51 protein-coding genes (1 of these 51 cut by a window edge) are annotated in these 56,968 nt (G+C 73.3%); 20 read left to right on the top strand and 31 right to left on the bottom strand.

What is annotated here, in order from left to right:
- From AB0I91_RS35275 to AB0I91_RS35205, 15 genes are all read right to left on the bottom strand, one after another.
- On the bottom strand, window positions 1–194 hold the 5' portion of the coding sequence (locus AB0I91_RS35275; RefSeq protein WP_499640809.1) for a putative baseplate assembly protein. It extends 1,741 nt beyond the left edge of the window; the window shows 194 of its 1,935 coding nt (coding positions 1–194); its start codon is at window positions 192–194; its stop codon lies off the left edge, out of view.
- Window positions 194–601 carry a GPW/gp25 family protein gene (locus tag AB0I91_RS35270; RefSeq protein ID WP_498779637.1) on the bottom strand — a complete coding sequence of 136 codons (408 nt, stop codon included), beginning with the start codon at window positions 599–601 and terminating at the stop codon, window positions 194–196. Before AB0I91_RS35270 ends, AB0I91_RS35275 begins: the two co-directional genes overlap by 1 nt.
- Window positions 601–906, bottom strand: coding sequence for a PAAR domain-containing protein (locus tag AB0I91_RS35265; RefSeq protein WP_498779636.1), 306 nt, complete (start codon window positions 904–906; stop codon window positions 601–603). The genes AB0I91_RS35270 and AB0I91_RS35265 overlap by 1 nt, the downstream gene beginning before the upstream one ends.
- A gap of 16 nt (window positions 907–922) precedes the next feature.
- The gene (locus AB0I91_RS35260) at window positions 923–2,695 is read right to left on the bottom strand and encodes a VgrG-related protein (protein ID WP_499640807.1); all 1,773 of its coding nucleotides are present in this window, start codon (window positions 2,693–2,695) and stop codon (window positions 923–925) included.
- The gene (locus AB0I91_RS35255; RefSeq protein ID WP_498779633.1) at window positions 2,692–3,399 is read right to left on the bottom strand and encodes a CIS tube protein; all 708 of its coding nucleotides are present in this window, start codon (window positions 3,397–3,399) and stop codon (window positions 2,692–2,694) included. The genes AB0I91_RS35260 and AB0I91_RS35255 overlap by 4 nt, the downstream gene beginning before the upstream one ends.
- Window positions 3,400–3,411: 12 nt before the next feature.
- Complete coding sequence (locus tag AB0I91_RS35250) at window positions 3,412–3,837, bottom strand: phage tail protein (protein WP_498779631.1); 426 nt, start codon at window positions 3,835–3,837, stop codon at window positions 3,412–3,414.
- A 33-nt stretch (window positions 3,838–3,870) separates the two neighbouring features.
- Window positions 3,871–4,506 (bottom strand): hypothetical protein, encoded by a 636-nt coding sequence (locus tag AB0I91_RS35245; RefSeq protein ID WP_499640805.1) that lies wholly within the window; start codon window positions 4,504–4,506, stop codon window positions 3,871–3,873.
- A gap of 1,960 nt (window positions 4,507–6,466) precedes the next feature.
- Complete coding sequence (locus AB0I91_RS35240; RefSeq protein ID WP_230568861.1) at window positions 6,467–6,625, bottom strand: DUF6760 family protein; 159 nt, start codon at window positions 6,623–6,625, stop codon at window positions 6,467–6,469.
- Complete coding sequence (locus AB0I91_RS35235) at window positions 6,622–7,080, bottom strand: hypothetical protein (RefSeq protein ID WP_498779628.1); 459 nt, start codon at window positions 7,078–7,080, stop codon at window positions 6,622–6,624. Before AB0I91_RS35235 ends, AB0I91_RS35240 begins: the two co-directional genes overlap by 4 nt.
- Complete coding sequence (locus tag AB0I91_RS35230) at window positions 7,080–7,523, bottom strand: phage tail protein (protein ID WP_053717825.1); 444 nt, start codon at window positions 7,521–7,523, stop codon at window positions 7,080–7,082. The genes AB0I91_RS35235 and AB0I91_RS35230 overlap by 1 nt, the downstream gene beginning before the upstream one ends.
- A gap of 30 nt (window positions 7,524–7,553) precedes the next feature.
- Window positions 7,554–9,071, bottom strand: a complete 1,518-nt coding sequence (locus AB0I91_RS35225; RefSeq protein ID WP_498779626.1) for a phage tail sheath family protein — start codon at window positions 9,069–9,071, stop codon at window positions 7,554–7,556.
- Window positions 9,072–9,330: 259 nt separating this feature from the next.
- On the bottom strand, window positions 9,331–11,406 hold the full coding sequence (locus AB0I91_RS35220; RefSeq protein ID WP_499640803.1) for an AAA family ATPase: 2,076 nt from the start codon (window positions 11,404–11,406) through the stop codon (window positions 9,331–9,333).
- Between the two features lie 70 nt (window positions 11,407–11,476).
- Entirely contained in the window at window positions 11,477–12,148 is a 672-nt protein-coding gene (locus tag AB0I91_RS35215) for a Pvc16 family protein (RefSeq protein WP_498779622.1), read from the bottom strand.
- 16 nt (window positions 12,149–12,164) lie between these two features.
- Window positions 12,165–15,212: a hypothetical protein gene (locus tag AB0I91_RS35210; protein ID WP_499640801.1), complete on the bottom strand. Its 3,048-nt coding sequence runs from the start codon at window positions 15,210–15,212 to the stop codon at window positions 12,165–12,167.
- 109 nt (window positions 15,213–15,321) lie between these two features.
- Entirely contained in the window at window positions 15,322–15,945 is a 624-nt protein-coding gene (locus tag AB0I91_RS35205) for a helix-turn-helix transcriptional regulator (protein WP_499640799.1), read from the bottom strand.
- A 174-nt stretch (window positions 15,946–16,119) separates the two neighbouring features.
- Between AB0I91_RS35205 and AB0I91_RS35200 the strand changes: the two genes are divergently transcribed.
- Window positions 16,120–17,388, top strand: coding sequence for a COG1470 family protein (locus AB0I91_RS35200; RefSeq protein ID WP_498779618.1), 1,269 nt, complete (start codon window positions 16,120–16,122; stop codon window positions 17,386–17,388).
- 184 nt (window positions 17,389–17,572) lie between these two features.
- Here AB0I91_RS35200 and AB0I91_RS35195 read toward each other — a convergent pair whose 3' ends face one another.
- The 3 genes from AB0I91_RS35195 to AB0I91_RS35185 form a co-directional block, all read right to left on the bottom strand.
- Entirely contained in the window at window positions 17,573–17,740 is a 168-nt protein-coding gene (locus AB0I91_RS35195) for a hypothetical protein (RefSeq protein WP_498779616.1), read from the bottom strand.
- Window positions 17,737–18,081, bottom strand: a complete 345-nt coding sequence (locus AB0I91_RS35190; RefSeq protein ID WP_498779614.1) for a hypothetical protein — start codon at window positions 18,079–18,081, stop codon at window positions 17,737–17,739. The genes AB0I91_RS35195 and AB0I91_RS35190 overlap by 4 nt, the downstream gene beginning before the upstream one ends.
- A 306-nt stretch (window positions 18,082–18,387) precedes the next feature.
- Window positions 18,388–19,941, bottom strand: coding sequence for an extracellular solute-binding protein (locus AB0I91_RS35185; RefSeq protein WP_499640797.1), 1,554 nt, complete (start codon window positions 19,939–19,941; stop codon window positions 18,388–18,390).
- Window positions 19,942–20,435: 494 nt separating this feature from the next.
- Between AB0I91_RS35185 and AB0I91_RS35180 the strand changes: the two genes are divergently transcribed.
- From AB0I91_RS35180 to AB0I91_RS35165, 4 genes are read left to right on the top strand one after another with little or no spacing between them, the layout of a single operon-like run.
- Window positions 20,436–21,086 carry an ABC transporter permease gene (locus AB0I91_RS35180; protein ID WP_499612366.1) on the top strand — a complete coding sequence of 217 codons (651 nt, stop codon included), beginning with the start codon at window positions 20,436–20,438 and terminating at the stop codon, window positions 21,084–21,086.
- Window positions 21,076–22,182, top strand: coding sequence for an ABC transporter ATP-binding protein (locus tag AB0I91_RS35175; RefSeq protein ID WP_498779609.1), 1,107 nt, complete (start codon window positions 21,076–21,078; stop codon window positions 22,180–22,182). The genes AB0I91_RS35180 and AB0I91_RS35175 overlap by 11 nt, the downstream gene beginning before the upstream one ends.
- Window positions 22,179–22,961 (top strand): ABC transporter permease, encoded by a 783-nt coding sequence (locus tag AB0I91_RS35170; protein WP_499640795.1) that lies wholly within the window; start codon window positions 22,179–22,181, stop codon window positions 22,959–22,961. The genes AB0I91_RS35175 and AB0I91_RS35170 overlap by 4 nt, the downstream gene beginning before the upstream one ends.
- Window positions 22,958–23,932: a glycine betaine ABC transporter substrate-binding protein gene (locus AB0I91_RS35165; protein WP_498779606.1), complete on the top strand. Its 975-nt coding sequence runs from the start codon at window positions 22,958–22,960 to the stop codon at window positions 23,930–23,932. The genes AB0I91_RS35170 and AB0I91_RS35165 overlap by 4 nt, the downstream gene beginning before the upstream one ends.
- A gap of 7 nt (window positions 23,933–23,939) precedes the next feature.
- Here AB0I91_RS35165 and AB0I91_RS35160 read toward each other — a convergent pair whose 3' ends face one another.
- On the bottom strand, window positions 23,940–24,539 hold the full coding sequence (locus AB0I91_RS35160) for a cysteine hydrolase family protein (protein WP_499612371.1): 600 nt from the start codon (window positions 24,537–24,539) through the stop codon (window positions 23,940–23,942).
- Window positions 24,540–24,621: 82 nt separating this feature from the next.
- The gene (locus tag AB0I91_RS35155; RefSeq protein WP_499640793.1) at window positions 24,622–25,452 is read right to left on the bottom strand and encodes an NAD(P)-dependent oxidoreductase; all 831 of its coding nucleotides are present in this window, start codon (window positions 25,450–25,452) and stop codon (window positions 24,622–24,624) included.
- Window positions 25,453–25,504: 52 nt separating this feature from the next.
- Between AB0I91_RS35155 and AB0I91_RS35150 the strand changes: the two genes are divergently transcribed.
- Entirely contained in the window at window positions 25,505–25,864 is a 360-nt protein-coding gene (locus AB0I91_RS35150) for a MerR family transcriptional regulator (RefSeq protein ID WP_499612375.1), read from the top strand.
- A 67-nt stretch (window positions 25,865–25,931) separates the two neighbouring features.
- The gene (locus tag AB0I91_RS35145; RefSeq protein WP_499640791.1) at window positions 25,932–26,678 is read left to right on the top strand and encodes a dienelactone hydrolase family protein; all 747 of its coding nucleotides are present in this window, start codon (window positions 25,932–25,934) and stop codon (window positions 26,676–26,678) included.
- 134 nt (window positions 26,679–26,812) lie between these two features.
- On the opposite strand, the gene AB0I91_RS35140 is transcribed toward AB0I91_RS35145, so the two are convergent.
- The 4 genes from AB0I91_RS35140 to abc-f all read right to left on the bottom strand — a co-directional run bounded on the left by AB0I91_RS35140 (window position 26,813) and on the right by abc-f (window position 32,866).
- Window positions 26,813–28,048 carry an MFS transporter gene (locus AB0I91_RS35140; protein WP_499640789.1) on the bottom strand — a complete coding sequence of 412 codons (1,236 nt, stop codon included), beginning with the start codon at window positions 28,046–28,048 and terminating at the stop codon, window positions 26,813–26,815.
- A gap of 5 nt (window positions 28,049–28,053) precedes the next feature.
- A complete protein-coding gene (locus AB0I91_RS35135; protein ID WP_498779599.1) occupies window positions 28,054–29,277 on the bottom strand; it encodes a GGDEF domain-containing protein in 1,224 nt (407 codons plus the stop codon).
- A gap of 298 nt (window positions 29,278–29,575) precedes the next feature.
- Entirely contained in the window at window positions 29,576–31,237 is a 1,662-nt protein-coding gene (locus AB0I91_RS35130; RefSeq protein ID WP_498779597.1) for an ABC-F family ATP-binding cassette domain-containing protein, read from the bottom strand.
- Between the two features lie 3 nt (window positions 31,238–31,240).
- Window positions 31,241–32,866 carry a ribosomal protection-like ABC-F family protein gene (gene abc-f / locus AB0I91_RS35125; RefSeq protein WP_498779596.1) on the bottom strand — a complete coding sequence of 542 codons (1,626 nt, stop codon included), beginning with the start codon at window positions 32,864–32,866 and terminating at the stop codon, window positions 31,241–31,243.
- 287 nt (window positions 32,867–33,153) lie between these two features.
- Between abc-f and AB0I91_RS35120 the strand changes: the two genes are divergently transcribed.
- Complete coding sequence (locus AB0I91_RS35120; RefSeq protein WP_498779595.1) at window positions 33,154–34,185, top strand: DUF2330 domain-containing protein; 1,032 nt, start codon at window positions 33,154–33,156, stop codon at window positions 34,183–34,185.
- Window positions 34,186–34,250: 65 nt separating this feature from the next.
- On the opposite strand, the gene AB0I91_RS35115 is transcribed toward AB0I91_RS35120, so the two are convergent.
- On the bottom strand, window positions 34,251–34,673 hold the full coding sequence (locus AB0I91_RS35115) for a cupin domain-containing protein (protein WP_499612381.1): 423 nt from the start codon (window positions 34,671–34,673) through the stop codon (window positions 34,251–34,253).
- A gap of 448 nt (window positions 34,674–35,121) precedes the next feature.
- Between AB0I91_RS35115 and AB0I91_RS35110 the strand changes: the two genes are divergently transcribed.
- Window positions 35,122–36,054, top strand: a complete 933-nt coding sequence (locus AB0I91_RS35110) for a carbohydrate-binding protein (RefSeq protein WP_499640787.1) — start codon at window positions 35,122–35,124, stop codon at window positions 36,052–36,054.
- Between the two features lie 268 nt (window positions 36,055–36,322).
- Here AB0I91_RS35110 and AB0I91_RS35105 read toward each other — a convergent pair whose 3' ends face one another.
- The 3 genes from AB0I91_RS35105 to AB0I91_RS35095 all read right to left on the bottom strand — a co-directional run bounded on the left by AB0I91_RS35105 (window position 36,323) and on the right by AB0I91_RS35095 (window position 40,170).
- A complete protein-coding gene (locus tag AB0I91_RS35105) occupies window positions 36,323–37,402 on the bottom strand; it encodes a DUF4034 domain-containing protein (protein WP_499640786.1) in 1,080 nt (359 codons plus the stop codon).
- 317 nt (window positions 37,403–37,719) lie between these two features.
- Window positions 37,720–39,480: a hydroxysqualene dehydroxylase gene (locus tag AB0I91_RS35100; RefSeq protein ID WP_499640784.1), complete on the bottom strand. Its 1,761-nt coding sequence runs from the start codon at window positions 39,478–39,480 to the stop codon at window positions 37,720–37,722.
- A gap of 219 nt (window positions 39,481–39,699) precedes the next feature.
- Window positions 39,700–40,170, bottom strand: coding sequence for a hypothetical protein (locus tag AB0I91_RS35095; RefSeq protein ID WP_499640781.1), 471 nt, complete (start codon window positions 40,168–40,170; stop codon window positions 39,700–39,702).
- Between the two features lie 110 nt (window positions 40,171–40,280).
- Here AB0I91_RS35095 and AB0I91_RS35090 point away from each other — a divergent pair, with 110 nt between their 5' ends.
- The 4 genes from AB0I91_RS35090 (at window position 40,281) to AB0I91_RS35075 (ending at window position 45,712) form a co-directional block, all read left to right on the top strand.
- Window positions 40,281–40,952 (top strand): DNA alkylation repair protein, encoded by a 672-nt coding sequence (locus tag AB0I91_RS35090; RefSeq protein WP_499640779.1) that lies wholly within the window; start codon window positions 40,281–40,283, stop codon window positions 40,950–40,952.
- Window positions 40,953–41,147: 195 nt separating this feature from the next.
- A complete protein-coding gene (locus AB0I91_RS35085) occupies window positions 41,148–42,053 on the top strand; it encodes a glycosyltransferase (protein ID WP_498779586.1) in 906 nt (301 codons plus the stop codon).
- A gap of 9 nt (window positions 42,054–42,062) precedes the next feature.
- Complete coding sequence (locus AB0I91_RS35080) at window positions 42,063–43,928, top strand: ABC transporter ATP-binding protein (protein ID WP_499640777.1); 1,866 nt, start codon at window positions 42,063–42,065, stop codon at window positions 43,926–43,928.
- Window positions 43,925–45,712, top strand: a complete 1,788-nt coding sequence (locus AB0I91_RS35075; RefSeq protein ID WP_499612393.1) for an ATP-binding cassette domain-containing protein — start codon at window positions 43,925–43,927, stop codon at window positions 45,710–45,712. Before AB0I91_RS35080 ends, AB0I91_RS35075 begins: the two co-directional genes overlap by 4 nt.
- 9 nt (window positions 45,713–45,721) lie before the next feature.
- Here AB0I91_RS35075 and AB0I91_RS35070 read toward each other — a convergent pair whose 3' ends face one another.
- Window positions 45,722–46,021, bottom strand: coding sequence for an ArsR/SmtB family transcription factor (locus tag AB0I91_RS35070; RefSeq protein WP_499640776.1), 300 nt, complete (start codon window positions 46,019–46,021; stop codon window positions 45,722–45,724).
- A gap of 61 nt (window positions 46,022–46,082) precedes the next feature.
- On the opposite strand from AB0I91_RS35070, the gene AB0I91_RS35065 reads away from it, so the two are divergent.
- The 3 genes from AB0I91_RS35065 (at window position 46,083) to AB0I91_RS35055 (ending at window position 48,925) form a co-directional block, all read left to right on the top strand.
- Complete coding sequence (locus AB0I91_RS35065; protein ID WP_499640821.1) at window positions 46,083–47,135, top strand: flavin-containing monooxygenase; 1,053 nt, start codon at window positions 46,083–46,085, stop codon at window positions 47,133–47,135.
- A gap of 66 nt (window positions 47,136–47,201) precedes the next feature.
- Window positions 47,202–48,671, top strand: coding sequence for a condensation domain-containing protein (locus AB0I91_RS35060; RefSeq protein ID WP_499640774.1), 1,470 nt, complete (start codon window positions 47,202–47,204; stop codon window positions 48,669–48,671).
- Window positions 48,668–48,925 carry an acyl carrier protein gene (locus AB0I91_RS35055; protein ID WP_498779579.1) on the top strand — a complete coding sequence of 86 codons (258 nt, stop codon included), beginning with the start codon at window positions 48,668–48,670 and terminating at the stop codon, window positions 48,923–48,925. The genes AB0I91_RS35060 and AB0I91_RS35055 overlap by 4 nt, the downstream gene beginning before the upstream one ends.
- Window positions 48,926–49,081: 156 nt before the next feature.
- Here AB0I91_RS35055 and AB0I91_RS35050 read toward each other — a convergent pair whose 3' ends face one another.
- Complete coding sequence (locus AB0I91_RS35050; protein ID WP_498779578.1) at window positions 49,082–49,945, bottom strand: SDR family NAD(P)-dependent oxidoreductase; 864 nt, start codon at window positions 49,943–49,945, stop codon at window positions 49,082–49,084.
- A gap of 544 nt (window positions 49,946–50,489) precedes the next feature.
- On the opposite strand from AB0I91_RS35050, the gene AB0I91_RS35045 reads away from it, so the two are divergent.
- From AB0I91_RS35045 to AB0I91_RS35035, 3 genes are all read left to right on the top strand, one after another.
- Window positions 50,490–52,847 carry a SpoIIE family protein phosphatase gene (locus AB0I91_RS35045; protein ID WP_499612398.1) on the top strand — a complete coding sequence of 786 codons (2,358 nt, stop codon included), beginning with the start codon at window positions 50,490–50,492 and terminating at the stop codon, window positions 52,845–52,847.
- Window positions 52,848–52,929: 82 nt separating this feature from the next.
- Window positions 52,930–53,331 carry a four-helix bundle copper-binding protein gene (locus AB0I91_RS35040; protein ID WP_498779575.1) on the top strand — a complete coding sequence of 134 codons (402 nt, stop codon included), beginning with the start codon at window positions 52,930–52,932 and terminating at the stop codon, window positions 53,329–53,331.
- 99 nt (window positions 53,332–53,430) lie between these two features.
- The gene (locus AB0I91_RS35035) at window positions 53,431–53,670 is read left to right on the top strand and encodes a DUF2795 domain-containing protein (protein WP_498779574.1); all 240 of its coding nucleotides are present in this window, start codon (window positions 53,431–53,433) and stop codon (window positions 53,668–53,670) included.
- Window positions 53,671–53,904: 234 nt separating this feature from the next.
- Here AB0I91_RS35035 and AB0I91_RS35030 read toward each other — a convergent pair whose 3' ends face one another.
- The gene (locus tag AB0I91_RS35030; RefSeq protein ID WP_499640772.1) at window positions 53,905–54,546 is read right to left on the bottom strand and encodes a dienelactone hydrolase family protein; all 642 of its coding nucleotides are present in this window, start codon (window positions 54,544–54,546) and stop codon (window positions 53,905–53,907) included.
- Between the two features lie 353 nt (window positions 54,547–54,899).
- Between AB0I91_RS35030 and AB0I91_RS35025 the strand changes: the two genes are divergently transcribed.
- Window positions 54,900–56,864 carry an endo-1,4-beta-xylanase gene (locus tag AB0I91_RS35025; protein WP_499640770.1) on the top strand — a complete coding sequence of 655 codons (1,965 nt, stop codon included), beginning with the start codon at window positions 54,900–54,902 and terminating at the stop codon, window positions 56,862–56,864.
- Window positions 56,865–56,968 lie beyond the last annotated feature (104 nt).

Here is a 56,968-nt window from a genome sequence, read left to right as displayed (position 1 = left end):
TTGCGCTCGGGCACCCGGTTGAGCCGGTAGACGAGCTGGTCGACCATCTGCGCGAAGGTCTCGATGAGGGTGACGCCGGGGTCGGACACGTTGTGGTCCGTCCACTCCGGACAGCTCTGCTGGACGTACCGCTTGGCCTCGTCCACGAGCTGCTGGAAGCGCCGGTCGTCCAGGTTCGGTGCGGGCAGCGCCATCACTCCACGCCCCCCTCGGCCGGGATGGTGTAGAAGGGGAAGACCAGGTTGCGCCGGTCGTTGGTGGACCGGATGGTGTAGCGCACGTCGATGTAGAGCGTGCCGACCTCGACGGCGTCGAACGCGACCACCACGTCGTCGACCTCGATGCGCGGTTCCCAGCGGTCCAGCGCGGCGCGCACCTCGCGGGCGACGTGGCCCGCCGTGGCGCCGTCGGCCGAGGCGAACACGTGCTCGTGGATGCCGCAGCCGAACTCCGGGCGCATCGGCCGCTCGCCCGGCGCCGTGCCGAGCACGAGCCGGATGGCCTCGGTGATCTCCTGCTCGCGCTCGACCATCCCGATGCCGCCGGTCGGCCCGGTCCGCAGCGGGAAACCCCAGCCGCGCCCGATGAAGCTCTCGCTCATCACCTGCCCCCGATGAGCACGGTCGGCGCACCGGTGAGGACGTTCGCCTGGCAGGTGGTGCTGTCGCCGACCCGTGCGGCGACGACCCCGCCGATGAGCACCTGGCCGCCGACGCGGGGCTTGACGATGTTCGCGGGCCCCAGGACGGCGTCCTTGGGGATGACGCACACGTGCAGGCTGCCGCCCACGGCGGCGGGCTTGCCCTCGATCAGGACGGTGGCCACCTTGGCGGCCACCGCGGGCGGCGGGGTGCCGACGGCGCCGCCGTGCGACGTCTTGTCACCCAGTCGGGCGGCGGGGAACATGGTGATCTCCTTCGGGTCAGTTGATCCGGACGATCGCGCCCTTGAGCACGGCCTGGGCCCGGCCTTCGACGGAGGCGTCGGCGCCGCTGACGGACACCGAGGTGGTCGCCTCGACGGACACCGTCCTGCCCTTGAGCACCAGGTCGCCGAGCCCGGCGTCGACGGTGATCCCGCGCGCGTCCAGGCTGATCGAGCCGAGCACCCGGCGACCCCGCGGCGTGCTCACCCGGATGTCGATGCTCCCGGTCTTCTCGTCCAGCGTGATGTCCAGCCGCTTGTCACCGGTCTGGAGGCGGACGCCGGCGGCGGTGAGGCCGTCCAGCAGCTCCAGCCGGTTGCCCGTGCGGGACACCAGCGACCGCCGGTTCACCCGGCCGCTCGTGCGGTCCACCAGCGGCACGTCGTGCGGCGAGGGCTGGTCGACGCCGTTGTAGAGCCCGCCGAGCACGTACGGGCGGTCCAGGCTGCCCTGCTCGAAGCCGACCAGCACCTCGTCGTTGACCTCGGGGCTGAACACGCCGCCGCCGCGGACACCGCCCCACTGCACGGTGCGGACCCAGTCGGTGACGTAATTGTCGTCCAGCCAGGGGAACTTCAGCCGCACCCAGCCCCGCTGGTCGCGGCCGACCTCCTTGATGTCCGTGACGATCCCGGTGGCCAGGCCCGGCATCCGCGGCGAGCGGCCGGGCGCGTTGCCGCCCAGCGCCAACCCGGCCAGCGACCGGTCCGGCGAGCTGCTCACCGTGACGATGCTGCGGTAGCCGTGCTCGGGCTCCAGCACGTGCCGCACCGACGTCGCCGTGTAGTGCCCCCTGAACGCCGGCCCCACGTCGGCCAACGTGATCGGCACGCCCGCGCGCAGGTGCGGATGGCCCTTGGCGACCGCCTCGATCTCCGCGTACCCGGCGCTGATCGACTCGGCGAGCGACCGTGCCGCGGTGTCCGTCTCGGCCTGAGTGCTGTAGGGCGTGTCGGCCACGAGCGTGGTGGTCCTCTTGCCGGCCACGGACTCGCCGAAGCCGGGCAGGACGGTCTTGCTCCGGGTGGCCGGCTCGACCGCCACGAACGCCTTCTTCGTGGCCACGTCCCAGGAGCGCACCTCGACCCTCTCCACCTGGTCGGAGCCGGTCAGCGACGCGCGCAGGGCCAGCAGGTCGCCGTGCCGGAGCACCAACGGGCTGGTGGCGGTGGACGCGGGCGCGGTGGACGCGGGCTTGGGCTTGAGCAGCTCCAACGTGCCCTTGTCGTCCACCTGGACGGTCACGCCGTGCTCGCGGGCGAGCTGCTGGAGGAACTCCCAGTCCGACACGTTCGCCTGGCTGAGCTGCGTGTACCTGACGGGGGAGAGCTCGACGCGGCCGACGGTGAGCCCGGCGTTGCGGGCGACCTGGCGCACCACGGTGGCGGCCGGGACGTTGTGGAACGCCTCCACCCGACGGCCCCGGAACAGCCGGTGCGCCTTGCTCATGGCGCGGATGACGGTGAACGAGCCGGTCGAGTCGCCGTCCGTCTCCAGCCCGGTGACCTCGCCGCCGAACAGCTGCTCCCGGGCCTTGCTCTCGACCGCCACCACGGACACCGTCAACGGGGTGCCGATCTTGATCTTGCTGGCGGTCAGCAGCTCGTGGTTGCCGTCGCGGTAGGTCAGGACGGCGAGGTCGGGCAGGCCGACGTTCTCGTCGACCACGCAGCTGACCAGCCGCTTGTCCCACGTGCTCGACAGCGAGGCCGCCGTCACGATCGGGTCGGCGGCGAACGAGCGGAACGACTTGCCGGCGGGCGGTGTCATCGGGCCTCCTCCATCGCGGGCACCAGCAGTTCCGCGCCCGGCACGAGCAGCATCGGGTCGTCGATGTCGTTGGCCTCGGCGATGACCCGCCAGGCGGTGGCGTCGCCGTACTCGCGCCAGGCGAGCTGCGGCAGGCTGTCGCCGGCCACGACGCGGTGCGTGCGGCGGGCCTCGCGCGAGCCGGACGTCGGGTTCTGGCCCGGGGTGTCGCTGCCCGCCTCCTCGATCGACAGCGAGCACTTCGCGCGCAGCGGCCGGCCGTCGACGTCGAACAGCGAGTAGTCCACCGACAGGTTCGACAGCACGCCGTCGAACGACGTGGTCTTGGACGTGCCCCACTCGAAGCGGACCCACGGGCTCGCGGGCTTCTTCGTCGCCAGGCTCTTCTTGGTCGGCACGCAGGCGGTGAGCAGCTGCTCCACCCTGGTCTCCACGGAGTTGTCGTGCGTGGCGGTGGCGTCGAGGAGCACGTCGACCGACAGGTTGCGCGGTCCGCTGCCGACGAACTCCGGCATCGACGTCTCGTCCGCCAGGCGGGACGGGTTGCGGCGCCACTCGGTGTTCTTGCTCAGCGCCAACGTGTTCGGGTTGAACTGGAACTTCACCGTGGCCAGCTTGGCGCCCGGCTTCGCGCCGGCCTGCGCGGGCGGCTCCATGATCACGAGCTGGGCGCGGGTGAGGCTCGCTCCCGGTTTGCCTGCCATGTCAGCCTCGTCTCAGGACGCGTCGATGCCTTCGTGGGCGAACTCCAACGTCTCCACCGCGGCCTGGGAGCTCGACGGGTCGAACGACGGGCCCTGCCAGCGGACCGGGACGATGCCCTGCACCTGCCAGCCCGCGATCCGGCTGCCGTCCGGGGTGAGGGCGACGATCTCGCCGTCCTTGCGCTCGACCTTCTTGATGACCTCGTTGAGCCACTTGACGACCTTGGCGGTGTCCGCCGTGACCGGACGGGTCATGGTGATGTTGGACCACGTGATGCGGGTGGGCAGCTGCCAGGCGAAGCCGTTGTTGCCGCCCTCGGCGAACTGCTCCACCTCCATCTGCGCGCCCATGCCGTCGCAGGTGTGGAAGGCGCCGAGGTCGTTGCCCGCTATGGAGAGCCGGAAGAAGACGCTGGTGGCGAAGAGGGTGTCGGACATCGGTACCTCCTGGTTGGTCGGCCCGGGGTGTGGTCAGCGGCGGCGGTCGTGCAGCAGGCCCGCGCGCTCGCGGCCGTGGCGCAGCTCGGCGCGCAGGAGCCTGCCGACCGGTTCGAGCAGGCGGCGGGCCAGGTCGTCGAGGTCGGGGTGGGCCGGTCCCGTCGGTTCGGCGGTGGGCTTCGGGGTCGTGGTGCGTTCGGCGACGCGTTGGACGGGCGCGGGTTTCGTGGTGACGCGGATCGCCGGCGCCGGTTGGACCGGTTTCGGCGGTGTCTGTGGTGCCGGTGGTGTCGGTGGCTTTGGTGCGGTGACGGGTGGGTGGGTGATCCCTTGGTGCGCGGTGTCGGTCGGGTCGGCGGGTGGCGTCGGGCGGACCACGGCCGGCCGGCCGGTTCTGGCGGGTCTCGCACCGGGCAGCACCGGGTCCGGGTGCCTACGCGCGTCCCCCTTGGCCTGCGCGCGTTGGACGTCGGGCCCGGTGCTCCCGCTGCCCGAGGGCCGGCGTGCCGCCGAACCCCCGGAGGTCCACCGGAGTGGGACCGCTCGGGGCAGGTTCGCGGTGCTCGGCGGGAGGTCGGTGGTGGTGGGGGAGATCAGCGGCCGCCGGGCTGGGAGCAGGGGTGTGGTGGTGAGGTGGTGGTGCTGCACGGTCGGGCGGGTCAGCGGCACGACCGGCAGGGGTGCCTGGTCGGGGGACCTCGGTGGCCTGGCCGCGGCGGTGCGGTCGGCTTGGCGGTCCGAGGGCTTGCCGGCAGGTCGGCGGTCCAGGTTGCCGGCGGTCTCGCGGTTCGGGGTGTCGGCGATTGGCCGGTGCGGGGTGGTCGTGGTGGGTGGTGTTGCTCGGCGCTGCACCATCTCGCCGGTTCGCGCTGGTTCGTGGGTCGGCTTGGCGGCGGTGTCGTGCGGTAGGACGGCGTTGGCGGGAATCCGCGCCAGTGGCTCGCCCAGGACCGGTCCGGTTCTTGGTTTGCCTTGGGAGGGCGCCGGTGGTTTGTCGGGCGTCGGTCCGGGTTCCGGCTTGCGCTGGACTACGGCATCGGCGGGGAGGCGGTCGAGCGGTTCGCCCAGGATCGCCGTAGTCCGCGACGCACGCTGTGGCGCGGGCGTGGCGGCGGTCGGTGCGTCCGCCGGTGACGTGGTTGACCTGCGCCACACCGGAGCGGCGGGTTCGCCCGGTTCCGGCGGTGCGATCGGTGGCTCAGCCGTGGGTCGCGGTCCGGGCTGCGGTAGCGATTCGGCGCGTTGCACGGCTTGACCGACCAGCGGCGCCTGTTCGGTCGGCGGGGTGGGTGTCGGCTCGGCGGCCGGGGTTGCGGTGGCGGTGGCGGTGGCGGTGGCGGTCGGCCCGGTCCGGGTCGGTGCCGCATCGGGAACGGCCCGGCGCTGCACCGCCGGTTTGTTCGTCGTTCGGGCGATCGGGATGGGCCGCAGTGGCGTGACGTCCCGACGTGCCACGGTCAGTGGGGTGCCGACCGGGTGCAGGGAGACCGGGCCGGCTGGTGATCGCGGCGCGCTCGTCGGCTCCGGTGCGACTTGGCCGGCTCGGTCTGTCTGGACTGCTTGGCTGACTGGGGCGGCTGGAGTGGCTGGGACGACTGGTGTGGCCGAGACGACTGGTGTGGCCGGTGATCGCTGCGCGATTGTCGGCCTCTGCGCCACCGGGAGGAGGGGCGCGACCGGGATGGCGGAGGCGCGCGGGGTGGCGGAGGCGACCGGGGTGGCCGAGGTGAGCGGGGTGGCCGAGGTGAGCGGGGTGGTTGGCGGCTGCGCGGCTGTTGGATCGAGGGCCGGTTGGGCGGCGGCCGTGGTGGGGGCGACCTGGTCGGCGGGGCGGGAGGTTGGGGCAGGGGTGGCGGGGGAAATCGGGGTGGTGGCTGGTGATCGCTGCGCGATCATCGGCTCCGGGGCGACCGGGGCGACCGGGGCGACCCGAGCAACCGGGGCGAGCCGAGCAACCGGGTCGACCGGGGCGGGCCGAGCAACCGGAGCGACCGGGGCGGGCCGAGTAGCTGGGGTGACCCGAGCGCCTGGGTTGGTTGGAGTGGCTGGGTTTGGAGTGGCCGTCCGCCACTGCGTGACGGCCGGTTTCGAGGTGGCCGGCGACCGCTGTGCCACCGTTGGCTTCTGGTCGGGCTGGCCGACCTGTGCGACCTTGCCGACTGGGGCGACCTTGCCGACCTGTCCGACTTTGCCGACCGGGGCGGTAGGGCTGGTGGTCGGGGTGGTGATCGTGCCGGTGGTGCTGGAGCTGTCGGTCGGGGATGGGGATTCTTGCGCAGCAGGGTTGTCGGGCAGGGCGACGGTGAGGTGGTTCGTCCCCGCGTAGCCGCCGGGTGCGCCGGTGGGCCGGGCCAGGCCGTGCATCACACCGACCGGAGCGCCTGGCAGGACCGCGTGGCCGAGGTCGCCGCTGAACGTGTGGTCCTGCCAAGCCGCCAGGCCGCTCCGGAACCGCAGTCCGTCACCCACCGCGATGCCCTTGCGCTGGATCACCCCCTCCATCGGTCGGGTCGCGCGCCAGCCACCGTCCGAATCGGACCCAGGAGCCGGAGCCGCAGCCGCAGCGGGAGCCGCAGCCGGCGTAGGCGCTACGGCCTTGCGGCGGAACCTGTCCCAGAAGCCCATCACGTCACCCCCCTTCGTTCACCCTGGTGTTGATGCGCGCGATCTCGCGGACCCAACGCCTGCGCTCGTGGTGCTCCAGGTCGAGGATCCGGTCTCGTTCCCAGTGGAAGTGGTAGGCCACGTACGCGACCTCCTCGTGCAGCCGGTCGGCCGCGTACGTCACGATTCCCCCAGGCGACCACCGGCCAGGTCGACCTCGAACCCGCTGCCGCACGACGGGCACGTCACCCCGGCGCGGGTGTGCCCCTCGCTGTTGATCCGCCGGTAGAAGTCCTGGAGGAACGCGATGTCCGTGGCGTACATCCGCTCCACCACGCCGACGTTCACCTCGTCCACCGCGCCCAGCTCGGTGATCACCATGCTGAGCAGCAGCACGCTGAGGTAACCCGGGTTCTCCTTGACCCGCAGGTCGATCTGCGGGCGCAGCTCGTCACGGGCCGTCGCCAGCCGCATCCGGCCGTTGCGGTGCACCACGCCGTCGGCGTCCACGTAACCGCGCGGCAGCTCGAACTCGAACTCGGTGCGCAGCGCCGGTTCCCGCGCCACGGCGGGCTGTGCCACCTCAGCGGGCTCCGCCAGCTCGTCCAGCGAGTCGAGCCCGATCACCCGACGCCTCATCAGTCCTCCAGGGTGATGTCCTCGAAGGTGATGGTCACCTTCTCCAACGCGGCGCTGGACTCGCCCGCCTTGAGCGACGGCCCCTCCCAGCGGCTGACCCACCCGTTGACCAGGTTCAGCCGCCGCTCGGTCTCGCCCTTGCTGTTCATGATCTCGATGGTGATGTTCTGGCGCGCCGTCTCGACGTCACCCTTGTTCACCGTCTCCTTGAGCCACTTGGTGAACTCCTTGCTCTTGTCCATCCCCCTGGTGACCGTGATCTCGCCGCCCTTGCGGGCGCCGGGCTGCTTGCGCAGCAACGGCTTGCCCTGCGGGGTCACCTGCGAGATCTCGACCACGTCCTCCTCGATCGTCACCCCGCTGACCTCCTGCAAGGACTCGACCATGTACGCGCCGAGCTGGAGGCCGAAGATGTGGGTGGAGAGTGCGTCGCCGTCTGCCATGACTGGTGCTGCCTTTCGGGGATCCGCGGGCTATTCGCTGACGAGGCTGGTGTTGTCGGAGAACTGGGCGAGGCGGAAGACCACGAACTCGGCGGGCTTGACCGGCGCCACGCCGATCTCGCACACCACCTGGCCGAGGTCGACCGACTCCGGCGGGTTGTTGTCGCGGTCGCACTTGACGTAGAACGCCTCGTCCGGCGTGCGGCCGAACAGCGCGCCCTGACGCCACTGCTCGGTGAGGAACGCGGTGATGTTGCGGCGGATGCCGGCCCACAGCCGGTCGTCGTTGGGCTCGAACACCACCCACTGCGTGCCCAGGAGGATGGACTCCTCCAAGAAGTTGAACAGCCGCCGCACGTTCAGGTAGCGCCACGCCGGGTCGGACGACAGCGTGCGGGCGCCCCAGATGCGGATGCCGCGGCCGGGGAACGTGCGCACGCAGTTCACGCCGACCGGGTTCAGCAGGTCCTGCTCACCCTTGCTGAGCGACACCTCCAGGTCGACCGCGCCGCGGATGACCTCGTTGGCCGGCGCCTTGTGCACGCCGCGCTCGGCGTCGCTGCGCGCCCACACGCCGGCGACGTGGCCGGACGGCGGCACGAACGCGTTGCGGCCGCTCGCCGGGTCGAAGACCTTGATCCACGGGTAGTACACGGTGGCGTAGCGGGAGTCGTGGTTCGCCTCCTCCATCCGCCACTTGTGCACGCGCTGCGGCGACATCCCGGGCGGGGCGTCCAGCACCGCGACCCGGTCGCCCATCTGCTCGCAGTGCGAGACGACCGCAGCCTGCACGGTCTGCACGCCCTCCAGGTCGATCAGGCCGCGCCGGTAGGCGCTCATCAGGTCGGGCACCGCGACCATGGTGACCTCGTCGATGTTCTCCAGGCCGCCGAACCCGGTGCGCGCCGCGGCGTCGCCGACGTACTCCTGCGCGTCGAGCGTCACGGGCCCGGCCGCCTTCGCGGCGGGCAGCGGGACCGACTGCTTGTCCGGCCTGGTCAGCGCCGTGCCGGACTGCTCGGTCACCTCGATCAGCTTCGACCGCTCGGCGACCTGCGTCACCACGTAGTTCTTGAGGTTCCTGCGGGTCGACACGTCGAAGGTCTCCACGACCTTGTCGCCCTGGCGGACCAGCAGCTTGAAGCGGTCCTCCGGCGGGTTCTCGCCGTCGGCGTCGGAGACCTCGACGGAGACGTCCGGGCCGGCGGCGGGCAGGGCGGAGATCCGCAGCCCGCCCAGCGTCACGGGCACCGGCGCGGCGGGCACGTCCTCGCCGTTGCCTGCCGGACCACCCACCCGCACCACGTACGCCGCGCCACCGCCGTTGGCGAAGTAGCCGTAGACGGCGTGCGGGAGGTAGGCGTCCTCGGTGAAGCCGCCGAAGTCGCGCACGTACTGGTTCCAGTTGGTGACCAGGGTCGGCTGGTGGAAGGGGCCCTGTTCGGCGAAGCCGACGAAGGCGGCCACCGCGGTGCCGACTCCCTCGATCGGGCGGGCACCGGTCTGGACCTCCTCCACGTACACGCCGGGCGAGAGGTACTGCGGCATGGTCGCTCCTTGTCTGCTCTTCCGCTCTGGCACCACAAGCGTCGCCCGCGCACGCGTGCGGCGGCAGGACCGGCGGGCCCCGGTCGAGGGCACTCCCGCTGCACCAACAGGCAATCGGCGGTCCGGCTCCCGCCGCTGCCTCCTGAGGACGCGCTGTTCCGCACGCCGGCCGGACCGTTGCGCCGGTGCGGCCGGCCGTGGTCCGGGCACGCCGACGAGCGCCCGCGGCGGGGCGGGCGCTCGTCGGCACACGGGGTCGTCAGAGCTGGTCGGTCTCCGCCCACGGGCCGAACTCGCCGGGCAGCACGAGCCTGCCGAGCTTGCGGTACTCCTGCCGCACGGCGGCCAGCACGTCGGTCATCCGCACCGGCCGCTCGGCGGCGGCGGCCAGGTAGGCGGCGGTCACCGCGCACGCCCGGATCGACCCGCCGGCCAGCTCGAACCGCTCGGCGCAGAACGCCAGGTCGAGGTCGTCCGCCCGGGGCAGCCGCGAGCCGAGGCAGCGGTCCCACAGCGCGAGCCGCTGCGTCGAGTCGGGCACCGGGAAGTCGGCGATCACGTCGATCCGCCGGGTGAACGCCTCGTCCACGTTGGACCGCAGGTTGGTGGTGAGCACCGCGATGCCGTCGAAGGACTCCATCCGCTGCAACAGGTACGCCGACTCCATGTTGGCGTGCTTGTCGTGAGCGTCCTTGACCTCCGAGCGCTTCCCGAACACGGCGTCCGCCTCGTCGAACAGCAGCACGCCGTGCACGCCCGCGGCCTCGGTGAAGATCCGTTCCAGGTTCTTCTCCGTCTCGCCGACGTACTTGTCCACCACCGACGACAGGTCGACCACGTAGAGGTCCATGCCGACCGCGCCGGCCACGACCTCGGCCGACATCGTCTTGCCCGTGCCCGACTCGCCCGCGAACAACGCCACCACCCCGCGGCCACGGCCGCCGCCGGGCCGCATGCGCCACTGGCCGAGGACCCGTTCCCGGTGCCGGGCGCGCAGCACCAGCTCCTCCAGCTGCCGCCGGGTCGGCGCCGGCAGGACCAGGTCGTCCCAGTCGACGCCGGGGGTGATCCGCCTGGCCAACCGCTCCAACCCGGCGCCGTTCTGGGCCCGCACCCCGGCCCGGACGTGCCCCAGGTCGACGGGTCGGTCCTCCAGCAGCGCCAGACGTGCGGCGACGGTGACCGCGCGGTCCACCTCGTCGGCGCCCAGCCGGTACCCGGCCAGGTCGGCGACGAGCGCGGGATCGGCCGCCGTGCCGGTGACGTCGGCCAGCGCCCGCGCCCACCGCCGCGCCCGCCGGTCCGCGGTCGGCGGCGGCACGGGCACCGACACCACCGGGTGCGGCGTCCAGCGCGGGTCCCAGTGCCGCCGGCTGTGCAGGAACAGCGGCACGTCGCCGGCCAGCGCGGTGAGGTCGCGGATCAGCCGGGCGCGTTCGGGCAGCAGCGGTTCCAGCGGGCCGAGCACCAGTCCCGCGCCGCGCAACCGGGCCTCCCGGACGACCTCCGCGAGCGGCGGGTGCGGCCGGTCGACCAACGCCGTGACGTCCAGCACCACGGCGTCACGACCGGCCGCGGCCAGGGCGTCCACCGCGAGCCGGCCCGCGTCGCCGTCGGTGTCGCGCAGGTGGATCGACCGGATGCCGGCCGGCAGCCCGGCGGCGAGCCGTTCGGCCGACGGCTCCGGGTCGACGCCCGCGGGCGCCAGGCGGGCCGTGCCGCCGATCGCCGGGTCGGGCTCGTCGTCGCCGAGCAGGTGGGCGACCACCCGGTCGGGCACGCGCAAGGACCGGGACAACGCGGGCAGCGCGTCGTCGCGCACCTCGACCAGGCCGGCCGCGACCAGCGGCGCGGACGCGGCGAACCGGAACCGCCCCGCGCCGGCCGCGGGCAGCCCGCACAGTTCGAGCGCCAGCCCCACGGTCGCCCGGCGGCGGGTGAGGTCGTCGTTGAGGTAGCCGTAGAGGCGTTCGAACCGGGCGTCCACGTCCGGCGCCAGGGCCACCAGCAGGAACTCGACGTCCACCGGTTCGAGGTCGAACCGCCGCGCGAGGGTCAGCAGCCGGGGGCCCGGCTCGGGCACCAGCGCGGCGAGCACGTCGAGGTCCGGGGCTGCCTCCGGTGGCGGCAGCGGCTCGGGCTGCCCGTCGAGGATGCGCCGGACCGCGTCGGCGGTCAGGTAGAGGCCGCGGTGCGGGTCGTCCGGCGAGGGGTCGTCGGCCAGCCGCAGGGCGACCGCCCGGCGCACCCGCCACTCGACCGCGCCCAGCCTCGCCCACAGGTAGGCCAGGTCCCGCGCCTCGGACGTCGTCGCCGTCGGTGTCGTCACGGTCATCGGTTCGCACCACCCTGTCGATAGCTGCCGGGCGTCACGGCGGTCCGCGCGGGTGAGCGGGCCGTCGTCGTCATCGGATCGGGCCGCCGCGTCGCCGCCGGTCGGCGGGTCGGGCACGAGCGGGCGCGAAACCGCCGTCGCCGGCGACGTCGTCGTAACGCAGCCTGCGGGCGTCCTCCTCGGGGCCGCCGACCAGGACCAGGCCGCCGGCGGCCGGCGGGGCGAGCGGGGTCACGACACCGGCCACCGGCGCGGTCACGACCAGGTTGACGGCCGGTTTGAGCCGCCCGCCGAGCGCCGACCACACGTCCGTCGCCGCCCGGCCCTCCGACACCGGGCCGCCCGACTCCAGCAGCACGCTCAGGTCGAGCTCGGCCAGCGACCCGGTCAGCCACTCCGACGCCAGCCTGCTGTGGCCCGCCAGGCACACCAACGCCCCCGACAGCAGCCGGTGCTCGTCCTGCGGCCGGTTCGTCCACGCCGTCACCAGGTAGGACAGCCGGAACCAGCGGGGCGGCCTGCGGTGCCCGACCAGCTCGCCGCCCTCGAACACCTCCAGGTCGCCCGCGCTGCGCCGGCTCTCGTCCTCGCGGATGTCGTAGAGGAACACGTTGACGGTCGGCGCGTTGCGCCGTGCCGTCCAGTCGGTGGTAGGCGCCTCGAACGCGAGCTCGCCACCGCCGCCGGGCACCCCGCCGGCCTGGAGCAGCCGGCGGATCCCCTCGTCGACCTCGTGGATCACGGCAACCTCCTCGTCGTCACCTGCGCCGCACCTCGTCGGGCGGCCCCACGGAACCGGGCACGACGAGGAACCCGGTGGTGGCGGGCTCGAAACCGGCTCCGGCGGCGGTGATCGTCCGCCGCCCGGTCTGGTCCTTGGCGAGGATGAGCAACTGCGCGGTGAACCCGCCGTCCGGGCGCGGCACGGTCGGCGTCGCGGCCGCGGTGATGCCGGGCGACCAGGACAGCCGCACCGGCACGCCGGGCGGGAAGTCCACGCCGCGCACCGACGTGACGAAACCGGGTTCGCCGATCGGCGGCACGGCCTCGATCCGGGGCCGCAGCACGCGCATCGGCGCGGCGGCCACGTTGTCCGCCGGGTCGGCGTCCGTGCCGGTCGTGCGCAACGTCCCGCGCACGGTGGTCTGGAGCGGCGCGTTCGGCGCGAGCACGACCTGCACCACCTGCGACGCGCCCGGCGGCAGGTCCGGCACCGGGCACCCGGTGTTCGCGCACCCCGGCGGCAGGGCCGCCACCGGCACCTGCGCGGGCAGCGCGAAGTCCAGCCGCAGCCCGGTGGCCAGGGCGCCGCCGCCGTTGCGCACGGTGTAGCTCACCGTCGCCCGTCCGCCCACGTAGGACGGATCCGGCTGCACCACCACGGCCAGCGAAGGACCGGCCGGCGGCACGGCGGGCGGCGGCGCGGGCGGCGGCGGTCCGGCCACCGGGTCGCGCACCGGGATCGCCGTCGCCGCGGCGTTGTCGGACGGCAGCACGTCGAGCACGGCGCCCGCCACCGACCAGGTGACGCTCCGCCGTCCGGGCACCACGCCCACCACGTCGGCGACGACGTCCACGGACGCACCGGGCCCCACCACCCCGAGGTCGCACCGCAACCCGGCCACGTCACAGGTGCCGCGCGCGGGGCGCAACGCCGCCAACCGCACGCCGTCCGGGACGGCGACGGTCAACCCGGTGCCGGGGGAGGTGGCCGGACCGCGGTTGACCACGGTCACCGTCACCGGCGTGGTCGTGCCGGTGTCGGCGTCCGGCGTGGTGTCCGGCGCCTGGACGGCCAGGTCGACCGTCTGCTGCCAGGTCGGTTCCTTCTGCCTGCCCGGCAGGTCGGCCGTGATCCGCCGCACCGCGCCCGTGCCGAGGTCGACCACCGCCAGCTCCTCCGGCGACGCCAGGTCACCCACGCGGCGCGCGGTCAGCACCACGCGGTCGCCGTCGGGCGAGAACGACACGTCCCTGGGCTGGAACGGCCCCGAAGGCGGCGCGGTCAACGGCGTGGCGCACGTGTTCGCCCCCGAGGGCAGCACCACGCGGCACCCGTTGTCCGCCAACGACACGAGCAGCACGCCGTCGGCCTCGCGGTTGAACGCCAACGCGCGGCCGTCCGGGCTGAACACCGAGCTGTCGTCGGTCACCTCGCAGTCGAACCCGCAGACCGCCGCCGACACGTCCCGCTGCCGGTCCAGCGTCCCGGTCCGGGCGGTCCACACGTGGTTGTCGCGCACCTCGCCGGTGGGGCCGTCGAAGACCCGACCGCGGGTGAACGCCAGCGTCGTGCCGTCGGGTGACCACGCGGGCTGGGTGTCCTCCTGGTCGGCGGCGGACGGCGGTGGCGTCAGCCGCCCCGCCACCGCGCCGGTCGCGGCCTCGACGACCACGATGCGGCTCGCACCGCCCTCGGGCCGCACGCCGCCCGGCGTGCGGCGGGCGAACGCCAGGAACCGGCCGTCCGGCGACCAGACCGCGTCGAACTCCCAGTCCGCCGGCTGCCGGTCCGCGACCGGCAGCCGCCGCGCGTTGCCGCCGTCGGCGTCCACCAGCCACAGCCGCTGCACCCGTCGGCCGTCGACGTCCTCGAACCGGCTCAGCGCGATCGTGCGGCCGTCGGGGGAGTAGGACTGCCGCTGCGTCCACGGGTCGTAGCCCTCGCGCGGGTGGAACAGCAGGTTGGGGTCGTCGGCGATCCCGGGGTCCTCGCGCAGCACCGGCACGCCCAGGTCGCGCGGGTCGGAGCCGTCCGGCCGGACGTCCTGCAGCGTCGCGGTGAAGTAGGTCTCGGCGGTCGTGCGGGCCACGAGCAGGTGCTCGCCGCGCGCGTCCACCAGCCACGTCGGCGAGGTGACCGCGCGGTTCTCCGCCAGCAGCAGGCCGGGCGCGGTCGTGACGGGCAGTCCCGGGCCGGTGTCGACCCGGTACACCTTCTCGACGTTCGGGTCGGCCGGGCACGAGCAGACCTGGTCGGTGCTGAGGAACAGCAGACCGGCGCCGTCCGGCAGCCAGACGGGCCAGCGGCCACGCCACCCGGCCTGGTCGCCGCCCAGCACCGGCGCGCCGACCCGACCACCGTCGAGCACGCGCGGCCGCGGGACGCCGCCGACGTCCAGGGTGTAGGCGATGCGGCCGTCCCGCGGGTTCCAGTCCGGCTCGCCCGCGTCGCCGTCCGGCTCGTCGGTGACCCGGGTGACCCGGCCGCCGCCCACCGGGACGCGGTAGATCTCCCGCGCGCCGTCGCGGTCGCCGGAGAACGCGACGCTCGCGCCGTCCGGTGCGAACGTCGGCCACGCCTCGTCGGACGGCGTGTCGGTCAGCCTGCGCAGCCCCGTGCCGTCCACGCCGACCAGCCACAGGTCGCGCGCGCCGTCCTCGCGCGAGTCGAACACCACCGTCCGCAGGTCGGGGGACAGCCGGGGGTGGCCCGCGTCGAGGCCCTCGGTGAGCCTGCGCACCGAACTGTCGGCCGCGCGCAGGTACACCTGCGGCTGCGGCCCGTCGCGCAGGCTGGTGAACACCACCAGCCCGCCGCGCGCCGAGACGTGGTCGTCGTGGTGCGAGGGTCCGGCGCCGAACAGCGGCGCGCTCGGCCGCGGCTGCTCGGGCACGGGACCGGTGACCGCGCCGATGCTGCGGTGCCCGGTGCCCGCGTAGGCGATCCGGCCGGATACGGGGTCGTCCTGGAGCACCGCCGCCGACACCGACGTGGCGACGTCGTGCACCGCGACGACCGCGGCGCTCAGCGCCACCGCCGCGCCGATCGTGGCGAGGGGTCGGGTCGGCAACCAGCTCGACAAGGTTCCACCTCCGTCTGGGGCATGTGCCGGAATCGTCGGCCGGCCCACCGCGCGGCGCGGAGGTCCGGGCGGGCACGGTCGGGGCACGACCCCGGGCCGTTCGGGCAACTCAGATCAGGCCGTGCCGCATGGCGTAGCCGACGGCGTGCGCGCGGTTGCGCAGGTTCAGCCGGGTGGTGACCTCGTGCAGGACGTTCTTCACCGTCCGCTCCGAGAACGACGTCTTGGCGGCGATCTCGGTGGTGTCGAAGCCCTCGGACACCAGCCGCAGCATGTCCGCCTCACGTGCGGTGAGCGTGGACAGCGACGGGCCGTTGGGGTCCAGCACGCTGCGCTGCAACCGGCCCACGTGGTCGAGCAGCGTGCCGAGCAGGTCGCCGGGCAGCACCGCTTCCCCTTTGACCAGCGCGGAAATCGTGCTGACGAGCCGGTCCTGGTCCGCCTCGGCGCGCCGGATCACCGCCGTCACCCCGCAGTCGATGGTGATCTGGAGCGCGTCCTGGTCGAAGTGCCCCACCACCAGGCCTACGCGCGTGGTGGTGGACTGCCTCAACCGGCGAAGCAACCGGGCCGCCTCCTCGTCCACCCGGTCCACGACGACGAGCGACACGGCGGCGCGCGCCTCCTCGTCCGGCCGCACCACCTCGACCTCGGGCCGCGGCCGCAGCTGGTGCGTGATGCCGGCCTTCAGCACCGGGTCCTCGGCGTACACGGCCACCGGAATCCTGGTCATGACAACCTCCTGTGGAACGACCGCACCGCGCGGTGTCGGCGACCTCGTCCGGACCATCGTGGGCCGGGCGAGGGCTTCGGGGCACCGGCGCGGGGCCTTCGGTGCACGGGTTTGCCCGCACAGTGCCCTTTTCTCCCTGTCCGGGCCGGTGGCGGCGTCCCTACCGTTCGTCGGGTGACCACAACGACCGAATTCGGTCTCCCCACCGTGGTTGTCACGCCCGGTCAGGAGACCAGCACGACGATGACGGTGCGCAACGACAGCGACATCGTCGAGGCGTACGAGTTCGAGGTGGTGGGCGGGTGCGCCCCCTGGACCACCGTCGAACCGGCACGGCTGTCGCTGTACCCCGGGACCTCGGAGCAGGTCGCCATAGTGCTGCGCCCACCGCGTTCACCCGAGGTGCGCGCGGGAGAGGTGCCGCTCGGCGTGCGGGTGCTGCCCGCCGAACGGCCGGAGTCGGCGGTCGTGACCGAGACGACCGTGATCATCGAACCGTTCGCGGAGCAGCGGGCCCGACTGATCCCCAAGCGCCGTCGCGCGTGGCGCAGCGCGCGCTACCGCGTCGAGGTGCGGAACAACGGCAACACGCCGACCGTCGTGACGCTCTCGTTGCCCGAAGCCGACGACCACCTGAAGGTCGCCGTGTCCACCGCGCCGTCCACTGTGGACCCCGGAGCGAAGGCCGAGCTGGAGCTGCGCGCCCGGGTGGCGAAACTGCTGTGGTTCGGCAAGCCCGCGGTGTGGCCGGTGCGGCTGGACGCGGTGGCCCTGGCGGCCGACGAGCGGCGCGAGCACGAGCTGGCCGGCGAGCTGGTGCAGCTCCCGATCCTGTCCCGATGGCTGCTGTCGCTGCTGGGCGCCTTGTTGGCGCTGCTGCTGGCGTGGCTGCTGCTGGTGCGCCCGGCGGTGCTCAGCGCCGCCCGGGAAGCGGCCGACGGCCGTGCCCAGGAGATCGCGCAGGCGGGCGAGCCGCAGGCGCCGGCCGAGCAGCCCGGCGGCGCGTCGGAACAACAGCCCGCCGGCGAGCAGGGGCAGGGGCAAGGCCAGGGCCAGGGGCAGGGCCGCGGCACGAGCGGTGGCGGCGAGCAGAGCTCGGGCACCATCGAGATCCGCGCGAACGCGGGTCAGCGCGCGACCGGCACCTACGTCGTGCCCGCGGGCAAGGTCTTCCACATCACCGACATCGTGCTGGCCAACCACCAGGGCGACGAGGGCGTGCTGACGATCGCGTTCGGGGAGCGCACGATCACCGTGATCGCGCTGGAGACGTTCCGCAACCAGGACTACCACTGGGTGACGCCGATCGACATCCCGGAGAACGGCACGGTGACCGCGACGGTCGACTGCGCCCGGCCCGGCACGCCGGCGAGCGGCCGGCAGGCGCCGAACTGCGCCCAGCTGCTCAACGTCAGCGGCGAGCTGGGCGACATCGCCGGCTGACCCCGACCTCGCGTCGTCGCTCCTGTGACCGCCGCGCACCCGTTGTGGTGCGCGGCGAACTCGTGCGTGGCGAGACTCGTGCGCGGTGGGATTTGTGCGTGGTGAGACTTGTGCGTGGTGAGACTTGTGCGGCGCGACTTGTGCGTGGTGATGCTCGTGCGCGGTGGAGCCCGTCCCGCGCGGTTCACCGGGCGCGGCGGTTCCACTCGTCGAGCAGCGCGTCGATCCAGGCGAGCATCAGCTCGACCGTGGTGTGGTCACCGGTCTCCCGGTAGTGGCGGAGGTCCTCCACGGCCGCGCCCAGCTCGAACCGCAGGTCGCACGACGCGATGTCGCTCGGCGTGGGCGTCACGGCTCACGCCGGGGCGCGTTGCGGGCGGCCATCCGGAACGCCTCGATGTACTTCGGCAGCTCGACCAGCGCGCGCTCCCACGAGCCCGCCATGATCTGCTCGGCGAACACCGTGTCGACCACGAGCCGGTCGACCTCCGGGTCGATGTCGTCGCCCGCCGCGCTGCGCAGCCGCCTCGACACCTCGGTCCGGTGCGCCCGCGACCGGACGACCTCCAGGGTCCGCTCCAAGCCGGCGATGACCCGCTCGGCCTCCGCCGGCTCCACCACCAGCCACCCCTTGACCGCCAGGTCGAGGAACAGGTCGCCCGCGAACCTCTCGGGCGTGGAACCGTCCGCCACGCGACCTCCGTCCTCATGGGACCACATCGCCTCGCACCTCCGCACCGGCACCGGGGCCGGTACCGGTCCTCCGGAACCCCCGTCCGCCCGGCGGCAGGGAGCCGGCTTGAGCCCACCACGTGGCACGGGCGCGCCGGAAGTCCGTCGGGGCAGGTCTGCCCGTCCGTACCCGGGACGTGCCTCGCGATGGTCGACTCGGCGGCCCGCGTGCTGGGCCGAACGGGTGACAGGTGGCGGACTGAACCGACACAGCGCGCGGAGCTCCACCGGGCACGCGTCGACGCGGTCAGCGGGTCGACCCGGCCGTCACTTCCGCAGGATCTCCGCCAACTCCCGGGCCACGGCGTCGGAGATGCGGTCCTGCTCGGTCACCACGCCCCTGACGGCCTCGCGGAACCTCCGGCTGAACTCGGTGTAGCTGCGCGTGACCGGCCGGAGCCCGGCGTTGCGCAACGCGGTCCGCACCTGCACCAGGTGCTCGCCCTCGGCCCGGTCGTACACCGAGTCCCGGGTCGGCGCGAACCCGCCGACCTCGGCGAGGATCTGCTGGCTCTGCGTGCTGGTGAGGAACTGGATCAGGGCCTGCGCGGCCTTCGGCTTGTCGCTGTGCGCCGAGATCGCGAGGTTCTGCCCGCCGAGCACGCTGCTCGCCTCCGACACGCTCGACCGGGGCAGCGGCGCGGTGCGGAAGGTGACGCCCTTGGCGTCCAGCTCGTCCCGCAGGTCGGTCAGCTGCTCGTCGGCGACCGCCCAGTTCCGCATGAACGCCGTGCGCCCGGCGGCGAACTGCTCGACGGCGTGGGACGCGGTGGTGTCCTCGGGTCGCGGGTCGGAGAGGGCGACGCGCGGGGCCGTCGCCATCGCGTTGAGGTTGCGCATGCCCTCGTAGTCGTCCTCGGTGAACTGCACCTGGCTGCCGTCCGGGGTGAGCCTGACGCGGCCGTCCTCGGTCACCACGCGGCCTCCCGCCGCCCAGATGGCCTCCAGCGCCTCGACCATGAGCATCTCGTCCGAGAACTGCGCGGTGGTGGCCGCCTCCAGCCCGCCGAGCGCCTGGGTGGCGAGGACGCCGGAGTGCCCGTCCCAACTGGTCGGCGGGGCGAGGCCCGGGACGTCGGTGCGGTAGTAGAGCAGCCCGACGTCGGTGTTGAGCGGCAGCGCCCACAGCGGTCCGCCCACCTCCTCGCAGGTGCGCCGGACCGGCGCGACGAAGTCGTCCAGGCCGCCGGCGAGCTTCGACCGGTCCAGTTCGCGGAGGTAGCCGTGGTCGATGAACTCCCGCATCCACACCACGTCGAGGAGGTAGACGTCGGCCTTGTGCGCGCCGCCGTCCTCGACGTCGTTGACCATGCGCTCGTGCTGCTCCTCGGTCTCGCCCGCCGCGGTTTCGACGATGACCGGGTTTCGCGGGTGGCTCTCGTTCCACTGCTCGATCACCGTGGTCCGCGGGTCGTGGGGACTCAGGTCCGTCGCCGTCATGAGGACCAGCTCGCCGGCCTCCAGCGGCGGCGGCAGCAGCACGTAGCTGCCCAGGCCGAGGAGGAGGACCGTGACCAGGACGGCCACCGCCTTCCGCGGCCTGCCCAACGCCTTCCGGACGCGGTCCGCCGCGGCGGGGAAGGGCCCCTCCCACTGCCAGAACTCCCGCACCGCGCGCGGCAGGGCGTTGATCAGCACGCTGGACAGCACCAGCATCACCGCGGTCGCGGCGAGGTAGGGGACGCCGTCCGCCCGCCACCACTCGGCGACGTCCGCGACCAGGCGTGCCGACACCGAGGTGACCACGGCGGTCACCAGGACGAACAGGACGATGAGCGGAACTCGGAAACCGGGCCGCCGTTGGTCCGTCGAATCAGTCATTCCGCCCTCCGACCGAGCTCGTGAAAAGGGATAACACCGATTCCAGCACGGTGTCAACGACAGCTGAATCTCGAATGCGACCAAATTTCCGCAATAGTGCGGGAATGATTCCACGGTGGCTGGAAATCGCATTCCCCGCACGACGGCCGGTGAACGCACTTCGGGTCGCCCCTGTCGAGCGGCCGTCCTCCTGCTGCCCTTGCGCCCTCGACCGGTCGGACACCGGTCCGCGGGCGGGCATCGGCGTCCGGCCGGGACACCACTTCGCGGGATCGTCAGCTGATCGGCAGGTCGGCCGGCGACGCCTTGCGGCAAGATCGCGGTACGGTGCCGGGACCGCTCGGCACGCCGGCACCGCGGTGTCGCCGCGCGGTGCGGTGTGCGGCGGTGACGAGCCGCTGTGCACTTAGGACAGCGCGTCCCGGACGAGGGGGTTGCCTTATCCGTCCTGTGTGGACCAAGACCGTCGCGGCCGGCGAACCGGGAGCCACGACGTGAGCTTCGGGGAGTTCGTGGTCGACCGGTGGAACCGACTGCTGGTCGAGGCCCTCCTGCACGTCAGCGCCGTGGTGCAGTGCGCCCTGCTGGCCGCGGTGATCGGCGTCGGCATCGGTGTCGCGGTGTACCGCAGCCCGCTCGGTTCGACCGCCGCGACCGCGTTGACCAGCGCGATCCTCACCATCCCGTCGTTCGCCCTGCTCGGCCTGCTGATCCCGGTGCTGGGGCTGGGCGTGCCGCCGACCGTGGTCGCGCTCGTGCTGTACGGGCTGCTGCCGGTCGTGCGCAACACGATCGTGGGTCTCGGCGGCGTCGACCCGGCCGTGCGCGACGCGGCCCGCGGCGTCGGGATGAGCAGGGTGGGCGTGCTGACCAGGGTCGAGCTGAGGCTGGCCTGGCCCGCGATCCTGACCGGGACGCGGATCGCCACCCAGATGCTGATGGGCATCGCCGCGATCGCCGCCTACGTCCGCGGGCCCGGCCTCGGCGTGGAGATCTTCGCCGGCCTGACCAGGGCGGGCAGCGCGAACGCGACCAACCAGGCGGTGGCGGGCACGCTCGGCATCGTCGTCCTCGCGCTGGTCCTGGACGGGATCTTCGCGCTGATCGGCCGCTACACCGTTTCCAGGGGGATCCGTGGCCAGTGAGATCCGGCTCGTCGACGTGACCAAGCGCTACGCCGGCGTCGAGGCGCCCGCGGTGGAGTCGGTCAGCATGACCATCCCGGCGGGGGAGACCGTGGTGCTCGTCGGCCCGTCCGGGTGCGGCAAGACCACCACGATGCGGATGATCAACAGATTGATCGAGCCGACCTCGGGTCGCATCACCATCGACGGCGCCGACACCCTGTCGTTGAACCCCGACGAGCTGCGCCGCGGCATCGGGTACGCCATCCAGCAGGCGGGGCTGTTCCCGCACCTGACCGTCGGCCAGAACGTCGGCACGGTCCCCGGCCTGCTCGGCTGGCGCCGCCCGCGGGTGGCCGACCGGGTGGACGAGATGCTGGACCTGGTCGGGCTCGACCCGGCCGAGTTCCGCGACCGCTACCCGCGGCAGCTCTCCGGCGGCCAGCAGCAGCGCGTCGGCGTCGCCCGCGCGCTCGCCGCGGACCCGCCCGTGCTGCTGATGGACGAGCCGTTCGGCGCGGTCGACCCGATCACGCGCGGCAACCTCCAGGACGAGCTGATGCGGCTGCAGTCCGAGCTGCGCAAGACGATCGTGTTCGTCACGCACGACTTCGACGAGGCGGTCAAGATCGGCGACCGGATCGCCGTGCTCGGCCCCCGGTCGCGCCTGCTCCAGTACGACACCCCCGAGGCGATCCTGGCCAACCCCGCCGACGACACGGTCGCCGGTTTCGTCGGCGCCGGCGCGTCGCTCAAGCAGCTCAGGCTGCGCCGGGTGCGCGAGGTCGAGCTGAGCCAGGCGGTGACCGCGCCGGCGACCGACCGGCCCGCCGACGTCCTCGGCAGGCTCGCCGGGTCCGGGCGCCGCCACGCGCTGCTGCTGGACGCCCGCAACCGCCCGGTGAGCTGGGTGCGCGGTCCGGGGCAACCGCGGCCCGTCGGCGACTCGGTGACGCTCCAGTCGACCCTCCAGGACGCCCTGGAGGCCATCCTCACCGAAGGCGGCGCGGCGGTCGTCACCGGCTCGCGCGGCGAGTACGTCGGGCTGGTCGAGATGGACGCCGTGATCGGCACGGTGCGGAAGCTGCGCGACGAGCACGCGGAGGCGGACGCGTGACGGCCGCGGCCGACCTCCGGACCGCCGCCACCACGACCACCTCGCCGCCGCGGGCCGAACGGCTCCGCCTGCTGGTCCAGCCGGTCGTCGTGGTGGCGCTGGTCGGCGGCGTGCTGCTCTGGGCGTTCACCCGCGACCTCGACTCGATCGAGCGGCAGAGCCTCAACGCCTCCTCCCTGGTGTCCGCGACCTGGGACCACCTGGTGATCAGCCTGGTGGTGACCGGGCTCGTCCTGGTCGTGGCGGTGCCGCTCGGCATCGTGCTCACCCGCCGGTGGGCACGCCGGGCCGCGCCGCTGTTCCTCGGCCTCGCCACGATCGGCCAGGCCTCGCCCGCGATCGGCATCCTGGTGCTGTTCTTCCTGGTCTCCGGCCTGGAAGGGCTGTGGGCGGCGGTGCTGCCGATCGCGTTCTACACGCTGCTGCCCGTGCTGCGGAACACCATGGTCGGGCTCCAGGGCGTCGACCCGGCGCTCGTCGACGCCGGCCGCGGCATCGGCATGTCCGCCGCGACCGTGCTGCGGCGGATCGAGCTGCCGCTGGCCGTGCCGCTGATCCTGGCCGGGCTGCGCACGGCGCTGGTGCACGCGGTCGGCGTGGCCACGCTGGCGGTGTTCGTCAACGGCGGCGGCCTCGGGTTGCTGATCGACACCGGCTACAAGCTGGCCAGGGTGCCCGTGCTGATCACCGGCGCGGTGCTGGCGGTCGGTCTCGCGCTGCTCGTGGACTGGCTGGGCGCGCTCGTCGAGACCTACCTGGGACCGAAGGGGCTGCGATGAGGCGGATCACGCGACTGGCGGTCGTGGCGGTGGCGCTGCTGACGTCCGGCTGCGGCCTGGAGTCGTCGTTCGCGCTGCCGTTCGACGTGGGGCCGGGCTCGATCCGGCCCGTGCCCGAACTGGCCGGCGTGGAGATCGCGGTCGGCTCCAAGGACTTCACCGAGAACCAGGTCCTCGGCTACCTCGCCGAGGTCGCCCTCGTCGCGGCGGGCGCCGAGGTGCGGGACATGACCAACATCCAGGGCTCCAACAGCTCCCGCCAGGCGTTGATCACCGGCGACATCGACCTGTCCTGGGACTACACCGGCACCGGGTGGATCAGCTACCTGGGCAACACCGACCCGATCCCGGACGAGCGGGCGCAGTACGAGGCGGTCCGCGACGCCGACCTGGCCCGCAACGGCCTGGTCTGGCTCGACTACTCCGCGATCGACAACACCTACGCCTTCGCCGTCACCGAGGAGTTCGCGCGCGCCAACGGCCTGCGGACCACCTCGGACATGGCCGCCCTGATCGGCCGCTCGCCGGACGAGGCCGTGTTCTGCCTGGAGACCGAGTTCGTCAGCCGCAACGACGGGTTCCCGGGCGTGGCGAAGGCCTACGGCTTCGACGCCGCCGCGGCGGAGGTCAAGACCTTCGGCACCGGCACGATCTACACCGCGACGTCCACGGGGCTGTGCAACTTCGGCGAGGTGTTCACCACCGACGGCCGCATCGTCGCGCTGGACCTGGTCGTGCTGGAGGACGACAAGAAGTTCTTCCCCCGCTACAACGCCGCGGTCGTGCTGCGCCAGGACTTCCACGCCGCGCACCCGCAGGTCGCCGAGGTGCTGGCGCCGATCGTGGCGAAGCTGGACAACGACACCGTGCGCGCGCTCAACGCGGAGGTGGACGTCGACGGCCGGGACCCGGCCGCCGTCGCCCGCGACTGGCTCGTGCGCGAGGGGTTCGTCTCGCTGCCCGCGTCCTGACGTCCTCTCAGGACCGCGCGCGCAGGAGTTCCAGGACCTCGTCCGCGGTCAGGCAGCCCGCCGTGGTGAGGTCGAGGTTCGCCAGGGAAGCGGTGTGGGCGGCGTCGTCGGCCGCGGTCACGCAGTCGCTGACCACGTGCACGGTGAAGCCGAGGTCGGTGCCGTGGCGCGCGGTCTGCTCGACGGTCAGGTTGGTGGCCACGCCGGTCAGCAGCAGCGTGTCGACGCCCCGCTCGGACAACCGGGCGGCCAGGTCGTTGCCGGCGAGGCCGGACAGCTTCTGGTTGTCGACGACGGTCGGTGTGCCGCCCGCCAGCTCCGGGATCAGCCGCGCGCCGGGCGCGTCGGGCCGGAACGCCTCCTGCGCGTCGCCGACGGCCCGCATGAAGCCGGTGTTGCGCACCAGCCCGCCCTCGCCCTCGGGAATGGTGAACCTGGTGAAGAACACGGGGACACCGACCGCTTCGTGAAAACGCGCCGCTCGTCCGACGACGCCGCTGCGGGCCACGGGCTCGGCCAGCATCGGCCCGAAGAACCCCTCCGGCTTGATGACGTTGACCTGCCAGTGCAGCGCCAGCACCGCTGCCCGCTGTGGATCGAGGCTCATGCCACGATCCTGCCTCGCCCGCCGGACCCGGCGTTGCGAGGGGGCGGCTTCCGGGTCGGGCGGCCGTGCGCCGTGTCGGTGCTCAGAGCACGGCGAGGCGGGAGAAGCCGGCCGAGCCGTGCCCGGCGTCGATCGCCCGCCGCACGGCGGCACGTCCGGCGTCGAGGACGCCGTCGTCCAGGCCGTTGGCCCGGACGGTGTCGATCACGTCGTCCAGGATCGCCGCCGCCGAGACGAGGGTGGAGGCGTCGCCGGGGAAGTGGTCGGCGGCGAGGTGCTCGGCGACCACGTCGATGAGCCCGGGGACCAGGCCGGCCATCACCTTCGCGTGCCCGGCGAGCTCGGCCGGGGTGATCTGCTCGGCGGCGGCCAACCGGAACGCGTGCACGACTCCGAACATCGACGTCCAGAACAGGTCCAGCAGCGAGGCGTTGAACGCGGCCGCCCGGCCGGGATCCGCGCCGAGGTACGTCCCCTGCTCGCCGAGCGCGGACAACGTGGCCCGGTGCGCCTCGTAGACGTCCTCCGGTCCGCTGTAGAGCAAAGCCGCCCCCGGCCCGCCGACGACCCCGTTCAGCAGCACGCCGTCGAGGTAGTCGACGCCGTGCCCCGCCGCCCACGCGGCCATCTCGCGGGCCTGCGTCGGCGAGCCGTTGGTGAGGTTGAGCAGGGTGCGGCCCGTCAGCGCGTCGGGTTCGAGCACCGAGCGCACGGCCTGGTGGTTCAGCACGCACACGACGACGAGGGGACCGGCGGCGATCGCCTCGGCGGCGGTGGCCGCCGTGGTGGCGTCGAGGTCGTCTCCCTTGCCCGGCGTGCGGTTCCACACGGTGGTGGGATGGCCGGCGGCGGCGAACGCGGTCGCCAGCGCCCGGCCCATCGGTCCGAGTCCGAGGACGGTCACGGGTGTCATGGCGGCTAAGCTAAACCTTGACATCGGCGTCAGAGTCAAGTCGGGAGCCGGGGTGCGGATCGGGGAGCTGTCGCGACGGACCGGCGTCAGCGAGCGCGCGTTGCGGTACTACGAGGAACACGGCCTGCTGCACCCGGAACGGCGGCCGAGCGGCTATCGCGTCTACCGCGACGCGGACGTGGCGGCCGTGCGCCGGATCAGGGTCCTGCTCGCGGCCGGGTTGAGCATCGCGCAGATCGTGCAAGCGCTGCCGTGCATGGTCGACGACGACGATCTCTTGGCGCCCGGCTGCCCCGAGTTGGTCGACGAGCTGGTCAAGCACCGGGACCGGATCGGCGAGGCCATCGGCGAACTCGAAGCGACCCGCGGCAACCTGGACCTGATCATCGCCGCCGAACGACGAGCGGGCTGACGCCGGCGGCCCGGCCGCCCGGGTAATCGGCTCGCCACACCAGCGGGAACGCCGGTTCAATGCCGCCATGCGAATCACCTCGGACACCGTCGCCGACGGCATCCGCGAGCAGCTCTTCACCATCGGGGAGATCCCCGGGGTGCTCTGGACGCCCGCCGAGGGCTCCGGTCCCCGTCCGCTGGTCTTGATCGGGCACGGCGGCGGCGGGCACAAGAAGGGGTGGGAGGTCGTCTCCCGAGCTTTCCCCTACGTCACCTCGTGCGGCTTCGCGGTGGCCGCGATCGACGCGCCTGGTACCGGGGACAGGCCGGCGCACCCGGAGATCCGGCGGCTCGTCGCGGTCATCCAGGAACGGGAGGCAGCGGGCGAGCCCTTCGGCCCGGCGTGGCCCGAGCTCAACGACACCGTGGCGGCAGAACTCGTACCCGACTGGCAGACCACCCTGGACTCGCTCCAGGAACTCGACTCCGTCGGCAAAGGCTTGCCCGTCGGGTACTACGGCCTGTCCCAGGCCGGCGAGATGGGCCTCCGCCTCGTCGCGGCCGAACCTCGGATCACGGCCGCGGTCCTCGGTCTGGTCGGGAGCGACTGGCTCATCGACACCGCGGCGCGGATCACGATCCCGGTCGAGTTCGTGCTGCAGTGGGACGATGAAGGGAATCCGCGGGACTCCGTCATGAAGCTGTTCGACGCGCTCGGCTCCGCCGAGAAGACCTTGCACGCCAACCCCGGCAGCCACTTCCGAGTCCCGTCCTTCGAGATCGACAGTTCGATCCGGTTCTTCGCCCGGCACCTGGGCAGCCCTGGCCACTGATTGCGGCGCGGGACGTCCGAATCACAACCGCGGGACCGACGGGGCGCGGCGCCGGACCCCGTGGTGCGGTTGTCGTTCTGGAGCGGACGCGGCGGACGGCCTGAACGCCGCCGGGCGTCGCATCGACGAGATCCTCACGGGGCGACGGTCCGGCCCACCCGGGTGGCCCCGCTGCGCCGCCAGAGCACGCCGACGCCCAACGCCGCCAGCACTCCCAGCACCCCGCCGGCCGCGACGACCTGGTGCGGCGGCACGTGCTCGGCGGCGAGCCCGGCGGCGGCGACACCGAGCCCCTGGGCGATCTTGAGCGCGGTCACGGCCAAGCCGTAGACCTGACCCCGGGCCTCGTCCGGCGTCCACAGGGCGAACGTCGGCGAGGCGATGGCGTGGTAGCTCGACGCGGCGCCGGACGCCAGGAACAGCAGCACCAGGGCCGGCAGGCCGGGGTGCAGGAAGCAGACGACCAGCGGCGCGCTGGTGGCCACCGCCAGCACGGGTAAGGCGCGCAGCTGGGCGGCTTCCGGGCGGGTGGCCACGACCAGGCTCGCCAGCGCGCACCCGGCCGGGTAGGCGGCGAACAGCAGCCCGGCCGCGACCGGCCCGCCGCCGAACTGGTCGGCCAGCGGCACGGCCAGCGCCTCGCCGCTGATGTAGAACGCGGACAGCGACGCGAAGCAGATCAACGCGAGGAGCCTGCGGTCGCGCCACACCAGGGTCGCGCCGGCCGTCATCGCGCGCCACCACCCCGGCCGTCGCGCGCCGTTGCCACCGGGCGCGGGCCGGCCCTTCACCCACCAGGCCACGGCGGCGGCCGACACCGCGAACGACACCGCGTCCAGCAGCAGCACACCGCCCGTGCCCACGGCGATGACCAGGACACCGCCGGCGGCGAACCCGGCGACCTGGGCGGCCTGGCTCACGGTGGACAGCGCGGCGGCGCCCGCGCGGAACGCGGGACCGGGCAGGACGTGCGGTAACAGCGCGGTCCGGGCCGGCACCGCGGGCGCGCCGGCCAACTGCAGCAGCACCAGCAGCCCGCACACCACCGGCCACGGCAGGACCGGCACGGCCATCAACGCGACCAGCACGGCCCGCACCAGGTCGGAGCACACCATCACGGCGCGCCGCGGGTACCGGTCGGCCAAGCCGGCCAGCAGCGGACCGCCGATCAGGTCCGGCAGGAACGTCAACGCGTAGGTGATCGCCGCCCACGCGGGCGAGCCGGTGTCGCGGAACACCAGCACCGTGAGCGCGACCCGGGCGAACTGGTCGCCGATGGTGGAGACGGTGTGGGCGGCGAACAGCGCCCGGAACTCGGTGGAGGCGAACACCTCGTGGTACCGGGCCCGCCCGGCGTCCTGGTCGACCATCCGGGTCAGCCGGCGGTGCCGGAGGGCGCGGTTTCCACCCGGTCCCGACCGTTGTGCTTCGCGCGGTACAGCGCGGTGTCGGCGGCCAGCAGCAACTCGTCCACGGTGCGGCCGTGCACGGGGAACACCGCCACGCCCAGCGACGCGGTGATCCGCAGCGCGCCGTCCACGCCGAAGGCCGCGCCCGGCACGTCCGTCAACGGCTCGCGCACCGCGGCGCGGATCCGCTCGGCCACCTGCCGGGCGTCGGCCGGGTCGGTTCCGGGCAGCAGCACCACGAACTCCTCGCCGCCCCACCGGCCGACCAGGTCGCCGTCGCGGACCTGGCGGCGCAGCTCGGTGGCCACGGCGCGCAGCGCGTGGTCGCCGGCCAGGTGCCCGCGGGTGTTGTTGATCGCGCTGAAGTGGTCCAGGTCGAGCAGCAGCACGGCCATCGGCGCGTCGGTCGCCGCGGAGCGGGACAGCTCGGCGGCGGCCCGCTCGGTCCAGGCCACGGAGGTCAACGTGCCGGTCTTGCCGTCCACCCGGGCGGCGGTGCGGTAGACCGGCAGCAGCAGCCCCAGGTGCATCCCGAGCATGGTGACCACCAGCACCGGCACCACCCACGGCGCCGTCACCAGCACCACGGCCAGGCCCGTGCCCAACCCGATCGACGCGGCGATGACCAGCTGCTGGCTCAACGGCCCCAGCACGTCGCGCCCCGGCCGGACCGGGGTGGACAGCAGGATCGCGCCGACCACCAGCGCGAGGTTGACCAACCAGTACGCGACACCGGCCGCCACGAGGGCCCCCAGGTCGACCGGGCCGGTCAGCTGCGCGGCGTGCGGCAGCGCGGGATCGGGGTGCGCCGCCAGCAGGATCGCGCCCGCCGAGAAGCAGGCGAGCAGCACCGTGGCGGCGGAGAAGACCTTGCGGTGCAGCGGGCTGCGCCGGTAGATCCGCACCCACCCGTAGCCGTAGCTCACCGCGACCAGGCAGGCCAGCAGCGGCGGCGGCAGCACCAGCACGCCCGCGAACAGCCAGATCGACTGCGGGTGCGCGTACGGGCTGCCCTCGGCCGCCACCTCGCGCACCCGTTCCAGCCCCCGCGCCGCCTCGAAGTGCACCACGGCCGCGCCGGCCAGCACCGCGAACCACACCCAGTGGCGACCCGTCACCGGCGTCAACGTCGCCACGGACGCCACCGCGACCACCGCCACGGCCTCGACGCCCAGCACGTACGCCAACACGGCGCGCGGCAGCCGCCACAGCGACCAACCGCGCCACCACCCCAGAGGGGATGCGCGCTGTCGTCGACTCCCAGCGACCATATGGGTGTCACCGCCTCAAAACCAGGTGATGACACCGTAACCAAGCCCTCACACAGAGTCGAGCACCCCGGGAGAGCACATGAGCACCGTCACGATCACCACCGGCAACGGTCGCCCCAACGACTGGCGCACCAGCCGTCCGAACGACTGGCGCCGCTGAACACCGCCGGCCCGGCCGCCACCCCCGCACGTGCGGCCGGGCCGCCCCACTCCAGGGTCAGCCCCGCTCGTCCACGATCGCCGGCCCGACCTGCGGCGTCTCGGTTGGCACGGGGTCGACGCGGACCTCGGCGCCCGGCCACCGCGAGCGCAGCCTCCGGTCGTGACTGGCGAGCACGATCGCGCCCGGCCCCGGCCCGAGGGCGTCCTCCAGCTCGTCACAGAGCGTAGGGGAAAGGTGGTTCGTGGGTTCGTCGAGCAGCAGCAGTTCGGGCGGGTCGGCCACGACCAGCGCCAGCCCGAGCCGCCGCCGCTGACCCACCGACAGCTCGCCGACGGGCTTGTCCACGTCCCACTCGTGCAGCAGCCCCAGCGAGACCAGCGGAACGGACTCGGCCCGCGCCGTGCCGAGCACCGCTTCGTACGTCTCCCGCGCGGTGCGACCGGGCCGGTCGAACCGGGTGTCCTGGCCGAGCAGGCCGACCCGGAGCCCGGGGCGTCGGCGCACACCGCCCGGTTCGAGCACGCCCGCCAGCACCAGCAGCAGGGTGGACTTGCCCGCGCCGTTCGGACCGGTGACCAGCAGCCGCCCGGTGGCGGGCACGTCGAGTCGGGCGAGCGCGAGCCGTCCGGGCACGACCACGTCGCGCAGGGACACCAGCACATCGTCGGGCGACCGCTCCGCGGGCGCGTCCGCGAGGACGTCCGGGTGGAAGCGCAGCGGCCTCGGCGGCGCGGGGACCTGCCGCCGCTCCAGCTCTTCGAGCCGGCGCGCCGTGTTGCGCACGCGGCGCGCGATCTGGTTCTGCACCCGGCCGGCCCGGTGCCCGTAGCCCATCTTCTCGCTGTCGCGCGGGGCGCGGTTCGGCGCGACCCGGTGCGCCGTCACGCCGAGCGCGTCGCGCAGGGCGGCGAGCGCTTCCTGCTCCGCGGTGTAGCGCTCCTGCCACCGCACCCGTTGGGTGCGCTTCTCGGCCAGGTAGGCGGTGTAGTTGCCGCCGTGGCGCACCGGACCACCCGGCGCGGGATCGAGGTCGACCACGTCCGTGCACACGGCGTCGAGGAACGCCCGGTCGTGGCTCGCGACCACCACGGCGCCCGGCAGGCCCCGCAACTGCTCCTCCAGGAAGCCGGCGGCGTCGTCGTCCAGGTGGTTGGTCGGCTCGTCCAGCAGCAGGGCCGACGGCCGGCGGACCACCAGCGCCGCCAACGCGAGCCGCGCGCGTTGGCCACCGGAGAGCGAGGCCAGGGCGCGGTCGTGCGCGACGTCGTCCAGGCCGAGGCCCGTGAGCACGATCTTCGCCCGCCGGTCGGCGTCCCACGCCTCGTGCCGCTGCGCGTGGTCGAGGCGCTCGGCGTAGGCGGCGAGGAGGTCCGCGTCGTCCGGGGAGTCGGCGAGCAGGCCGGCGAGCCGGTCGAGCTCGGCGAGGTCCTCCCGCGCGCCGGCCAGCGCGTCGTCGAGCACGTCGGCCACGGTGGCCGCCGGGTCGAACGACATCTCCTGGTGCAGGTAGCCGAGGTCGGCCGGCCGCTCGACGCGGCCCCGGTCCGGGTGGTCCACGCCCGCGAGCAACCGCAGCAGCGTGGACTTGCCGGCGCCGTTCTCGCCGATCAGGCCGATCCGACGGCCCGGCGCGGCGGTGAGCGAGACGCCGTCGAGGACGCGCCGGCCACCGAGGACGCGCACCAGGTCGTGCGCGAGCAGTGCTGCTTCGACCATGGTTCAGCCCGCCACCGGCTCGTCCAGCAGCCGGCCGTCGGCCAGCCGGAGCCGGCGGCCGACCCCGATCTCGGCGAGGAACCGCTCGTCGTGGCTGACCACGACGAACGCGCCCTGGTAGGCGTTGAGCGCGCGCTCCAGTTGCCCGGCGCTGATCAGGTCGAGGTTGTTCGTCGGCTCGTCCAGCAGCAGCAGTTGCGGCGCGGGTTCGGCGAACAGCACGCAGGCCAGCGTGGCCCGCAGCCGCTCGCCGCCGGACAGGACGCCGACCGGGAGGTGCGCCCGGGCGCCGCGGAACAGGAAGCGGGCGAGCAGGTTCATCCGCTGCGCCGGCGGCATCGCCGGTGCGAACGCGGCCAGGTTCTCGGCCACCGTGAGCTCGCCGTCCAGCAGGTCGAGCCGTTGCGACAGGTAGGCGATCCGACCGTCGGCCCGCTTCACCTCGCCGCCGTCGGGCTCCAGGTCGCCGTGGACGATCCGCAGCAGGGTGGACTTGCCGACGCCGTTGGCGCCGGTGAGCGCGATCCGCTCGGGCCCGCGGATGGCCAGGTCGGCTCCCGCGAGCACCTCCCGCTCGCCGTAGCCCGCGCGCAGGCGTTCGCCCAGGAACAGCGTCCGCCCGGCGGGCACGGCGGTCTGCGGCAGCTCCAGGGAGATCTTCTGCTCGTCCCGCAACGCCCGCTCGGCCTCGTCCAACCTGGCCTTGGCCGCGTCGACCCGCGCCGCGTGCGTCCCGCTCGCCTTGCCCGCCGACTCCTGCGCGTTGCGCTTCATGGTCCCGGCGAAGATCCGGGGCAGCCCCGCGCTGCCGAGGTTGCGCGCGGCGTTGCTCGCCCGCCGCGCGGCGCGTTCACGCGCCTGCTGCATCTCCCGCTTCTCGCGCTTGAGCTCCTGCTCCACGTTGCGGATGTTCTTCTCGGCGACGTCCCGCGCGGCCTCGACCGCCCGCTCGTACTCGGTGAAGTTGCCGCCGTAGTAGCGGAGTTCGCCGCCGTCGATCTCGGCGATCCGGTCCACGCGGTCGAGCAGGGCGCGGTCGTGGCTGACCACGAGCAGGCAGCCGTGCCAGTCGTCCAGCACGTCGTAGAGCCGGTGGCGCGCGTCGAGGTCAAGGTTGTTGGTCGGCTCGTCCAGCAGCAGCACGTCCGGCCGCTTGAGCAGCTGGGCGGCCAGGCCGAGGGACACGACCTGGCCGCCGCTGAGCGTGTGCAGGCGGCGGTCCAGGGCGAGGTCGCCGAGACCGAGCCGGTCGAGCTGGGCGCGGGTGCGCTCTTCGACGTCCCAGTCGTTCCCGATGGTGGTGAAGTGCTCTTCGGCGACGTCGCCGGACTCGACGGCCGCCAAGGCGCGCAGGACCGGCGCGACGCCGAGGACCTCGGCGACGGTCGGCTCGCCGGTCAGCGGCAGGTCCTGCGGCAGGTAGCCGAGCACGCCGTCGACCACGACGCTGCCCGCCGAGGGCCGCAGCTCGCCCGCGATCAGCTTGAGCAGGGTCGTCTTGCCCGCGCCGTTGGGCGCGACGAGACCGGTGCGGCCGGTCGGGACGGTGCAGGACAGCCCGTCGAAGACGGGGGTGTCGTCGGGCCAGGAGAAGGACAGGCCGGACACGACGACGCAGGTTTCGGACATGGGTGAGAGACCTCTGAGGTGATGCGGGCGACGAATGCCCAAGAGGAAAGGTGGACGACTGAAGACGGCCACGGCACTGGCGCCGGTGGCCGATCACATCCGGGGCTCACCCGAAGATGTCGTCTTCACCAATCACGTCGAGTCTCCTTCACACGGCTCTCCGACTGCACGATAGCAAACCCCGGCGGCCGCCGCCGAGCGGACCCGGGCGGTGTGGCCGCCCCCACTGATCAGGACCGGCGGCCGGATTGCGGAACCCGGCGGTCGTCGGCGGCGTCGGACGGGGCATGGCAATCGGCCGAATGGCGACCCGGATCCCGGTGGTGCTCGCGCTCGCCGCCACGCTCGTGGCGGTCGACCCCGCGATGTCCGGTGCGTGCGCGTGCGGGGCGTTCGTCGCGAACGACAAGCTGCGCGCGCAGCAGGAGACCGCGCTGGTGGAGCTGACCGGCCGCACCGAGTCGATCACGCTCTCCGTGCAGGCGCGTTCCGAGGCGACCCAGGCCGCGTTCCTGATGCCGGTGCCCGCGCGCGCCCGGTTCGACGTGGCCGAGGGCGAGCTGTTCACCGAGCTCGACCGGATCAGCCGCCCGGACGTCGAGGTGCGGCGCGTGGTGGTGGACGGTGACGGCGCGGGCGCTCCACCGGGGTCCGATCGCGGGGCCACCGTCGTCGACCACGTCGAGATCGGGCCCTACGAGGTCGCCCAACTCGCCGGCACGGACGCCACCGCCGTGACGGAGTGGTTGGGGCAGCACGACTTCACGCTGCCCACGGCCCTGGGAGGCGCGCTCGGGCCGTACCTGGCGGAGGGCTGGCTCGTCGTCGCGGTGCGCCTGGCGCCGACGTCCGGCAGCCTCGCCGACGGCCTGCCGCCGATGCGGCTGGCGTTCGAGACCGACACGCCGGTCTACCCGATGCGGCTGTCGGCCACGGCCGAGGGCAGGCAGCCGCTGCGCCTGTACGTGCTGGCCGACCACCGGATGGACGTCACCAACCCGGCGCCCGCGGGCAGCGCGCCCGACCTCACGTTCGCGGGCGAGGTGCGGCCGGACCCGCGGTACCCGACGTTGTCCGCGGCGCTGACCGGGCCGCGCTTCCTGACCCGCTACGACGCGGAGTTCCGGCCGGCGCACATCACCGACGACATCCGCTTCACCCGCTCGGCGACCGACGAGCCCCACCGCGCGGTGGTGGTCGTCAACGAGTACGTCCGCTCGTCGTGGCCGCTGCCCGCGTTGCCGTTGACCCTCCTCGGCCTGGCGCTGGTCGTCGGCGCGGTGGTGCTCGTGCGGCGTCGCCGGCCGGTCGGGGAGTGAGGGCGGGTCGGCGTTCTCGGTCACGGGGTGCCGTCGCTCAGGGCACCCGCTGTGCCGTCCGGCGGTCACTCGAACGGGCAGCCAGGGTTCGGTGCGTCGACCGCCAGCGGGTTGCCCACCGGGTTCACGTACAACACCTCCAGCACCAGTGGTTCCGCCTCCAGGTTCCGTCCGAAGTGGACGTAGCCGGGCCCGCTGTCCTCGGCGATCGCCTCACCGCGGCGGTACACGCCGTCCACCGCGCAGTCGGCGCGGTGGTGGGTCAGGGTCCCCGCTTTGACGAGACCGAACACCGGACCGGGGTGGTAGTGCCAGCCCGTCGCGCCACCCGGCGCGATGGTGACCTCCCGGACGACGTACTCCGTGTCACCGACCACGTGCTGGAACAGCGTGACGCCGCTGACCCCGGTCCCCGGGGTGGCCGACGCCGCGGGCGCCAGACCCAGGCCCAACACCACCGCTGAGCAGATCCCCACCACGTTGCGCATGACTCCAGCATCCTCCTCACCGCCGGCGCCTCCACGATGATCACCCGGACGGACGATGAGCGGCCCTCGCGCCGTCGTGTGAACCTCGTCGTTCCACAGGGTGGGCCGGCGAACTTCGTCCTCCAGCGGGAACCCGTAGGTTCGCGGCGCCGCCGACCGGAGGCCGCGAACCGCGTTCGTCGAGCCCGAACGTGGAGTGCCGGGGGCACTGGGCACACCGAGGGGCGACGGTTCGGACGTCCGCACGCACCGTGATCGCGCTCTGGCCGCGGTCGCGGGGGAGGAGCAGGCTTCGGACGCCGCAACGTCCTGGGGGGACATCGCACGCGTCGTTCGCGCCCTTCCACGTCCGCGGTACGCCAATCCCCTTTGTCGGAAGGAAACGGCAGTGCCGTCTTCATCGCTCCCACCACGCCGATCGCCACTCCGCCGGATCGCCGTCGCGGTGGTGGCCGCAGGCGCGCTCCTGGTGCCCGCAGTGCCCGTGTCGGCGGCGGCGGACGAGCCGGCCGCGGTCGCCCAGCCCACGCCCGACTCGCCGGTCAGCGGGAGAACCGTGCCCGCGCTGCGCGGCGACGCGGCCAGAGCCGCGGCCGGCGCGAAGCTCAGCGAGCAGGTCCTCGAGCGGGGCGCGGCGTTCCAGGCGGGCCACGACCGGCGGCGGGCGGGTGCCGACGCGGTGCCGCTCCCGCCGTGGAGCGGTGCCCTGCACTCCGTCTGGGGCGCGTTCCCGACCGTGGTCTCCGACGGCGCGCAGGCGACCCACACCATCAACCCCGGCATCAGCATCCCGTCGGGCAACCCCGACGTGGTGTACGCGCCGACGCTCGTGCCGAGCGGGAAGACCTGCATCGAGGTCACCACGTTCTACTGGCAGGGCGGCAACGGCGTCGGCGCGTGGGACTGGTGCGCGGCCTCGCCCGGCTTCGCCGCCGTGGCCTGGATCGACTCGACCTTCCTGAGCACCTACACCACGACGTTCCAGGGCCTGCCGGCCTACACCGTGCTGGACGTGCAGACCGACGCCGTGACCAACTCCTGGACGGCCTACCTGTACAACTACACCACCTCGACCTGGGACGCGTTGTTCACCAGCGCCGACCCGATCAAGCTCGTCGACCCGCACGGCGGCTGGAGCATGTTCGAGGTCTACACCGAGTACGACGCGACCACCGGAGAGGGCTACTACTGCTCGGAGACCTACGGCACCCAGTTCCACGCGGCCAACCTCCAGATCAAGGTCAACGGCACGTGGACGGCGCTGACGACGGGCAACTCGTCGGTGACGCCGCCGGGCAGCGTGTCCAGCACCGACTTCGGCTGCTACGGGCTGTCGTTCACGTTGCAGACGGCGAACAGCCACTGGCAGGTGTCGCACTGACCCGCCTCGGGCCGCACCGGCGGTGACCGCACCGGCCCGACCTCGGTGCGGGCGGTCCTGCGCCGCCCGCACCGAGGGCGATCGCCACCCACACGGGCGACCTCCCCGGGCGTTTGCCTCCCCGGGGCGCGCTCGGGTTCACACCGGTCGACGAGCGCGACACCGAGCAGCCGTTGCGGGAGCGGCTGATGCGCAGGCTGCGCGAGACGTACCGCCCCGAGTTCCTCCGGCACTGCGGATCGCGCGTCCGCTGTTCCCCCAGCCGGGCCTAGGAAGGCTTGCGCGCGCCCTTGCACGCCTCGATCCGGCCTTGGAGGAAACCGAGGCGGGGGTTGGAGAAGTAGTTCTGCCACGGCTCGCCGTCGGCGTGCGGGCCGAGGACGCGGAACTGGTCGAGCGCCTCGTCGTAGCGCTTGGTCACCAGCAGGGCGGCGATGGCGAGGCCCCGGTCGGAGCGCAGCGCCTTCGTGGCGGCCCCCTCACCGGCCAGGCGCGGCAGCAGGACGTCCAGCGCGTCGCGCACCATCGGCGACCGCCACACCTTCGGGTCGTCCCCGACGCCTTCGAGGGCGGCCATGAGCGGCAACGCGGCCAGCTTGGGCGACGTGTTCATCGCACGCACGGCGAAGTCGCACATCAGCTCGTGCGACCCGCTCCACTTGCGGCACCAGTACTGCAGGGCCTGCACGTGCCCGGACCGGTGGTGCGGCGCGCGTGCGACGAGCTCGTCCCACACCCGGCCGAACCGGTCGTGGTCGTAGGACAGGCCGCGGGCCGTCATCGCCAGCGACGTCCACGGCGTGGGGTCCTCCGGCAGGGCGTCGGCCGCCTGGTGCGCCGCGACCTGCGCCCGGGACAGCACGCGGTGGAACCCCTCGAACTGGGCCCGGCTGGTCTGCGCGGCGCGCGCCGTGCCACGCGCCTCCCACGCCAGGTACACCAACGACTGCGCGTACAGCACGGCGAGGTCGCCGTTGCCGGGGTCGACCTCGTGCCACTCCTGGAGGAAGCCGCCGTTGCGGACGGCGCACTCGGCCAGCGCCCGCACCACTTCCTCGCGGCGGTCCCAGTTGCCCCAAGTGGACGACAGCAGCCGGGCGGCGGGCTCCCACCGGCCCTCGTCCGCGGCGGCGGTCGCGGTGTCCAGCTCCGCGTCGGCCGGTCCCCGCGCGACCACCTCGGCGTCGGGCACCAGACCCCAGCGGGTGACGTCGACGCGCCCCGTGAGCCGGGCCGCGACGACCTCGTCGGGCAGGTCCTCGAACTCGACGCCGCGCCGCTTGGCCTCCCGCATGAGCGAGATGACGGCGAGGAGCTTCCCGGGCTGCTTCAGCAGGGACAGGACCACGTGGTGCTCTCCTGGGTCGAACCGGCCTCGGGCGGGCACGCCTTCGGCGGTGGGCGGTGCGCTCCGCGCGGCCGGGGCCGTTGGCGGCAGCTCTGGTCCGACGCGGTCCGTGACGCCCGTCGGTCTCTCCCGGACGGTGCCCACCGGAGGTGTCGAAGCGCGCCGAAAGGCGGCCCGCCGGACGCTACCGCCATGATCTACTCGCACAAGGACGGTGAGCTGAGAGGAAAGCCACACCCCTTGGTGTAACGCGGTGACGGCCTCCCGGCGGACCGGCTGAGCCGCCATCAGCCCCGCCCTCAGGCAGGCCGGACGGCTCAGAGGTCGAACGCGTTGGGCAGGCCGAGCCGGTAGTTCACCTCGTCCTGGGCCTTGAGGAGCTCGAACTCGGGCGCCCGGTACAGCTCGTGCACCACCGCCCGCGGAGCGCTCGACCCGGCTTCGTCCAACAGCGCGTTGACCGCCAGGCGGGCGGTGCTGTTCGCCGCTTCCATGCTCGCGCCGTTGATCGGCGCCCGGACGTAGTCGCCGGCCAGGAAGAGGTTGGGCACGGCGGTGCGCGCGGTGGGGCGTCGGCGCCAGGAACCGACCGGCTGCACGACGAGCTCGTCGGCGTTGACGGGGTTCGGCCCGCCCAGCCCGGTCAGACCCGGGTCCAGGAACCAGGTCACCAGGGACGACCGGTCGAGCACCGTCCGACCGGAGTCGTTGAGGTGCTGCTCGAGCTGGGCCAGCACCTCCTGGACGATCTGCTCCTCGGTGAGCTGCTTCGCGGGCCGGCCGAAGAGCACGCCCGGTTCGTCCCAGTCCGAGATGATGACGGACACGCAGTCCGCCGCGCGGCCGTCGCCGTAGTCGGCCGGGAAGTCTCGCGCCGGCCAGAACGCGGCCTGGCTGATCGAGCTCAACGACCACGGCGCGTGGATGTAGTACACGTGACCGCGCACGAGGGGAGTGGGCCGGTCGAAGTAGAGCATCAGGCCGGCCATCCACTGCGTCTCCAACGTCGCCGCGTCGCGCAGACGAGGATCGGCCGCCAGGAGGTCGGCGTTCCACACGCGTCGGGCGTGGTCGACGGGCAGCGCGCAGACGTAGTAGTCGGCCTCGACCGCTTGCGACCGCCCCTCCGGGTCGCGGGTGCGCACCGCCGAGATCCGCCCGTTGTCCACGACCAGGTCCTCGATCGCCCACCCCAGGCGGAACTCGACCCCGAGGTCGCGCAGGTGCCGTTCCCAGGGATCGACCCACGCCTCGTTCGTCGGCAGGTTCAGCACCCGGTCCAGCGGACCTTCGCCACCGCGGCCCAGGAGGTTGAACAGCACCTGCTCGGTGACGAGGCCGGCGGTGTGCGCGCTGGCGTTGTCCGTCCTGGTGGAGCTGAGCACGCGGGTCGGCCCGTAGACGAAGATCCGCTGGTAGTCCTCGGACTTGCCCCGCGCCCGCAGGAAGTCCGGCCAGGTCGTGTGCTCCCACTGGCCGAGCCGGCGTTGCTCGCAGCTGGTGAGGTAGACCAGCACGCGCTGGGCGAACACCGCGGCCTCGTGCGGCGGCAGGTGGAAGGCCGTCTCGACCGCGGCACGCACCTGGCGCAGCAGGATGTCCGGCGTCAACCACGCCAACGGGTCGTCGGGGAGCGTGAGCGGGATGCGCAGGTCCTCCCGGCCGCCGGCGAACGAGGCCAGGAACCCGGAGGCGGGGACCAGGTTGTCGTGCACGCCGTTGGCGTTGCCCGGGAACGGTATCCGCCGCAGCGTGTCCGGGAGGTCCTGGTAGAAGCCGAAGAAGATGCGGAAGCCGTGCTTACCCGGCAGGTCGCGCCGACCGCCGTGCCCCGTGCCCGGCACCGGCATGCTGCGGACCTTGCCGCCGAGGGCGCGCCGCTCGTAGAGCGTGACCGGGAACCCGCGCTCGGCCAGTTCGTGCGCCGCCGTGAGGCCGGCGACCCCACCGCCGAGGACGGCGACGGTGGCCACCGGGGAACCGCTGCCCGCCGCGGCGAGCCCCGGCAAGCCCAACCCCGCCAGACCGGCGCCCGCGCCCGCCAGGAAAGCACGACGACTCAGCCCGAACCCGTCCACGAATCCGCACCCCCTCGACCGAGGTCACCGGGCAGCACTCTAGTCCCGTCGACCAGCTCGCCCCGTGATCGTTCGATCGGTGGTCCGTTCCTGGAAACCCTTTCACCGCAACGGTTCCGTGCCCTCGAATCAGTCGGAACGTCACCTTGGTCGCCGGGGCCTAGACCGTACGAGGCCGCAGAGAATCACCTGTTCGGGTGTCCCGCTGCGGACGCACGGTCACCGCGGGCCCAGCTTCAGCACCGCCTGGTCGCCGCGCACCTCCCCGACCGTGAACGCCTGGTCGTTGAAGATGCCCACCCATCCCGGAGGACCCGCCAACAGGCCGGTCATCCCGCTCGACGGATCGGGCCGCACCCCGGCCCGACCGCCGCCGACCACCACCGTCAGCGGGCCGGTCGGGACGTGCAGCACGTCACCGGTCTTGACCACCACCTCGCAGCTGCCGTCCGCGCACGCGGCGAGGTCCGTGCCGTCGGCGGCGGTGGGCGGCGGGCCCGGAGCCTCGGTCGTGGTCGTGGTCGTGGTCGTGGTCGTGGTGGTGGTGGTTGGACGGGCAGTGGTGGACGAGATCGTCGTGGACGCGACCGACGACGGCGCAGCCGCGGTGGTGGTCGTTCCGGTCCCGCAGGCGGCTAGCAGGACCACCGGCAGCGCGACGAGTACCGGGCGGGCGGGGTGAGTGACCATGCGCCGAACGTAGCCGGCCGGCCGCTCCGGAGGTCGCCGGCCGGCAGCTACCGGCCAGGACGCCCGCCGGCTCGTAGGCTGACCCGAGGACGAGCGGACCGGAGGGTGGGATGGTCGGGACGACGGTGGCCGAGGTGGTGGCCGAGCTGTCCGCGCTCGAGGACCCGCGGGCACGCGCGGTGAACGAGAAGCACGGCGACGACCACGGCGTGAACCTGGGCGAGCTGCGCGCGATCGCCAAGCGGCTGAAGACGCAGCAGGAACTCGCGCGCGAGCTGTGGGAGACGGGCGACACGGCGGCGCGGCTGCTGGCGCTGCTGATCTGCCGCCCGAAGGCGTTCGAGCGCGACGAGCTGGACGCCATGTTGCGCGACGCGCGCACCCCCAAGGTGCACGACTGGCTCGTGAACTACGTGGTGAAGAAGCACCCGTCCGCCGAGGAGCTGCGCCTGGCCTGGTCCGCCGACCCGGACCCGGTGGTCGCGAGCGCGGGCTGGGCCCTGACCACCGAGCGCGTGGCCAAGAAGCCCGAGGGCCTCGACCTCGACGGGCTGCTCGACGTCATCGAGGCCGGGATGGCCGACGCGCCCGAACGGCTGCAGTGGGCGATGAACCACTGCCTGGCCCGGATCGGGATCGACCACCCCGACCACCGCGCCCGCGCGATCGCCATCGGCGAGCGGCTGGAGGTGCTCAAGGACTACCCGACCCCGCCGAACTGCACCTCGCCGTACGCGCCCGCCTGGATCGCCGAGATGGTGCGCCGACAGCACGACCGGTAGCCGACCACCCCCGGTCGGCGGTGCGAACCGCGGCCGGCGGGACTTCGTGCGCGGTGTTGACCGGCGCTCGCGCGGCTCGGCAGACTTGCGCGGTGATCGGCGGGGACTCGCCCAGGAGAGCGGATCTCCCTCATGGGCCCGCCGGATCCCCTGCCCTCGTCGTACGGGGCGGGACCTCGACAAGGAGAGCCTCTCGTGGGTAGCTCGTTACGCTGCACGGTCATCGTCCCGACCTACAACCGGCGGCGGTTGCTGGAACTGACGCTCGACTCGCTCGCCAAGCAGGACCTGTCCCGTGACCGGTTCGAGGTGTTCGTCGTCGACGACGGTTCCACCGACGACACGGCGGCCGCGGTGCGCGGGTTCGAGGACCGGTTGGACCTGCGGTACTTCTACCAGCCCGACGAGGGGTACCGGGTCGCCGAGGCCCGGAACCTCGGCATCCGGCACGCCACCGGCGAGGTCTGCGTCTTCGTCGACTCCGGGGTGCTGCTGCACTCCGGGAGCCTGAGCGCGCACGCGGCCCGTCACGAGGCGTCCGGGGAACCGTTGGCGCTGAACGGTTACGTGTACTGCTTCAACCTCGACAACGAGGACGCCGACCTGATCCGCAAGGTCGTGGACGTCGAGGACGTCGACGGCTCCATCGCGTCCATGGCGGGCACGGGGGCGTGGCCGGACGTGCGCGAGCCGTTCTACGCCCGGCACTCCGACGACTTCGGCCACCTGCCCGCGCCGTGGCTGATGTACTGGACCTGCCACGCGTCGGCGCGCACGGAGCAGGTGCGCTCGATCGGCATGTACGACGAGGAGCTCCGGCAGTGGGGCGGCGAGGACCTCGACCTCGCCTACCGGCTGCACCGCGACGGCGCCCGGTTCGCCGTGGACCGGGCGGCGAGCGCCATCCACTACCCGCACGAGAAGGACCAGGGCGCGAACACCAAGGCAGCCCTGGAGAACTACCGCTACATCGCGGAGAAGTACCGGACGCCGATCACCCGCCTGCTGGTCGAGGAACCCCGGATCCGCTTCTCGGACTTCAACGACGTCATCGCGGAACGCGGCCTGCCCCGTTGCGCCGACTACCCGACCGCCGGGTAGGTGGCCGGCATGTGGGACGTCGCGCGGGAGCAGTTCGCCGCACGACGGGACATCGCCCGCCTGCTCCCCCGCGCGGGCGGCCCGCTGGTCGCCGCGCTGGTCGGGGTGAACCTGCTGCTGGGCTGCCTCCCGGTGGTGTTCACCGTGGCGACGGCCGTGGTGCTCGGACGCGTGCCGGCGGCCGTGGCCGGCGGGCCGGACTCCGCCGCGTGGGACTCGCTGGTCGCGGTGTTCGGCGTCGCGGCGGGCGCGTTCGTCGCCCGGCAGCTGCTCTCGCCGGTGGAGCGCGCCCTGGGCGAGCTGGTGACGCGCCGGATCGACGGCGGGGTGTTCGACGAGCTGATGGCCGCGTCGCTGCGCAGCCCCGGCCTCGGCCCGCTCGAGGACCAAGAGGCGCTGGACGCGCTGCGCACCGCCGCGCGGGAGGTGGAGTTCGGCGTGCAGAGCCCCGGTCGGGCGGCCACCGGACTGCTCGCGCTGATCGCGCGCTACACCGAGCTCGTCGGCTGCGCGGTCGCGGTGGGGGCGGTGTTCTCGTGGCCGGCCGCGGCGGCGCTGGTCGTCACCGTGCTGCTGTTCCGCCACGGCCAGCGCGGCGGGCTGCGCCGGTACGCCAGGACCCGGTCCCTGCTCGCCGCCGACCAGCGGGAGATCGACTACCTGCGGGAGCTGGCCGGCGGCGCCGCCGCGGCCAAGGAGATCAGGGTCTTCGGCCTGGCCGGCTGGTTGCGGCAACGCCTGCGCGACACCCACTACCGCTTCCTCGAACCCCTCTGGGCCGAACGCCGCCGCATCTACCTGTGGCCGTTCGTCCGGTTCTCGGTCGCCGCCCTCGCGGTCACCGGCGTGGTCTTCGCGGTGGTCGGCGCGACGGCGCACGAGCTGACGCTCACCGGGTTCGTCCTCGTCGCGACCGCGACCCTCGGCCTGCTGCGGCTGGCCGAGCACTACCCGGAGGCGGACCTGCCGACCGCGATCGGCATGAGGGCCTACGACGCGGTGCGGCGGTTCGCCGAGCACGTCGACGCGCACGAGGAGGAGCCCGCGGCCGTGCGGCGGCCCGCGGTGCCCGAGCCGGTCGGCGCCATCCGGTTCGAGCGGGTCTGCTTCCGCTACCCCGGGCAGCGGCGCGCGATCTTCGACGGGCTGAACCTGACGATCCCGGTCGGCCGGTGCACGGCCATCGTCGGCGTGAACGGCGCCGGCAAGACCACCCTGGTCAAGCTGCTCGCCAGGCTCTACGAGCCGACCTCGGGCACGATCACGCTCGACGGCGTCGACCTCCGAGCCTTCCCGGTCGACGAGTGGCGCGCGCGGCTCAGCGTGATCTTCCAGGACTTCGTGCGGTACGAGTCGTCCGTCGCCGACAACGTCGGGCTGGGCGCGGTCGGCTCCCTGCACGACCGCGACGCGATCCGCGAAGTGCTCGACGCGGTCGGCCTCGGCAAAGCCGTGGACCGCCTGCCCCTCGGGCTGGACACGCCGCTGGCGCGGCACCTCACCGGCGGAACGGAGCTCTCCGGCGGCCAGTGGCAGCGCGTCGCGCTGGCGCGGGCGTTGTTCGCGCTGCGCCACGGCGCGCGGGTCGTCGTGCTCGACGAACCGACGGCGAGCCTGGACGTGCGCGCGGAGGCCGGCTTCTTCGAGGAGTTCGCCGGCCTGGCCGCCGGCGCGACCACCCTGCTGATCTCCCACCGGTTCTCCACCGTGCGGCACGCCGACCACATCGTCGTCCTGGAGGACGGCCGGGTCGCCGAGCAGGGCGGCCACGCGGAGCTGCTGGCCCTCGACGGGCGCTACGCGGAGCTGTTCCGGTTGCAGGCCGACCGGTTCGTCGGCGCGGCGGGCGCCGTGGTCGAGGGAGTGGCCGGGTGAAGGTCCTCCTGACCGGCGCGTGGACCATGATCGCCACGGCGTGGCGGCTGAACCCGCGCAAGACGGCGCTGGCGGTGGTCCTGATGACGGCCGGCGCCGTCGCCGCTCCGCTGCTGGCCGCCGCGCTCGGGTGGATGACCCGCGAGGTCGTCGCGGGCGAGGTCGGGTCCGCGGTGCTCGCGGGCGTGGCGGTGGCGGTGCTGGCGGTGACGGCGCTGGCCTTCGCGCACTTCGCCCACCTGGCCTACTACGAGCTGTCCGAGCTGGCGGAGCTGGACTTCGACGAGCGCGTGATCGAGGTGGCGAACGCCTCCGCCGGCATCGAGCACCACGAGCGGGCCGAGCACGCCGACACGTGGACCGTGCTGCGGCAGGAGGGCAGGCAGTTCCGGACCGGTCTCGAAGCGCTGCTCAACGGTGTCGGCCTCGTCCTCGCCGTGGTGCTCACCGCCGTCCTGCTCGCCGTGCAGAACCCGCTGCTGTTGCTGCTGCCCGCGGCCGCCGTGCCGCCCCTGCTCGCCGGTCGCCTGGCCGAGCGGGTGCTCGACCGCGCCCGGACGGCGACCGCGGAGCCGACCCGGACCGCGCTCAACCTGTTCCACCTGGCCACGTCCGCCCGCCTGGCCGGCGAGCTGAGGGTGTCCGGGGTGCGGGACGAGCTGCGTGCCCGGCACGGCCGGCTGTGGGAGCAGGCGACGCGAGGGCTGTGGCGCGCGCACCTGACCGCGACGTGGGCCCGCGCGGCGGGGCAGGTCGTCTTCGCGCTCGCATACGTCGCGGGCGTGCTGCTCGTGGTGCGCGACGCGATAGCCGGCCGGCGCGGCGTCGGCGACGTCGTGCTGGTGATCGTGCTCGCCGCCCAGGTCAACCAGCAGGTCGCCACGGCGGTCACCCTCCTGCAGGACTTGCAGAGGATGGCGGGGGCGTACCGCCGGCTCACGGAGGTCGCCGCGTCGGTGACCGCCGCCGACCCCGCTCCGCCCCGCCACTCCCCGCCGCCGCGGCGGCTGCACGACGGCATCGACCTCGCCGGGGTGGCCTTCGCCTACCCGGGCGCCGACGTCCCCGTGCTGCGCGACGTCGACCTCCACCTGCCCGCCGGCGCCACCGTCGCGATCGTCGGCGAGAACGGCGCGGGCAAGTCGACCCTGGTCAAGTTGCTCTGCGGGTTCTACCGGCCGACCGAGGGGCGGATCCTGGTCGACGGCGTCGACCTGCGCGCCGTGCCGGTCGACGAGTGGCGCACGCGGATCGCGGCCGGCTTCCAGGACTTCGTCCGCTACGAGTTCGCGGCCCAGCAGGTGGTCGGCCTCGGCGACCTGCCCCGGGTGTCGTCGGAACCGGCCGTCCGCGCGGCCCTGGAGCGCGCCGACGCCACCGGCGTGCTGGACGACCTGCCCGACGGCCTGCGCACCCGGCTGGGCAAGAGCTACGCCGACGGCGCCGAGCTGTCCGGCGGCCAGTGGCAGAAGCTGGCGCTGGGCCGGGCCATGATGCGGGAGGCCCCGCTGCTCCTCGTGCTGGACGAGCCGACGTCCGCGTTGGACCCGGAGGCCGAGCACGTCCTGTTCCAGCGGTACGCCGACCACGCGAGACGGGTCGCCGCCCGCACCGGCGGGATCACCGTCTTCGTGTCCCACCGCTTCTCCACGGTGCGCATGGCCGACCTGATCGTCGTCGTCGGCGGCGGCCGGGTGGTGGAGACCGGCGACCACGCCGCGCTCACCGCCCGGGGTGGCCTCTACGCGGAGCTGTTCGCGCTCCAAGCGAAGGCGTACAGCTGACGCGCCGGCTCAGTCCGGGGGTGGGCAGCAGGTCGCCAGGTACGCCTGGAGCTCGGCGAGCGCGGTGGCGATGCCGGCCGGGTTCGCGCGGTAGTGGACGGTCTTGCCGTCGCGGCGGGCGGTGAGCAGACCGCCTTGGCGCAGCAGGGAGAGCTGCTCGGAGGCGGTGGAGTGGGCGATGCCCGCCCGTGCGGCGACCTCGCCGACGGTGAGCTCGGTGTTGCCCGTGAACGCCAGCATGAGCTGCTGCCTGGTCTCGCTGGCCAGGGCTTTGAGGAAGAGGCGTGAGGTCTCGCCCAGATCGGCCACGGCTCCAGGATCGCAGACGTATCGTCATTTCGCGAATCTCCGATACTATCGGTGTATGTCGATGGATGAGTGGGTCGTGATCGGCGGTGGCCAGTCCGGGTTGGCGGCCGCGTGGGCGGTGAAGGCGGCGGGCTGTCGGCCGGTAATCCTGGAGGCGGGGGAGCGGCCGGTGGGGTCGTGGGCCGGCTACTACGACAGCCTGACGCTGTTCTCGCCGGTGCGGTTCAGCTCGTTGCCGGGGTTGGCGTTCGGCGGTGACCCGGAGCGGTACCCGCACCGGGACGAGGTGGTCGACTACCTCGCCCGGTACGCGGAGTGGCTCCAGGTCGACGTCCGCACGGGGTGCCGGGTGGCGAAGGTCGTGGCGGGTGACGGCGGGTTCGAGGTGCTGCTCGCGGACGGTCGGCGGCTCGGCGCGGCCCGGGTGCTCGCGGCGACCGGCGGCTTCGGCACGCCCCACCGGCCGGCGCTGCCGGGGTTGGACCGGTTCACCGGGCCGGTCGTGCACGCGGCGGAGTACCGCGATCCGGCGCCGTTCGAGGGCAAGCGGGTCGTGGTGGTCGGCGCGGGGAACTCCGCGGTGCAGATCGCGGTCGAGCTGGCGTCCTGCGCACGGGTCACGGTGGCGAGCCGGCAGCCGGTGAAGTTCGTGCCGCAGCGCCCACTCGGGCGCGACGTGCACTGGTGGTGGCGGGTGACGGGGGTGGACCGCGCGCCGATCGGGCGGTGGCTGCCTCCGCAGTTCTCCACGCCGGTGTTGGACGCCGGCGCCTACCGGGCCGCGATCGAGGCCGGGCGCCCGGACCGCAGGCCGGTGTTCACCGGTCTGGACGGCGGCACGGTCACGTGGGCCGACGGCCGCCGCGAGCCGGTGGACGCGATCGTGCTGGCCACCGGCTACCGGCCCGGCCTGGGATACCTGGAGGCGATGGGGGCGCTGGACCCCGACGGCCGACCACTGCACCGTGATGGACTGTCCACAAAGCACCGAGGACTGGGCTACGTGGGCCTGGAATGGCAGCGCACCTTGGCTTCGGCCACCTTGCGCGGCGTCGGCCCTGATGCCCGGCACGTCGTGCGGCGCCTGCGGGGCGGTCGACGTCACCGATCGTGATCACTCGAAAGTGCAAGCCCGTCACGCTCACGAGGGATCGACGCCCGCGGGCCCAGGGTGAAGGCTGTGCCCTTCACCGGCCACCAAAGGGAGCTGATCAAGGGCATGCTGATGACGACGCTCTCTGAGTACCGCGTGCGTCCTGGTCGGCTCAGGGAGTGGTCGCTGGATGATGCGCCCTTTCGGGAAGCGGCACGGTCGGTCGAGCGCGGCACACCCCTGTCCTACAACCAGGAATGGCACCTGAGGTTCGTCTCCTCGCTCGCCGAGCGCGGCGCCTGGGTCCCGCACTGGATGGGGTTCAGGTTCGAGCTGGCCGGGCCGCTGGACGTCGAGGCGTTCCGCGAGACGGTGCGCACGTGGGTGGAGCGGCACGAGACGTTGCGCAGCGGGTTCCACGTGGTGGGGGCCAAGGCGGAGCGCGTCACCGTCGACCCCGCCGCGGTGTCCGTCCAGGACGTGGTCGTCGGCGACTTCGCGAGCGACGACGACCTCCGCGCCTGCCTCCAGCAGCGCATCGACGACGCGACGGGCGCGTTCAGCTGGCCCAGCTACGTGGTGGAGACCGTGGAGCGCGCGGATTCCACCACGGTCGTCGTGGGGATGGACCACGCGCACACCGACGGGCTCTCCATCATGACCGCCGTCGGGGAGTGGCAGGACCTGTACGCCGCCGTGGCCGCCGGGCGCCCGGTCGAGCACCACGGGGTCGGCAGCTACGTGGACTACGGCGTGGCGGAGCGGGCCGCCGCCCGCGAGGTCGACGCCGACCACCCGGCCGTCCGGGAGTGGGCCCGGTTCATCGAGGCCGGTGGTGACCGGCTGCTGCGGTTCCCGCTCGACCTCGGTGTCGCGGACGGCGACGTGCTGCCGCACACGAAGCAGGACGTGCTGCTGCTGGACGCGCTGGAGGCCGACGCGGTCGAGGAGGCGTGCCGCGACGCGGGCGGCGGGTTCCTCGCCGGGCTGCTCTGCGCCCTCGCGGTCGTCGCCCACCAGGTCACGGGCGAGCCCGTCTACCGGACGGTGATGCCGGCGACCACCCGCACCAGGCGGGAGTGGCTGCGGTCGATGGGGTGGTACATCGGCGTGGGCCCGGTCGAGGTCGACCTCGGCGCGGCGGACGGCTTCCTCGACGTGGTGCCCGCCGCGCACGAGTCCGCGAGGACCGCGCTGCGCCTCAGTCGCGTGCCGATCGCGAGGATCGCGGAACTCCTCGGCCTCGAACGGGAATTCGAGCGCCGGATGCCCGAGGTGTTCCCGTTCGTCTCCTTCGCCGACATGCGGGTGGTGCCGGGCATCCGGCACTGGCCGGAGTGGGACGCCCGGCCCCTGATCCGGATGAGCACCAGCGGCAGCAAGGTGAACCTCTGGGCCCACCGCACCGACGAGGGGTTGTGGCTGACCGCCCGCTACCCGGCCACGGCGACGGCCGACGCGAGCGTCGCCGGCTACCTCGACCGGGTGCGCGAGGTGCTCCAGAGCGTGGCGAAGACCGGTGACTACCCGTTGAGGACAGAGGGAGAGACGGCATGAGTTCCGCCCAGGCGATCGTGGGGACCATCCTGGTGGGGCAGTTCAAGATCCGCCCGGAGGACATGACCCCCGAGGCGACCCTGGCCGACCTGGACATCGACTCGCTGACCGTGGTCGAGCTGATCGAGGCCGTCGGCGAGGAGGTGGGTGTCCGGATCAGCGAGCACGAGGTGAGCCAGTGGCACACGATCCCGGACCTGGTGGCCACGGTGGAGGCGAAGCTCGCGCAGCGGTCGGCGGAGGCAGGCCGGTAGCGATGCGGCAGGCCCGTCCGAAGTGGACGGACGGGTGGCCGGCCCAGTCGGCGTGCGGTCCCAGTACGTGACCCCGTCCCACGACGTGCGGCCCCGGGTGCTCGTCAGCCCCCGGACCGCCGTCACGGATGACCCACCGGCGTCGGGCGGGGTCGGTCAGGCTCCCGCCGAGGGCGCCTCGACGGCGCGGTGGCCGTGCGCCTCGGCCGACAGGTCCTGCCAGTCCTCCCACATCTTCAGCCGGGCCGCGTAGGCCTGCTGGATCAGCGGGTAGAAGCCCTGGCCGAAGAGCACCCGCAGGGGTGGCTGGTCGAGGTCGACGATCTTGAGCAACGCCTGGGCGGCGGCGGCCGGGTCGCCGGCGGGTTGCTTCGCCACGAGCCCGGCGAGCCGCCGGCGCAGGCCGTCGTAGACCGGGCTGGTCTCGGCCATGTGCCCGTTGTCCAAGGGGTCGGGGTTCTTGCCGTTCCTGGTGGCGAAGCCGCCGGGCTCGATCACGGTCACCTTGATGCCGAACTCGGCGACCTCCTGGGCGAGGGCCTCGTTGAAGCCCTCGACCGCCCACTTGGACATGTGGTACGCGCCGCCGAGCGGCATCGCGACGAGCCCGGCCGCCGAGGACAGCTGGACGATGTGCCCCGAGCCCTGCTCCCGCAGGTAGGGCAGCGCGGCCTGGACGACCCACACCGCGCCGAACAGGTTGGTCTCCAACTGGTCGCGCAGTTCCCGCTCGGTCAGCTCCTCGATCGCGCCGACCTGGGCGTAGCCCGCGTTGTTCACGATGACGTCGAGGCGGCCGAAGTGCTCGTTCGCCCGCTTCACGCCCTCGAAGACGGCGGCCTTGTCGGTCACGTCCATCTCCAGGGGGAGGACCGCGTCGCCGTAGGTGGCGACGAGGTCGTCGAGGGTCGCGGCGTTGCGGGCGGTCGCGACCACCTTGTCGCCGCGCGACAGGGCGGCCTCCGCGAAGTTGCGGCCCAGGCCGCGCGACGAACCGGTGACGAACCAGATCTTGCTCACGATGTCGTTCCGTTCTGTTGCCTTGTGCTGACGCGCACAAGGCACCGGTGACCCCGTTCCTGTGACAGCGCGGCGGCGTGACGTGCGCCACAGGGCGCCGGCGGGCGGAGTGGCGCGAACGGAAACCGGCCGGCCCGGCGGGATCCGCGAGCGACGGGCCGGTTGGGGCAGCCTCCGGCCGTGCTGGGGGAGAGCAGCGGCCGGAGGCTGGTTCGAGGGTCGGCGCGGCGGTCGCCTCTCGGCGAGTGGCTCGACGCGGCTCCAGCCGAACGGTGTTCCGCGAAGGCGATGAGTGAGGCCCGGGGGACACGGACCGCACCGACCAGTCCGTACAACGCGCGGGGCGCGGTCGGCTGTTCCCGATCCGGAGTGTCCTCCGCCTCACCCGTTCGAGTGGCCAGGCCGCGGTCGGTCCCGGGCGTCGCGGTCGGCGGTCCTGGCGTGGCGGCCGGTGGTCGGTCCCGGGCGCGGCGGGCGGTGGTCCCGGGCGTGGCGGACGGTGGTTCCGCGTCGGTTCGGCTGGCCTTGCGGGGGTGGGCGGGCGATGCTGGACGCGATGGCGGTGCAGCGGGATCCGACCGGTTCTGCGCTGGCCGACCTCGTCGCCCGGCAGCGTGACGAGATCGACCGGCTGAGGTCCGCTGCGCGCAGGCAGGCCGTGGTCGAGCAGGCCAAGGGCGTCCTGGCCGAACGGCTGTCGTGCCGTCCCGACGAGGCGTTCGAGGACATGGTGCGGCTGGCGCAGGCGACGGGCAGCGAAGTGGCCGCCATCGCGGCCGGCGTGCTCGGCGTGCCGCCGCCACCGCCCGCGCCCGGTCTGCCGCCGCCGGCCGGGGACGGCCTGTACGACGCCGCGCGCTACCCGCGGCAGATCGAGATCCCGGAACCCTCGCCGGCGCCGTTGGGCGAACGCACGCCGCAGCCGGTCGCGCTCGCCGCGATCGGCACCGCGGCCGACCCGGAGGAGCTGGCCGAGCTCGTCCGCGAGCACGTCGGCTGCGACGGCGTGCTGGTCTACCTGCTCGAACCCGACGGCGGGCCGCGGCTGGAGGCCGCCGCGAACGTGCCGGCCACCGTGCGGCTGGAGTGGGAACGGGTGCCGTTGCGCCTGAGCACGGGCGTCCTCGCGTCGGTGCGCAGCGGCCTGCCGCAGTGGCTGCCCGACCTGGAGGACGCCCGCCGGCGGCACACCCTGATCGGCGACCCGGAGACGGTGTGGCGGTCGCGGGCGTGGCTGCCGTTCCGGGACCAGACCCGCATCGTCGGCGTGTTCGGGCTGCTGTGGACCGACGAGCACGACTTCACGTCCGAGGAGCAGTGGGAGCTGGAAGTCATGATCGGCGCCGCCGGTTCCACGCTCCTGGCGCTCCAGGGTCCCGACGGCGCGGCGCGGGGCCGCCGCTGGACGCTGTGGGTCCAGCACCTGCTCGACGTGCTGCCGGGCTCGGTGGCGCTGCTCGGCGCGGTGCACGACGAGAACGGCGAGGTGGTCGACTTCCGGTTCGAGGCCGCCAGCCCGGACGCGGTCGACTTCTCCGGCCGCCGGTACCGGCAGCTCGTCGGGCGCAGCATCCTCACCAGCTACCCGACGGTCGCGGGCACCGAGCTGTGGGCGGCGTACTTCCGGGTGCTGCGCACCGGGGTCAGGGAGGTGGTCAGCATCTTCGACTACGAGGAGAACACGCCCGGCCTGCCGCAGCACGGCCGGTACACGTTGACCATCGGCAAGTTCGGCGACGGCCTGATCCTGGCCTGGCACGAGCACGAGGACCCGTTGCAGCTGGAGCGGCTGCGCAGCGTGCAGCGCCTGGGCAACATCGGCTGGGGCGAGTGGAACCTGGTGACCAACGAGATCGACTGGTCCGACCAGCTCTACGTCATCTTCGACCGCGACCCGGCGCTCGGCCCGATGTCGCTGGACGAGATCCGGGCGTCCGTGGTCGCCGAGGACCTGCCGATCCTGCAGAACGCCGTGCGGCGGATGCTGGAGCGCGGCGAGGGCGCCGACTCGGAGCTGCGCCTGCGCGCCGGCGACCAGATCCGGTGCGGGCGGTTCATCGGCGAGCCGGTGCTGGACGTCCAGGGCAGGCCGGTCCGGTTGGACGTGGTGCTGCAGGACGTGACCGCGATGCGGCGGGCGGAGAAGCGGGTGTTCGACCTCAGCGAGCAGTTCGCGCAGGAGCACCAGGTGGCGAACCACCTGCGCTCGGCCGTGCTGCCGTTGCCGAGCCGGCCGCTGGAGCTGCCGGGGATGCGGGTGGTCGTGCGCTACCTGGCGGCCGAGCAGTGGGCCGAGGTCGGCGGCGACTGGTACCACGCGTTCCCGATCGACGACGGCAGCACGCTGCTCGCGATCGGCGACGTGGCCGGCCACGGCCTGGCGACCGCGGCGGCGATGGCGAAGCTGCGGTACGCGTTGACCGGGGCCGCGCTCACCAACCCGGACCCGGCCGGCGTCCTGGACGTGCTCAACCGGATGCTGACCGGCGGCGGTGGCGTGACGCTGGCGTCGGCGGTCGTGGGCCGGTTCGAGCCGACCACGCGCCGGCTGTCGTGGGCGCAGGCGGGCCACCCCGCGCCGCTGTTGCTGCGGGAGGACGACGTGCAGCGGCTCGACCGGCCCATGGGCCCGATCCTGGGCGCGGTGCGGGGAGCGGTGTACGCGACGGCGCGGACGCTCCTGGCGCCCGGCGACACGGTGCTGATGTTCACCGACGGCCTGATCGAGCGTCGGCCGTCCGCCGGCGCCCGCGGTGACGACCTGGAGCGCCTGATGGAGGAGATCCGGGGGTTCGTGGCGGAGCTGGACCCGGCGGAGATGCCCGAGGCGCTGACCTCGCGCCTGGTGCCCGCCACCCCGCTGGACGACACGTGCATCGTGGCGGCCACGATCACCGCCTGACCCGGGCCGCGGCCGGTTGCCGGCGGCCCGACCGGGTACACGTCCTGGTGAGCACGGGGACCGACGACGAGGAGTGGTCCGAGTGAGCACCACGACGATGCTGGAGACCTACCCGGCGGAGATCAACCTCGACCGGCGCAGGCTGGCGAGGACGATCGACGCGCTGATCGAGTGCGCGGAGGCGTGCACGGCGTGCGCCGACGCCTGCCTGAGCGAGAGCTCGGTGGCGGAGCTGACGAAGTGCGTGCGCACGAACCTGGACTGCGCGGACATCTGCGGCACGACCGCGCGCGTGCTGTCCCGGCACACCGGCTACGACGCGAACATCAGCCGGTCGCTGCTGGAGGCGTGCGTGATGGCTTGCAAGTCGTGCGGCGACGAGTGCGGCGCGCACGCGAACGTGCACGAGCACTGCCGCCTGTGCGCCGAGGCGTGCCGGGCGTGCGAACGGGCGTGCCGCGAGCTGCTCGCCACCATGGGCTGAGCCGACCACGACCGCATCGGGAGAGGGCACGTCCGGCCCGACGTTTCCGGGGGTCGAGCGGGGGTACCGCCCGAGGACGAGGAACGCACGGAGGTGGCGATGACCGCGTACACCACTCGCGAACGGCTGCGGGACTGCCTGAAGGAGATCGACTTCCCGGCGACCAAGGACGAGCTGGTCCTGGCGGCGCGGGAGCGGGGCGACGAGATCACGGCGCGCGCGCTGCGCGCGATCCCGCCGGCGGACTACGCCAACCTGACCGAGGTGGTGGGCTCCGTCCGGTTCGAGGACGACGCCACGCCGGCGGACCCGAGCGTGGCGCGGCGGCCGAAGGGGTGATCCCGCCGTGGTCGAGCGCGGCGGGCTGGCCAAGGCGATCGAGCGGCGCGGCTGCCTGGACACCGCCACTGCGGCGGCGACGTTGACTGCGGTGATCGCCACGCCGGAGCGGGACCGGCCGGCCGCCGCGCTGCCCGCGGCGGTGGAGGAAGCGGCGCTCGTGCCCGGCCGCCGGACGCGCATCGAGCTGGTCGAGGCCTCGCCGAGGCCCGCTGTGCCCTCGACCCGCGCGGTTCAGGGGGCCGGTGGCATCGCCGGTGCGGTGCCGACGTGCCGGTGGAACCACCGCGCGGTCAGCCTGGTCACCTGGTCCAGCGCACCGGGCTCCTCGGCCGGGTGATCCGCGCCCGGCACGACCTCCAGCCGCCCGGTGGAGCGCAACCGCCGCACGGCCTCCCGGTTGAGCGCCGCACCGTCCTCGTCCTGCTCGCCGACGATCAGCAGGGTCGGCGCCAGGACCCGGGTCAGCGCGTCCCCGGCCAGGTCCACCCGCCCGTCCCGGCAGACCACGGCGCGCACGGCGACCGGTCGTTCCGCCGCGGCGAGGAGCGCGACCGCCGCCCCGCCGCCCGCACCGAACAACCCGATCGGGTGGCCGCTGGTCGCCGGCTGGTCGGCGAGCCAGTCCACGACCGCGGCCAGGCGGCCGGCGAGCACGGGCACGTCCGCGGGCCGGTCACCGGCCGGGCGCAGGTCGACCAGCACGGTGGCCAGGTGCTCCCGCTGGAGCGTGCGGGCCACGTGCAGGTCGCCTCGGGGGTGCGGACCGCCGTCGTGCGCGAACACCACCACGCCGCTGCGGCGGGTCGGCATCGAGAGCCGGGCGTCCAGGCGGACCCCGTCCAGCGGGATCGGCACGTCCTCGTCGATGAACACGACTTCCTCCACCCCTTGGCGGCCGGTGCGCGGTCGATCCCTGGTTTGCCACCGGCGACCGGTCGAAACCGGTCGCGGCCGACGTGGTCGGTCGGGCGATGACGTCCCGAGGACGTGCGGCACTCCACCGCGTTCGCGCCCCGACCGGGCCGGTTCGAGCGGTGCCGGGACTGGTCGAGCACCGACCTGGGGCCGTGGGCCGGCGGCTGCGCGATGTGCCGGCGCAGGTTCCGAGCCGACCAAGGCGTTTGGGCTGAACGGCGGCTGGGCGGGGGTCGGCGGGCCTGCCTATAGTCCGGGCGAGATGTTCTGGGAGCGCTCCCAGAACGCGTCCGACGGAAGAGGGATTCTCGATGAGGAGAGTTCTCGCCGGTGTGCTCGCGACCTCGGTCCTGGCCGGCCTGGTCACGTTGGCGGCGCACGCGAGCCCCCGAGCAGCCGCCGACGAACCCGTGGTCGTCGTCTCCAGCACGTTCGACGACGGCACGGCGCAAGGTTGGACGGGCCGGGCGAGCGAGGTGGTCGCGCCGAGCACCGCGGTGGCCCACGGCGGCACGCACAGCCTCGCGGTCACCGGACGTGCCCAGAGCTGGCAGGGTCCGACGCTGAACCTGCTGGAGAAGGTGCAGAAGGGCATCCGCTACGACCTCTCGGTCTGGGTGCGCCTGGCCGCGGGTGAGGCGGCGACGCAGGCCCGCCTGTCCGTCGAACGGCGCACCGCCGGCACCCCGAGCTACGACCAGGTCGTGGGCGACACCGCGGTCACCGCGGACGGCTGGGTCAACCTGCGCGGCAGCTACACCTTGGCCGCCGACGTCGACTTCCTCGGCACGTACGTCGAGCTGGGCAGCGCCACGGCGTCCCTGCACATCGACGACTTCTCCCTCTCCTACACGCCGCTGCCGCCGATCCAGACCGACATCCCGTCGGTGAAGGACGTGCTGGCCGACCACTTCGCCGTGGGCGCCGCCGTGGGGAACGCGGAGCTGCTCAACAACCACGGGCAGCTGCTCGCCAAGCACTTCGACTCGATCACGCCCGGCAACACGTTGAAGTGGGACGCCACCGAGCCCACCGAGGGCACCTTCCGCTTCGCCGACGCGGAGGCCCTCGTCGCCTGGGCGAAGGCCAACGGCGCGGCCGTGCGCGGCCACACGCTGGTGTGGCACCAGCAGACCCCGGCGTGGGTGTTCAAGGACGCGGCGGGCAACGACATGACCGCCACCCCGGAGAACAAGGCGCTGCTGCTGTCCCGGCTGGAGGCCCACATCCGCGGCGTCGTCGGCCACTTCGGCGCGGACATCCCGGTGTGGGACGTGGTCAACGAGGTCATCGACGAGAACCAGGCCGACGGCCTGCGCCGCAGCAAGTGGTTCGAGATCACCGGGTTGGACTACCTGCGCACGGCGTTCCGGGTGGCCCGCGAGGTCGCGCCGAACGCCCGGCTGGTGATCAACGACTACAACACCAACGTCCCGTCGAAGCGCGACAAGCTGCACGACCTGATCGTGAAGCTGCGCGCGGAGGGCGTGCCGATCGACGCGGTGGGCCACCAGATGCACGTCAACGTGCAGTGGCCGTCGTTGGCGGAGACCGAGGCGATGCTGGCCAAGTTCGTGCCGCTCGGCATCGACCAGCAGATCACCGAGATGGACGTCTCGATCTACACCGACAACAGCCAGTCCTACCCCACGCCGCCCGCCGAGGTGCTGCTCACGCAGGCCTACCGGTACCGGGACTTCTTCGAGCTCTACAAGAAGTACTCGCAGCACATCAGCTCGGTGACGGTGTGGGGCCTGGCGGACGACAACACGTGGCTGGACAGCTTCCCGGTGACCCGCAAGGACCACCCGTTGCTGTTCGACACGCGGTTGCAGGCCAAGGACGCGTACTGGGGCGTGGTGGACCCGAGCAAGATCGGCGGACCCACCAGCACGACCACGACCACGACCACCACCACCACCACAACAACGACCACTACCACCACTACGGTGCCGCCGGCGACGTGCGCGGTCGCTTACACGATCGGTAGCCAGTGGCAGGGCGGTTTCCAGGGCGAGGTCCGGATCACCAACCGGGGCGCCACCGCGATCACCGCGTGGACGCTGGAGTGGTCCTTCCCCGACGGTCAGCGGATCACGCAGCTGTGGGGCGGCGCCCACACCCAGACCGGCGCGGCGGTGAGCGTGCGCCACGCCGGGTGGAACAGCATGATCGCGCCGGGCGGCTCGGTGTCGTTCGGGTTCCTCGGCAGCTGGACCGGCGCCAACGGGAAGCCGACCGCGTTCACGCTGAACGGGGCGCCCTGCCAGAGCTGAGGCGTCAGTCCTCCATAAGCTCTTGATCGTCCGGGACACGATGTTCCGGACGCCCGGGTTGGTGGGGTGTGGCAATCAGTCCTCTGCCGTTGGATGGCTCTCGA

Origin of the sequence: Actinosynnema sp. NPDC049800, assembly GCF_040656635.1 — a bacterium.
Classification (GTDB): Bacteria; Actinomycetota; Actinomycetes; order Mycobacteriales; family Pseudonocardiaceae; genus Actinosynnema.
The sequence above is the reverse complement of the archived record's forward strand: the minus strand, read 5'-3'. Positions and strand labels throughout refer to the sequence as shown.

What these genes read in the sequence shown, in the direction of transcription:
- AB0I91_RS35270 (WP_498779637.1), bottom strand. Translation starts at nt 601, where the DNA reads ATGAGCGAGAGCTTCATCGGGCGCGGCTGGGGTTTCCCGCTGCGGACC.
- AB0I91_RS35265 (WP_498779636.1), bottom strand. Translation starts at nt 906, where the DNA reads ATGTTCCCCGCCGCCCGACTGGGTGACAAGACGTCGCACGGCGGCGCC.
- AB0I91_RS35260 (WP_499640807.1), bottom strand. Translation starts at nt 2,695, where the DNA reads ATGACACCGCCCGCCGGCAAGTCGTTCCGCTCGTTCGCCGCCGACCCG.
- AB0I91_RS35255 (WP_498779633.1), bottom strand. Translation starts at nt 3,399, where the DNA reads ATGGCAGGCAAACCGGGAGCGAGCCTCACCCGCGCCCAGCTCGTGATC.
- AB0I91_RS35250 (WP_498779631.1), bottom strand. Translation starts at nt 3,837, where the DNA reads ATGTCCGACACCCTCTTCGCCACCAGCGTCTTCTTCCGGCTCTCCATA.
- AB0I91_RS35235 (WP_498779628.1), bottom strand. Translation starts at nt 7,080, where the DNA reads ATGAGGCGTCGGGTGATCGGGCTCGACTCGCTGGACGAGCTGGCGGAG.
- AB0I91_RS35230 (WP_053717825.1), bottom strand. Translation starts at nt 7,523, where the DNA reads ATGGCAGACGGCGACGCACTCTCCACCCACATCTTCGGCCTCCAGCTC.
- AB0I91_RS35225 (WP_498779626.1), bottom strand. Translation starts at nt 9,071, where the DNA reads ATGCCGCAGTACCTCTCGCCCGGCGTGTACGTGGAGGAGGTCCAGACC.
- AB0I91_RS35220 (WP_499640803.1), bottom strand. Translation starts at nt 11,406, where the DNA reads ATGACCGTGACGACACCGACGGCGACGACGTCCGAGGCGCGGGACCTG.
- AB0I91_RS35205 (WP_499640799.1), bottom strand. Translation starts at nt 15,945, where the DNA reads ATGACCAGGATTCCGGTGGCCGTGTACGCCGAGGACCCGGTGCTGAAG.
- AB0I91_RS35185 (WP_499640797.1), bottom strand. Translation starts at nt 19,941, where the DNA reads ATGACTGATTCGACGGACCAACGGCGGCCCGGTTTCCGAGTTCCGCTC.
- AB0I91_RS35165 (WP_498779606.1), top strand. Translation starts at nt 22,958, where the DNA reads ATGAGGCGGATCACGCGACTGGCGGTCGTGGCGGTGGCGCTGCTGACG.
- AB0I91_RS35160 (WP_499612371.1), bottom strand. Translation starts at nt 24,539, where the DNA reads ATGAGCCTCGATCCACAGCGGGCAGCGGTGCTGGCGCTGCACTGGCAG.
- AB0I91_RS35155 (WP_499640793.1), bottom strand. Translation starts at nt 25,452, where the DNA reads ATGACACCCGTGACCGTCCTCGGACTCGGACCGATGGGCCGGGCGCTG.
- AB0I91_RS35145 (WP_499640791.1), top strand. Translation starts at nt 25,932, where the DNA reads ATGCGAATCACCTCGGACACCGTCGCCGACGGCATCCGCGAGCAGCTC.
- AB0I91_RS35140 (WP_499640789.1), bottom strand. Translation starts at nt 28,048, where the DNA reads ATGGTCGACCAGGACGCCGGGCGGGCCCGGTACCACGAGGTGTTCGCC.
- AB0I91_RS35130 (WP_498779597.1), bottom strand. Translation starts at nt 31,237, where the DNA reads ATGGTCGAAGCAGCACTGCTCGCGCACGACCTGGTGCGCGTCCTCGGT.
- abc-f (WP_498779596.1), bottom strand. Translation starts at nt 32,866, where the DNA reads ATGTCCGAAACCTGCGTCGTCGTGTCCGGCCTGTCCTTCTCCTGGCCC.
- AB0I91_RS35120 (WP_498779595.1), top strand. Translation starts at nt 33,154, where the DNA reads ATGGCAATCGGCCGAATGGCGACCCGGATCCCGGTGGTGCTCGCGCTC.
- AB0I91_RS35115 (WP_499612381.1), bottom strand. Translation starts at nt 34,673, where the DNA reads ATGCGCAACGTGGTGGGGATCTGCTCAGCGGTGGTGTTGGGCCTGGGT.
- AB0I91_RS35095 (WP_499640781.1), bottom strand. Translation starts at nt 40,170, where the DNA reads ATGGTCACTCACCCCGCCCGCCCGGTACTCGTCGCGCTGCCGGTGGTC.
- AB0I91_RS35090 (WP_499640779.1), top strand. Translation starts at nt 40,281, where the DNA reads ATGGTCGGGACGACGGTGGCCGAGGTGGTGGCCGAGCTGTCCGCGCTC.
- AB0I91_RS35080 (WP_499640777.1), top strand. Translation starts at nt 42,063, where the DNA reads ATGTGGGACGTCGCGCGGGAGCAGTTCGCCGCACGACGGGACATCGCC.
- AB0I91_RS35065 (WP_499640821.1), top strand. Translation starts at nt 46,083, where the DNA reads ATGGATGAGTGGGTCGTGATCGGCGGTGGCCAGTCCGGGTTGGCGGCC.
- AB0I91_RS35055 (WP_498779579.1), top strand. Translation starts at nt 48,668, where the DNA reads ATGAGTTCCGCCCAGGCGATCGTGGGGACCATCCTGGTGGGGCAGTTC.
- AB0I91_RS35045 (WP_499612398.1), top strand. Translation starts at nt 50,490, where the DNA reads ATGCTGGACGCGATGGCGGTGCAGCGGGATCCGACCGGTTCTGCGCTG.
- AB0I91_RS35035 (WP_498779574.1), top strand. Translation starts at nt 53,431, where the DNA reads ATGACCGCGTACACCACTCGCGAACGGCTGCGGGACTGCCTGAAGGAG.
- AB0I91_RS35025 (WP_499640770.1), top strand. Translation starts at nt 54,900, where the DNA reads ATGAGGAGAGTTCTCGCCGGTGTGCTCGCGACCTCGGTCCTGGCCGGC.